Here is a 57,671-nt window from a genome sequence, read left to right on the forward strand (position 1 = left end):
GGCCCAGCAGTTCGAAGCGCCCATCGGCATGCAGACGAACGGCGTCGGCGGTCTGTTCGACATGCCCTTCGGGCAAGTACTTTGATGCGATGCGTAAAGCACCGTCGGCATCCTGGCTCAGTTGCACATCGGCAAACGGCTGCCAGGGTTGCGCGCCCTGGCGCCAGGCGATGCCACCGGTTTCCGAACTGCCGAGGATTTCTGTCGGCCATTGCTGCAAGCGGTCGTAGAGGCTCCCGGCCGCATCAACCGGCAACGCGCCACCGGAGGAAAATACCCGTGCAACCTGGCTCAGTGCCGGCCAGTCGAGGTTGTCGCCCATGCGTTTGAGCAGCGCCGGGCTGGCCACCCAGGCGAATTGCGGGTGCTCACGGCTGGCGCGCTGCATGTCTTCGGGGAACGCCAGTTGCTTGCGCACAAAGGTGCGGCCGGCACACAGCGGCCACAGCACGCGAAACAACAAGCCGTAGATATGCTGGGTGGCGACACTGCCGATGATGCAGGCGTCCTTGAGGTCTTTGCCCCACAGGGCTTCCAGCGCCTCCACCTCATTGGCCAGCTGGCGCAGGGACTTGTCGATGCGCTTGGGCTCGCCGCTGGAGCCGGAGGTGCACAGGCTCAGTTGGCAGTTGTCCAGGTTGAGGGCGGCGGCGCTCAAGGGCGTTTGATACAACGCGTCCAGGTCGCTGGCATCGACCAGCCAGGCGTCCACGGCAGTGGCCCAGCGTTGGCGCGTCTGGGGTTGCAGGTCGGCGGGCAGCAGCACGCTCGCACCGGCGCGCCAGGCGCCCAGCAGTGCAATCGCCAGCAGGCCGGCGTCTTCCAGGTGCACGGCCAGGCGCCGGATACCCCGGGCCTTGAGGCCTGCGGCGAGGCTCAGGGAGTGCTCGCACAGCTGCGCGTGATTCATGAGGGGCTCGGTGGTCACCCCGCGATCTTGCAGTGGCTCAAGCAGCAAGTGCTCAAGTTTCAACCCTTTCATACGCGGCCTCGAACCCTTTGTCGTACCAGCCATTCCACGGCAAACAACAAGCCCATCAACCCGTAGGCGATCAGGCCGTTGTACAACGTCCACCAGCTCAGCGGCGCCCACAGGGTGAGCGCGGCGGCGAGCAGGCCATTACAGAGAAAAAACACACTCCACACCAGGGTGACCCGGCGGGTATACACCACCGCGTGGGGCGGCAGGTACGGGTCGGTCATGCGTGCCAGGCGCTCGACTATCGGCGGGCCGTACTTCAGGCTCAGGCCGAACAGCGCCAGCATGAACCCGCTGACCAGGCTCGGGTACCAACGCAGCCACTGGGCGTTATCGAACCATGCCAGTGCCAGGCAAAACACGATCACCACCACCGCCATCCAACGGCTGCCCGGGCGCCGCGCAGCGGTGAGCGCGCGCAACAGCCACAGGCTGCCCAGCAGCAAGCCGAACTGCCAAGGTGCAAAGTGCTCGGTGCCGTAATACACCGCGAAGGGGTACAGCAGCCCCGCCAATAACAGGCCAAGGCCGATCAGCCGGCTCATGCGGCGGGCTGGACCAGACGGTACACCGCCTCTACCACGTCGTTCACCGTGCGTACCGCCTTGAACTCTTCGGCGGCGATTTTCTTGCCGGTCTGGCGCTTGATGTGGTCGATCAGGTCCACGGCGTCGATGCTGTCGATTTCCAGGTCCTGGTACAGATTGGCGTCGAGGGTGACGCGTTCCGGGGGCAGTTCAAACAGTTCCACCAAGGCGTCGCGCAGGGTGTTGAAGATATCGTCACGAGTTTGCATGGTACGGTCTCAAGCTGCCTGTCGGGCCGTGACGAATGCCGCAAGGCTGGCCACGTTGGTGAAGTGATTGCGGGTGTCCTTGGCGTCGGCATCGATTTTGATGCCGTAGGTTTTCTGGATCGCCAGGCCCAATTCCAGCGCATCGACCGAATCCAGGCCCAGGCCTTCGCCAAACAGGGTCTGGTCGCTGCCAATGTCGTCGGGGCTGATGTCTTCCAGGCCCAGGGCCTCGATGATCAGCGTCTTTATGTCGTGCTCAAGGCGGTGTTGGTCGCTCATCTTCGGCGAGCTCCTTAATGAAATAGTGATGCAGGTGATCGTTGAGCTTGCGTGAAGCCTGGGGCGCGGGCCCGACTGCGGCAAACGCTTGTGGCTCTATATCGGCGCCCACGCGCAAACTGAAGTGAAATCGACGGTGGGGAATGCGATACCAGGGTTCGGCCTTGGTCAGGGTGGTGGGGCTGACCTTGATCACCACTGGCGTGATGATTGTCGCACCGCGCAGCGCAATGGCCGCACCGCCGCGATGAAAGGCCGGCGCCGCGCCCGGCGTGGTGCGGGTGCCTTCGGGAAAGATGATCAGCGTCTGGCCGGCGCGCAGGGCGTCGGCTGCGGCATCGAGCATGTCGGCACTGCCGTCGTTGCTGATATAGCCGGCATCGCGCACCGGGCTGCGGGTGAACGGGTTCTGGAACAGGCTCTGCTTGACCACGCAGTTGGTCTGGCGCATCAGGCCGATCAGGAACACCACGTCGATCAGCGACGGGTGGTTGGCGACGATCATCTGGCCAGGGCGGCCAAGCTTTTCGGCACCCTCGACGCTGTAGGTGAGAATGCCCAGGCCCTTCATCAGGCGAATGAAAAACCAGAACAGGCAACTGATGGTGTGGCGTGCGCGCCGTTGGTGCTGGCTGGCGTCGCCCGGCAGGCAACTGAGCAGCGGAAACACCAGCAAACGCAGGCACAGCCCGCCGATGCCGAACAGGCAAAAGCTGAGGGCCGTGGCGAACAGGCGCCAATAATAGGCCTGCCGTGGCTTGTGTGTCAGGGCTTGCGTTGCCAGTTCCATACTCGGTTCTTCCAGGCATGTTGGCAGGCGCCCTGTTCGGTCAGCAGGGTGCGCAGCAGGTTCAGGGCGTGGGGCCACTGGGTTTGAGTGAGTTGGACAGTGCCGGTGGTGAGTTCCAGTTGCCACTCGTCGCCCGGCGTGAGCAACAGGCCGAGGGCATAGGGGAAGGGCACATCCGTAATCCAGCTGGCGTAGGCGTGGGGCGGTTGTTCTTCGGTGATCACCAGCAATACGGCGGCGGCGCCTTCGTTGAGCAGAGCGGCGGCTTCGAGCAGGCCATGTTCGAGGCCATCGCCAGCGGCGGCGAGGGCGGTCATCTCGCTGGTTTCATTGCGCAGGATCGACCACAGGCCAATCACCGCGTTATGCACCGAAAGGCTGAACTGAGTCGGCGACAGCGGCTGCTCGTTGGCCAGGTCGCTGAGGATGTCCAAGGTGCGCGGGGTTTCGCCGTGGCGGGAAATAAACACCAGTGGCAGGTCTTCAAGGCCCTCGGCCAGCGGCCAGCCGACGCTGAACGCCATGCGCGCCAGCCGGCTCAGACGGCGGCGCTGCATGGCTGGCAAAAATGACACATCGGGGGACGCTTCGCTGACAGGCGGCAACACCGGGTCCCGGCACCAGGCGTACCAGTCGTCCGCACTCGCAAGGCCAGGAGCCCAGGCGCGCCATTGGGCGATGTTGAAGTTGATCACTGAGAAGTTATCCCGCCCCTGCGGGCTTCCATGTGCGGCCAATGGCCCCGGATTCCGGGACAGGGAGCAATGGCCGTATGGCGCGCATTATCCCGGTGCCGTGGGGTTCTAGCAAATAGTGGTGAAAGTTTGTTCACTATTGATCACAAATAAGTTGGAAGAATTTACAGATTATCGGCGAGCGAAGGCCGGACTCGATCGTTGCGCGGTTTCCATTCATTTGTGAGCCAGGCAGCGCGTAAGGATGAACGAGGTAGCTAACCGGCGCTTTTGCGCTCTACACTCGGAGGATTCATTGATACACGGAGGTTTTTCCATGCGGCGCGTGGTGTTCAATCAAAAAGGCGGTGTGGGCAAGTCCAGCATCGCCTGCAACCTGGCGGCGGTCAGCGCCAGCGAAGGTTATCGAACCCTGTTGGTGGACCTCGATGCACAGGCCAACTCAACCCAGTACCTCACCGGGCTGACGGGCGACGACATCCCCATGGGAATCGCGGATTTTTTCAAGCAAACGTTGTCGACGGGGCCGTTTTCGAAGAAAAACAGGGTAGATATCTACGAAACCCCCTTCGATAACCTGCATGTGATCACCGCCACCCCGGAACTGGCCGACCTGCAGCCCAAGCTTGAGGCCAAGCACAAGATCAACAAGTTGCGAAAGCTGCTGGATGAACTGAGCGAAGATTACGACCGAATCTACCTGGATACGCCTCCAGCGCTGAATTTTTACGCGGTTTCGGCGCTGATTGCCGCCGATCGCGTACTGATCCCCTTCGATTGCGACAGCTTTTCCCGCCAGGCCCTGTATGGCCTGCTGGCTGAGATCGAAGAATTGAAGGACGACCATAACGAAGGCCTGGAAGTGGAAGGCATCGTGGTCAACCAATTCCAGGCACGGGCGAGCCTGCCGCAACAGATTTCGATGAGTTGATTGCCGAAGGGCTGCCGGTACTGCCGGTGTACCTGGCCAGCTCCGTGCGTATGCGCGAGTCGCACCAGGAGAGCAAGCCGCTGATCCACCTGGACCCACGGCATAAGCTGACGCAGCAGTTTGTGGAGTTGCATAACTTGCTGGAAAACGCCTGACCCAACAGGCAACACCGAACACTGTGGGAGCTGGCTTGCCTGCGAAGGTATCGACTCGGTGCGCCTGAATCACCGAGTTGACTGAATCGCAGGCAAGCCAGCTCCCACAGTTTTGATTGCATTTCGACAGGTGAGTTGGATTTGTCTCACAGAGTCTGTAGGACTCCTCTGGTAATTGGGCTTGTGCCTTGTAACCTTGCCTACAGCTACGCCAGAATCCGCCGGCTTGTGCGTCTGGATGGGCGTCTCTAAGGTTTGCCGGTCGCTGAATGTTCAGTGATCGGGTTTAGTAGCCCACTCAGACGAAAGCATGTGCATCGCTCCAAAGCATGGCGTTTTTTGCCTATCTTATGGTGGCTGTGCGCAGGGCGCCTTAGGGTGCGCCGGGTTTTGCTTTCGTTCTACCGGTCTACTAACCTGCGTACAGCTGCCGCCCCTTGTTTAGTAGCAAGAAGGCGATGGCCCTGGCAGAGAACGAAAATATGAATTTATTCACCGTTACACCCAACCTCCCCACCGAAACCCTCGTGCTCAACAGCTACGAAACCTTCTCCTCGGTGCGCACCTTGCTGCTCAACCTGTCCAACGACCTCACCGGCGAACACCGCGACGTAGCGCTGGCCATCCACCAGTTAAGCGAACTGGGCGTCATGCTGGTCAGCCAGATGATGGACCGCGAAGCCCCGCTGACCTAAAGCATGAAATGCATCTAATGTGGGAGCTGGCTTGCCTGCGATGGCATCACCTCGGTGTATCAGACCGACCGAGTCGCCTGCATCGCAGGCAAGCCAGCTCCCACATTGACCGAGTTGATTGAGGGGAATGTTTACACCCCCTGGCTGCTCAACCAACTCATCAACTGCGGCAACGGGAATGCCCCGCTCTGGCGCGCTACTTCGCGGCCGTTCTTGAACAGAATCAAACTGGGAATCGAGCGAATCCCCAACTGCGCCGACAGCTGCTGGTTAGCCTCGCTGTCCAGCTTCGCCAGCCGGCACTTGCCTTCCAACTGCCCGGCTGCCTGTTCGAATACCGGCGCAAACGACTTGCACGGCCCACACCAGTCGGCCCACACATCGACCAAAAGCGGCAGGTCGCCCTTGATCTGGCTGGCATAGTCACCCTGTTTCAAATCAAAGGGTTTGTTCAGCAACACCGACTGCTTGCAGCGCCCGCACTTGGGCGCGTCACCCAGGCGTTCGCCGGGGATACGGTTGAGGCCGTTGCAATGAGGGCAGGGGATTACAAGAGGTTCGGACATCGGAGGCTCCTTGGGGGCGGCTATGGGTTTCAGGACTTACGACGAACAACTAATCTCCAAATGCTTGCCCCAATTCGGCGGCCGTTGCGCGTACTGCTCCATGCCCGCTTGTTCCTCAAACGGCCTGGTCAGCACGTCATGCAGCCGCCGCACTTCGCTGTAGTCGCCTGATTCGGCGGCGGTGATGGCGTTTTGGGCCAGGTAGTTGCGCAGGATGTACAGCGGGTTGACCGCGTGCATGCGCTCACGGCGCTGTTCCTGGGTGTCATCCCCATCCCGTGCAACACGGGCCTTGTACCGCTCGGCCCAGGCATCAAACCCGGCCATGTCGACAAAGTCATCACGCAACCGCGCCACGGCTAACGTCGCCGATTCGTCGCCCAGGCGGCGCAAGAACAGCGTGTAGTCCACACCGCTGTTCTGCATCAGCTTGAGCAAACCCTCCACCAGCGTCTGGTCGTCTTCTTCGGCGGTGGTCAGCCCCAGCCGGCGGCGCATCAGGTCCAGGTAGTGCGCTTGATACAGCGGCAGGTACAGGCCGAGGGCTTCTTTCAGTGCCTCAACGCTGATGAACGGTGTAAGCGCCTGGGCCAAGGCGCTGAGGTTCCACTGCCCGATCGGCACCTGGTTGCTGAAGGAGTAGCGCCCTTCATGATCGGAATGGTTGCAGATGAAGTGCGCGTCAAAATCGTCGAGAAACGCGAAGGGCCCGAAGTCGAAGGTAATGCCCAGGATCGACATGTTGTCGGTGTTCATCACGCCGTGGCAAAAACCATAAGCCTGCCATTTGGCGATCATTTCGGCGTTGCGCTCGACGATCTCGCGGAACATCGCCAGGTAAGGCTCGGGTTGCTCGCGGCATTCGGGGTAGTGCAGGTTCAGCACGTGCTCGGCCAGTTCGGCCTGTTGCTCAGGCTTCTTGGTGTAATAGAAATATTCGAAGTGCCCGAAGCGAATATGGCTGTGGGCCAGGCGTAAAACCATCGCCCCGCGTTCCTGTTTCTCCCGCCATACCGGCGTGCTGGAGCCGATCACGCACAGGGCGCGGCTGGTGGGGATGCCTAGCGCATGCAGGGCCTCGGAGGCGAGGAATTCACGAATCGAAGAGCGCAACACGGCACGCCCGTCGCCCATGCGCGAGTAAGGCGTCATCCCGGCGCCCTTGAGGTGTAAATCCCAATGCTCGCCGGCCTCGTTATAGACCTCGCCCAGCAATAACCCGCGGCCATCGCCCAACTGCGGGGTGTAGCCGCCGAATTGATGCCCGGAATACACCATCGCCCGTGGTTCTGCCTCGGCCCACAGCTTGTGGCCGCCGAACAGCTCGGCAAATACCGGGGTTTCGGCCACGGCCGGGTCGAGGTCAAGCAGGGCCATGGCGGCCTTGCTCGCGACCACCAGGCGCGGCTCGTCGAGGGGCTCGGGCAGTACGTGGGTCGAGAATGCGTCGCCCAGGCGTGCGAAGCGGTTGTCGAAGGTCAGTTCGTCGAGGGCTTTCACCGGCCATCTCCAGCAGAATGTCCGAACATTCTGCTGGGGATAGGGCGTTTAGTCGAGTTTGCTGGGTGGCGGCTCCGGCGCATCCACGACTTTGCCTGCAGGAGGCTCGGGGGCGTCGGGGTTGTCGGGGGGCTCGGCGATGGTCTTGCGCTCGTCTTCGGCCGGCACCAATTTGTATTCCTGGCCGTGAAGATTCTTCAGGTAGATTTCCATCTGCCGGAACGAGATGTTGATGTGCTGTTTCTTGAACTCACGATTGATGTAGCGGTTGACCTCGTCCAACACCGGGTTGCGGTCGCCCAGGTCGCGAACATGCATGCGCAGTTCGTGGTCGAGGGTGCTTTCGCCGAAGTTGAGGAAGTACACGTGAGGTTCCGGCTCTTTGAGTACCCGTGGGTTTTCTCGCGCCGCCTTGAGTAGCAATTCCTTCACCAGGTCCAGGTCGGAGCCATAGTCCACGCCCAGTTTCAGGGTGACACGGGTGATGGTGTCGGTCAGCGACCAGTTGATCAGTTGCCCGGTGATGAAGGTCTTGTTGGGGACGATGATGTCCTTGTTGTCGAAGTCGGTGATGGTGGTGGCACGAATGCGGATCTTGCTTACCGTACCCGACAGGTTGCCGATGGTAATGGTGTCGCCAATGCGCACCGGGCGTTCGAACAAAATCATGATGCCGGAGATGAAGTTGGCGAAGATCTCCTGCATGCCGAAACCCAGGCCCACCGACAGCGCGGCCACCAGCCATTGCAGCTTGTCCCAGCTCACACCGAGTGTGGAAAGGGTGGTGACAAAGCCCACGCCGGCAATGATGTAGGACAGCAAGGTGGTGGTGGCGTAGGCGCTGCCTTGGGCCAGGTCGAGCTTGGACAGCACCAGGACTTCGAGCAGGCCGGGCAGGTTGCGCGCCAGGGCGAAGGTGATACCGATGATGATCGACGCACCCAGCAGGTCGCCGATGCTGATGGGCACCATGCTGATATTCGTACCTGTGCCGCTGGTGTATTCGTACAGGGTGACGTTGTCCAGGTAGGAAAATACCGAGATCAGGTCCGACCACACCCAATACAACGCCGCGATAAAGCCGCCGAGCAGGGCCAGGCGGATCAGGCGCATGGACTGCTCGTTGACCTGCTCGATGTCCAGGGTCGGCTCTTCGATCACTGCTTCGCCGTCACCGGCCTCCTTGGCTGCCTGGCGTTTGGCCAGGGCCCGGGCGTAGGCCAGGCGCCTTGCGGCAACACCCAGGCCGCGCACGAAGGTGGCTTCGATCACCAGCCAGAACATCAGCAGGTACAGGGTATTGATCAGCCGGTCGCTGAGTTTCAGCGCGGTGTAGTAATAGCCAAAGCACACGGCAATAAACAGTGCGATGGGCAGGGCGGTGAACACCACCCCGATAGCTTTGCGAAACAACGAGGCCTTTTCGTGGGTTGGGCTGTTCAGCAGCAGGCGGCCCAGCAGCCAGGCCATCAGCCCGTAGCAGGTCAGTACCACGGCGATACCCAACACGTCGTCAGCCAGCGCGGCCGGTTGATGTTCGGCAATCGCGACCACGGCCACCAACGCCAGTACCACCAGCCCGAGCTTGCGTATCCAGCCTTGCAGGAATTCGACCTGCGGCCTTTCCCAGCGAAAGTGCAGCTCCGCCACGCCGCCCGGCGCGAGGATGCGGTAGGCGGTGTAGAACACCAGCCAGGCCTGAGCGATCTGCAGCAAAGCCGCGCCCAGGTTGGCGTTCTGCCCGCGGGCGTCGATCTGCAACGCGTAGCCGCACAGCGCCAGGCCCAGAGCCACGGGCATCGCCAGCAGAATGTTGATCAGGATGGCCTGCGGCGTATGCCACTGGCTGTCGCGCTTGAAGTGGCCGATGTCCTGGTGAACCTTTTTCAGGCGCACATACAGCGCATTGCGTCGCCACAACAGCGCGCCGATCAGCAACAGCAGCGGCAGGAACAGCAGTGGGCGTTGGGTCAGGCCGTCATACAGCTCGCTGACGCTGGACGCCCAGGGCAGGGTGGTGACCTGTTTGCTCAGATGCGCCGGTACGGTTTCCAGCCATTCGGTGTCCAGCGGCTTGTTGCTGGGGATCCAGAACATTTGCTCGTCGAGCGTGGCGCGCAGGGTGCTGGCGGTGCTGAGCAGTTGTTTCTGGTTCAGTTGCAGGGTGATGGATTCGTTGAGCAGTGCACTCAGCTCGCGGCTCAGGCGTTCCAGCAGGTCGCTGCGGGTGAGCGCCACTTCCAGCAAGGTGCGGCGCAGTTGTGGGGTGACCTCATCCTGCGGCTGGTTGGCCAGCAGGTTGTCCACATAAGCGCTGGGAGAGGTGATCAGCTCACGCTGTTGGTTGACCTCGAACTGGTACAGGCGAATGTTGGCGATGTCGTCGGCCAGGTCTTTGTCCACGGTGAGACGCGGCAGGGCCTGCTTTTGTTTATAGAGAATCTTGGATAGCAGCAGGCTGCCCTTGAGCACGTTGATCTGCTCGTCCAGGGCCGAATCGCTTTGGGTCACGGTGTCCAGTTGCTGCTTGGTCTGCAGGTTTTTCTGGGTCAGGTCGTTGAGGCGGTCGGTGCTCTTGAGCAGGTAGTCGGACAGCTTCAGGTTGTCTGCGCTTTCCTTGGCCAGGATGCTGCTGCCGCCGGCTTTCTGCGCTTCGATGGACTGTTGGGTCACCGTCTGCTGGGACTGGGCCAGGCGTTTCTGGTTGATCAGGGTTTGCAGGTCCTGGATTTCTTGCTCCAGGCGTGCGGTTTTTTCCTGGATCAGGTCGTGCTGGCTGTTGCCCAGGTCTTGCAACTGACTGTTGCCGGCCAATTCCTGGCGGCGCAGGGGAATCAATACATTCAGGGCCGCCAGTTCGGCGTTGAGCTGGTTGCGCTGGTCGCCGCTGAGAGGTTTGCCATTGTCTTTGCCAAGCTTGAGCGTCGCGTTGATTTGCTGGATGCGCGTCTGGCTGCTGCTGATCTCGGTCTGGGCGCGCTCGGGGCGGGTCTGGGCGGCGATGGTCAGGCTGTTGGCGTCGGCCAGTTCTTTTTGCAGGTCGCCTTGCTGGGTGCTGCGTTGCACCAATAACTGCTCAAGCTGCGGCACCGGCAGGCTGGCGTAGCGTTGGGCCACCGGAATGATTTTGGTGGCCTTGAGGCGCGCCAGCTCACGCTGGTTCTCATTGGTCTGGCGCGGGGCCTCTTCCAGCTGGCGCTTGAGGTCGGCCAGGCGCTGCTCGTAGTCCTGCTGATTGCTCAGGTAGGTCAGGGTCTGTTGCAGGGTCGCCTGCAGCGCCTTCATGTCGGCGTCAGGCAGCTTGCGGTCGGGCAGTTTATCCAGGCTTTGCTGGACGGCTTCGGCGCTGGGCGGGTCGGCGGCGTATACGCTGCCAACACAAAGGGTTAGGCCCAGCAGGGCAGTGGCGAGAAAAGTACGCAGGGTTGGCATAGAGACCGGTCTTGCAAAGTGAAGAATCGGGGCGTCGTTGCCCGCAGTTTAGAGGAAGAGTCCGGGGCCCGGGCGACTTCCTTCGGGGAATCTGACGCCGACTTTGCCAATCTTGTTCCCGTCCATGACGGCGACGGTCCAGATGGTGTTGTTCCATTCCACCTGGTCGCCGACTACCGGTGCACCGCCAACCTTCTGGGTAATGAAGCGGCTCAATGGCATGTCCGGGTCGATACCTTCAAGTTTGAGCCCGTACAAGGCGGAAACCGCGCCCAGCTGGGCGTCGCCTTCCAGTACGAAGTCGCCGAAGAAGCGCAAATCGAGGCCCCGTTGCGGTGCCTGGCTGAACAGTTTGCCCAGGGCCGGCAGGTTGTGTTCGTGGCCGATCACACAGAGCAGATCGCCGACTTCCAGCACCGTACTACCCGACGGATGGAGCAGTTGCTGGCCGCGAAACAGCGCGGCGATGCGCGTGCCTTCGGGCATTTTCAGCTCGCGCAGGGCCGCGCCAATGCACCATTTTTCTGCGCCCAGGCGGTAGACGAACAACTCCCACTCGCTGGTAACGTGCACTTCCAGGGCCGCGCGGGAGATCGGCGCCGGGTCTGGCGGTACGGTGACTTTGAGCAACTTGGCCACCCACGGCAGGCTGGTGCCCTGCACCAACAGCGAGACCAGCACGATAAAGAATGCCAGGTTGAAGTACAGCTGCGCATGGGGCAGGCCGGCCATCAGCGGAAACACCGCGAGGATGATCGGTACCGCGCCGCGCAGGCCGACCCAGGCGATAAAGGCCTTTTCGCGCCCGTGGAACGCCTTGAATGGCAGCAGGCCAACCATCACCGACAGCGGCCGGGCAAACAGGATCATCCACAGCGCCAGGCCCAGGGCGGGCACGGCGATGGGCAGCAAATCGTGAGGCGTGACCAGCAGGCCCAGCACCAAAAACATCCCGATCTGCGCCAGCCAGGCCATGCCGTCAAGCATATGCAAAATGCCATGGCGGCTGCGCACCGGGCGGTTGCCGATCACCAGCCCGCACAGGTACACGGCTAGGAAGCCGCTGCCGTGCAGGGCGTTGGTCAGGGCGAAAACGAACAGGCCGCCGGCGATCACCAGGATCGGGTACAGGCCGTTGGCCAGGTTGATGCGGTTGACCAGTTGCAGCATCAGCCAGCCGCCGCCCAGGCCTACCAGGCCACCGATGCCGAATTCGCGGATCAGGTGCGTGAGCAAGCTCCAGTGCAGGCCGGTCTGGCCGCTGGCGAGCATGTCGATCAGGGTGACGGTGAGGAACACCGCCATCGGGTCGTTGCTGCCGGATTCGATTTCCAGGCTGGCGCTGACCCGTTCGTTGAGGCCCTTGCCACCCAGCAGCGAGAACACCGCTGCGGCATCCGTTGAGCCAACAATGGCGCCGATCAGCAAGCCTTGGATGATGTTGAGGTCGAACAGCCAGGCCGCCGCCATGCCCGTGAGGCCGGTGGTAATCAATACCCCCACCGTGGCCAGGGACAAGGCCGGCCACAGCGCCACGCGGAAACTCGCCACCCGGGTGCGCAAACCGCCGTCGAGCAGGATCACGGCGAGGGCGAGGTTGCCCACCAGATAGGCGGTCGGGTAGTTATCGAAAATGATGCCACCGCCATCGACCCCGGCGGTCATGCCCACGGCCAGGATAATCACCAGGATAGGGATACCCAGGCGTGACGAAAGCGAACTCACCAGAATGCTCGCAGTCACCAGCAACGCGCCGATCAAGAACAGGCTGTTGATGGTCGTCGCATTCAAAGGCAGTACTCCAGGGCAGGGGGAAGACAGGGCGCAAACTGACCATGCAGTCTGCGTGCCAGGGATTCTAACCTGTTGAATTGCTGCGCTGTCAAAAAGCTTTTGTGGCTGCACATCGCTCAAATGTGGGAGTTGGCTTGCCTGCGATTGCGGTGTGCCAGGCGCCATGGGCGTTAGCTGACAGATTGCTATCGCAGGCAAGCCAGCTTCCACAAGGTATGCGGTGTGAGCAAAGGCTTATTTCAGAGGCGGAACCTTCCGACCATCCCATTCAGATCCACCGCCAAGCGCGACAACTCACCGCTCGCCGCACTGGTCTGGCTGGCGCCGGTGGCCGATTGCACCGACAGGTCACGGATATTCACCAGGTTGCGGTCCACTTCCCGCGCCACCTGGGCCTGTTCTTCCGCCGCACTGGCGATCACCAGGTTGCGCTCGTTGATCTCCACAATCGCCGTGTTGATGGTGTCCAGCGACAGGCCCGCGCCTCGGGCGATGTTGAGTGTCGATTCGGCGCGCTCGGTGCTGTTGCGCATCGAATCTACCGCGTGTTCAGTGCCTGTCTGGATGCTGCCGATCATGCGCTCGATTTCGCTGGTGGACTGCTGGGTGCGATGGGCCAGCGCCCGCACTTCATCCGCCACCACGGCGAAACCACGCCCGGCTTCCCCGGCTCGAGCTGCTTCGATCGCGGCGTTCAGAGCCAGCAGGTTGGTCTGGTCAGCCAGGCCACGGATCACGTCCAGTACTTTGCCGATATCCCTCGATTCATTGGCCAGGTCGCCAATCAGGGACGCGGTGGCCTGCACGTCGGTACTCATGCGTTCGATGGCGCTGACAGTTTCCTGCACCAGGTCACGGCCGTCACCGGCAGAGGTGGTGGCGTTGCGCGAGGCTTCGGAGGTGCTCACCGCGTTGCGTGCGACTTCTTCCACCGCACTGGTCATCTCGTTGACGGCAGTGGCGGCCTGTTCGATTTCGTTGTTCTGCTGGGTCAGGCCACGGGCGCTTTCGTCGGTGACCGCATTCAGCTCTTCAGCGGCAGACGCAAGCTGGGTGGCGGAGCCAGCGATCCGTTGCAGTGTGTCGCGCAGTTTGTGTTGCATCTTGGCCATGGCCGCGAGCAGGCGCCCGGCTTCGTCGTTGCCGTCCACGGTGATCGGGCGCGTCAGGTTGCCTTCGGCCACTTCTTCGGCGGCTTCTAGCGCCTGGGCGATGGGCAGGGTGATGCTGCGGGTCAGCAACCAGGCAAACAGCAAGGTCAGCGCCGTGGCAATCACCAGCAGGCCTACCACCAGGTCAAAGGCCATGTCGTATTGGTCTTTGGCGCGCTGGTTGGTGGCGTTGGCGTCGTCGTTATTGATATCCAGCAAGCGGGTCAAGACCGCATTGACCTGCTCGGAGTTGTCCAGCAACTCGGTGTTGAGCAGGCTGCGCAGCTCGTTGACCTGATTGGCGCGAGACAGGCTCTTCATGCGCTCTTCAATCTGGCGGTACTGGCCCAGCAAGCGGACGTACTCGTTATAAGCGTTGCGCTCTTCGGTGCTGGTGATCAGTTTTTCGTAGATGTCCTGGGCTGTGCGAATCTGCTGATTGCGCAGTTCAAAGGCTTCCAGGGTCTTTTGCTGTACATCCGGCTCGCGGTTGGTCAGCAAGCGGTACGACAGCACGCGCAGGCGCAGGGTCAGTTGAGTGAGTTCATCCACGGCGCGAATGCTGGGCACGCTGGCTGAGGTAATGTCTTCGGTGGCTGCACGAATTTTGCTCATCTGGTTCAGGGCGAACACACCGAGCAACAACATCAAGGCGCCAATAAATGCGAAGCCGAGGAAGGCCCTCGGGGCGATATTCATATTACGAAGAGACATGCTGGAGTCCTGGGGGAGGCGCTATCCATGCGGCCATGAGACGAGGTGTGCCCGCCTTATCGGCCATGCGACTAAAGTCTTAAAGGGGCGCGCGCTTTTGTCGCATCGGACCAAGTGTTGGGTGAGTTCAGGAACCAGATCGGGTAAATGCAGTCACTAAGGCTCGAAAGTGCGGCCCGGCCTTGCATCATCGGGCTGCGCGGCCAGGGATAACCCTGGCATCCGAGGTGAATTTTCTTTATCGTCACCGCCCTTTTTAAAAGCCCGAGAAATCAAAATGTTAGAAGCATCCCTCAGCCAATTGGAACAACTGGTCAGCGACCTCGTACAGCAGAATCAAGAATTGCTGGGCAGCAACGAATCCCTCAAGGCCGAGTTGGCCCGCGCCAAGGACGAAAACGACAGCCTGCAACTGAACCTGATGGAACAGGAAGAAAAGCACGGCGCCACCGCCGCCCGCATCCAGGCGCTGGTTGAGCGTGTAAGTGCAGGGCCCGTCAGCGCATGAGTGAGGGCATAAAGGTCGTTTCGATTCTCGGAGAGGATTACTCGATCAAGGCACCGGCCGGCGAAGATCAGACCCTGATGCATGCCGTGACCATGCTCAAGGCCTCCCTGGCGGTTACCAAGAAAAAGTACCCGACCCTGATCGGTGACAAACTATTGGTACTGGCCGCGCTGAACCTGTGCGCCGAGCAGATTGAAATGCAACAGGCTCACCAGCAGGAACTCGACCGTTACCAAGAGCAAGTCAGCGCCACGGTCGATGTGATTTCCAAGGTGATCGGTCAGCCTTAGAACCACTCGTCTTGCATGCCCAGGCACGTATCGTCGCGTGCCTCCAGAATCGCCAGTTCATGATGGCAGCTTGGTACTTCCCAGGTCAGGAAGTACCGGGCGGCCTGGAGCTTGCCCTTATAAAAGGCCGCGTCAGCCGCTTCCCCCTTGGCCAGCCCTTCTTCGGCGCGGATCGCCTGTTCCAGCCAGCGCCAGCCAATCACCGTATGCCCGAACACTTTCAAGTACAGCGCCGAGTTCGCAAGGCTGCTGTTGACCTTGCCTTGGGCGAGATCGGTCAGCAGGCCAATCGTGACGCTTTGCAGCCGGTTTACCAGTTGCTCCAGAGGCTCTCGCAGTGCCGTGAGTGAAGGGTGCTTTTGCGCCCGGGCTCCGGTTTCGGCGATCAGGCGGGTCAATTGCTTTAAGCCGGCGCCGCCGTTCTGCGCCAATTTGCGCCCGAGCAGGTCTAGGGACTGGATGCCGTGGGTGCCTTCATGGATGGGGTTCAGACGGTTGTCGCGGTAGTACTGCTCCACCGGGTATTCGCGGGTGTAGCCGTGGCCGCCAAGAATCTGGATCGCCAGCTCGTTGGCCTTGAGGCAGAACTCCGACGGCCAGGATTTGACGATCGGCGTAAGCAGGTCCAGCAGTTCGTGGGCTTGTTTGCGCTCAGTGTCGGTTGCCAGGGTGGTGGTGTCGTCGAATAGCCGCGCCGCGTACAGGCCGAGATCAAAGGCGCCTTCCACATAGGCTTTCTGGGTCAGCAGCATGCGCTTGATGTCGGCATGCTGGATGATCGCCACCGGTGCGGTGCTCGGGTCTTTGCTATCAGGCAGGCGCCCCTGGGGCCGTTCGCGGGCGTAGTCCAGGGAGTAAAGGTAGCCGGCGTAACCGAGCATCACCGCGCCCATGCCCACGCCGATGCGTGCCTCGTTCATCATCTGGAACATGCAGCTCAGCCCCTGGTGCGGCTTGCCCACCAGGTAGCCGACACAGTTGCCGTTATCGCCGAAGTTAAGCGCCGTGGACGTGGTGCCGCGCCAGCCCATCTTGTGGAACAGCCCCGCCAGCAGCACATCGTTGCGAGCGCCCAGGCTGCCGTCATCGTTGACCAGGAACTTGGGCACGATAAACAGCGAAATGCCCTTCACGCCTGCGGGAGCGTCCGGCAATTTGGCCAGCACCATGTGCACGATGTTTTCCGACAGCGAATGGTCGCCACCGGAGATAAAGATCTTGTTGCCCTTGAGCCGATAACTGCCGTCAGCCGCTGGTTCTGCACGGGTCCGAATGTCCGACAGGGAGGAACCGGCATGGGGCTCGGTCAGGGCCATGGTGCCGAAGAAGCGCCCGTCGATCATTGGCTGCAGGAAGCGTTGTTTCTGCTCCTCGGTGCCGAAGCTCTCAATGAGGTTGGCGGCGCCCATGGTCAGGAACGGGTAGGACGTCGAGGCGGCGTTGGCCGATTGGAAGTGCGCGAAACAAGCTTGGGACAACAGGGTCGGCAGTTGCATGCCGCCTGCTTCAAAGCTACGTGCTGCGTTGAGGAAGCCGGCTTCAAGGAAGGCGTCCACGGCGGGTTTGACCTCCGGAATCAGGATCGCCTGGCCGTTTTCATAGCGCGGTTCGTTTTCGTCGTTCTTGCGGTTGTGAGGGGCGAAGTACTTTTCTGCGATGTTACGCGCCGTGCTGATCGCGGCATCGAAGGTTTCGCGGTTGTGTTCGGCAAACCGCTCGCGCTGGGTCAGGCCCTCGGCATCGAGGACTTCGTACAGCTCGAAAGCCAGATTGCGGGAACTGAGCAGCGTCTCGGACATGGCGGCGTACCTTTGAAGGAATTGGCCTGAGTCTAAGTGCGCGAATGGAGAGTGGATAGCAAGATTGATTTAAGTGATAGAAGGGCAGAACGCTGGCGCGAGGTGGAGCGCGATCAGTGTGGGAGCTGGCTTGCCTGCGATGAGGCCGTGTCAGTCGACATCTATGTCACTGGCTCACCGCTATCGCAGGCAAGCCAGCTCCCACACTTTTGCCGCGTTGTATCAGTTAGCCAATGGTCATCAGGCTGGCGTTACCACCCGCTGCAGCAGTGTTAACGCTCAAAGCACGCTCGATCACCAGACGCTCCAGCGCAATCGCCGTTTCGCCTTGCGACATGCCATGCACCCCGACAATTGCCCCACCGCGCTGCGCCACTTGCTGGCACACCGCACGCAGTTGGTCGGAATCACCGTGATGCAGCACGGCGTCAAACACCACGTCGTCCTTGGTCCAGTCGGCCACGCGCTTGATCTTCGCCTGAATCTCTTTAGGCAGGCGCGGGAACAAGGCCTTGGTCAGCTCGGTTTCCGGCCATACCGCCGAACCGCCGACGGCCAATACCGCCGCCAGTTGGGTCAGCAGGTCGCCTTCCACTTCGGCCAGGCACAGCACGTGCTCGCGCGGCAGGATGGCGTAGCTGTTGCGCTCGCCGGTCGGGCCGGCCAGTTGGCGGGTGATACCGCTCTGCGATTGGGCGGCGAACTGCGTGCACAACGCGCTCAGTTCGCTGAACTTATTGCCATCGGCCCAGGTTTTCAGGGTGGTCAGCGATTGGCTCATGGCATCGCGCAGGCGCACGTCCGGCGCCGCCAACTTGTCGCCCCGCACGAAGGATTGCTCGATCGCATCGGTAGGACGAGTCGACAGCAAGCGATACAGGTACAGCGGGCCACCGGCTTTGGGGCCAGTGCCGGACAGGCCCTCACCGCCGAACGGCTGCACGCCGACCACGGCGCCAACAATGTTGCGGTTGACGTAGACGTTACCGGCATTGACGTTGTCGATCACCTTGGCGATGGTCTCGTCGATGCGGGTGTGCACGCCCAGGGTCAGGCCGTAGCCGGAAGCGTTGATCTGGCCGATGAGCTGGTCGATCTCTTTGCGCTTGTAGCGCACTACGTGCAGTACCGGGCCGAAGATCTCGCGTTGCAGCTCGTCGAAGCTTTCCAGCTCGATCAGGGTCGGCATCACGAAGGTGCCGCGCTTGATCTCTTCACCGTCGGCAATCGCCACCTGGTAAACGTTGCGGCCTTTGTCGCGCATGGCCTGGATGTGTTTCTCGATACCGGCCTTGGCTTCGGCGTCGATTACCGGGCCGATGTCGACCGACAGGCGTTCCGGGTTACCCAGGCGGCATTCAGCCATGGCGCCCTTGAGCATTTCGACCACACGGTCTGCCGAATCTTCCTGCAGGCACAGTACGCGCAGGGCCGAACAACGTTGACCGGCGCTGTCGAAGGCCGACGATACGACGTCGATCACCACTTGTTCGGTCAGCGCCGAGGAATCGACGATCATCGCGTTCTGGCCACCGGTTTCGGCGATCAGCGGAATCGGGCGACCCTGGGCATCCAGGCGACCGGCGACATTGCGTTGCAGCAGGCGCGCCACTTCGGTGGAACCGGTGAACATCACGCCTTTGACGCGATCATCACCCACCAGGCGGGCACCGACGCTTTCGCCCTGGCCTGGCAGCAATTGCAGCACACCTTCCGGAATACCGGCTTCAAGCAGGATACGTACGGCCTGGGCAGCCACCAGCGGCGTCTGCTCGGCAGGCTTGGCCAGCACCGGGTTACCGGCAGCCAATGCCGCAGCGACTTGACCGCTGAAGATCGCCAGCGGGAAGTTCCACGGGCTGATGCACACCACTGGGCCCAATGGGCGGTGGGCGTCATTGGTAAAGTCGTTGCGCGCCTGCACTGCGTAGTAGCGCAGGAAGTCCACGGCTTCACGCACTTCCGCGATGGCGTTGGCGAAGGTCTTGCCGGCTTCACGGGCCAGCAGGCCCATCAGCGGCTGGATCTCGCCTTCCATCAGGTCGGCGGCGCGTTCCAGGATGGCAGCGCGTTCGGCGGGCGGGGTGGCCTGCCAGATCGGCGCGGCGCCGATGGCGCACTGGATGGCGTTGTCGACGTCTTCGACGGTGGCCTCCTGTACCTGGCCGACCACATCACGCAGGTCGGAAGGGTTCAGCACCGGTTGTGCCGCTTCATTGCTGGCGGCGCAACCGAGCATCGGTGCGGCTTTCCAGTTGTTGTGAGCAGTGGCGAGCAGGGCGCAGGACAGCGAGGCCAGACGATGTTCGTTGGCCAGGTCGATACCGGCCGAGTTGGCGCGGTCGCTGCCGTACAGGTCACGCGGCAAAGGGATGCGCGGGTGCGGCAGGCCGAAACCGCCTTCCTGGGTTGCCATTTGCTCGATACTGGCCACCGGGTCGGCTACCAATTCCTGGATCGAGATGGACTGGTCAGCGATACGGTTGACGAACGAGGTGTTGGCGCCGTTTTCCAGCAGGCGGCGTACCAGATAGGCCAGCAGTGTTTCGTGGGTACCAACCGGCGCGTATACACGGCACGGACGGTTCAGCTTGCCTTCGGAAACCTTGCCTACAACCTGTTCGTACAGCGGTTCACCCATGCCGTGCAGGCACTGGAACTCGTACTGGCCGGGGTAATAGTTCTGACCGGCGATGTGGTAGATAGCCGACAGGGTGTGGGCGTTGTGCGTGGCGAACTGCGGGTAGATGACTTCCGGCACCGACAGCAATTTGCGTGCGCAGGCAATGTAGGAAACGTCGGTGTATACCTTGCGGGTGTAGACCGGGTAGCCTTCCAGGCCTTCGACCTGGGCGCGCTTGATTTCGCTGTCCCAGTACGCGCCTTTTACCAGGCGGATCATCAGGCGATGGCGGCTGCGGCGGGCCAGGTCGATGACGTAGTCGATCACATACGGGCAACGCTTCTGGTACGCCTGGATCACAAAGCCGATGCCGTTCCAGCCAGTCAATTGCGGCTCGAAGCACAGGCGCTCGAGCAGGTCCAGGGACAGCTCCAGGCGGTCGGCTTCTTCGGCGTCGATGTTCAGGCCGATGTCGTACTGCTTGGCCAGCAAAGTCAGCGACAGCAGGCGCGGGTACAGCTCATCCATCACACGCTCGTACTGCGCACGGCTGTAGCGCGGGTGCAGGGCGGAGAGTTTGATGGAGATGCCCGGGCCTTCATAGATCCCACGGCCATGGGAGGCTTTGCCGATGGAATGAATGGCTTGTTCGTACGAGGCCAGGTACTTCTGGGCGTCATGTTCGGTGAGTGCGGCTTCACCGAGCATGTCGTAGGAATAGCGGAAGCCCTTGGCTTCGAATTTGCTCGCATTGGCCAAGGCTTCGGCGATGGTTTCGCCGGTGACGAACTGCTCGCCCATCAGGCGCATGGCCATGTCGACGCCCTTGCGGATCATCGGCTCGCCGCTCTTGCCGATGATGCGGCTCAGGGACGAGGTCAGGCCTGCTTCGTTGTGGGTCGACACCAGCTTGCCAGTCAGCAGCAGGCCCCAGGTAGCGGCGTTGACGAACAGCGATGGGCTGTTGCCCAGGTGGGGCTGCCAGTTGCCGGTGCTGATCTTGTCGCGGATCAGCGCATCGCGGGTGCCTTTGTCCGGGATACGCAGCAGCGCTTCGGCCAGGCACATCAGCGCCACGCCTTCCTGGGACGACAGGGAGAATTCTTGCAGCAGGCCCTGAACAATACCGGCACGGCCGCCGGCACTCTTCTGATTGCGCAGTTTTTCGGCAATGCTCGCGGCCAGCTTGTTGGTGGCTTCGGCCATCGGGGCCGGCAGGCGCGCCTGTTCGATCAGCATCGGTACCACTTCCGGCTCGGGGCGGCGGTAAGCGGCGGTGATTGCGGCACGCAATACCGATTGCGGCAGGATGCTCTCGGCGAACTCAAGGAAGCACTGGTGGGAGTGGTCGGCCTGGACCTCGCCGGCGTCATCGGCCTCCTTGCTGCTCAAGCCATTGAGCTCGGACAGGGTTGCACCACCCTCGAGTTTCTCCAGGTAATTGAAAATCGCCTGCTTGATCAGCCAGTGCGGCGTGCGATCAATGGAGGTCGCGGCGGCCTTCAGGCGTTCGCGGGTCGGGTCGTCGAGTTTGACCCCAAGGGTGGTCGTTGCCATTTTTTTATCCTCATGGGTGCCACTACCGAGTGGCATCTGCTGGCGGCAAGATTAGCTTTGCCCATCCTGAGGTGCAACCGGGTGCAACCCTTTTGTTGGTTAAATGTTCGACGCTTGATCGGAAAAAAATAAACACACGACCGAATCCGCTCCGCGCTGGTGCATTTGCTTCTGAGATCGGCTGTTCTTGCTCCGAAAAGGAGCAAAAAAAGCGCGTTTGTCCTAAAACATACTTGGGTGCAACTTAATCGGCAGAAACTGGTTGCACCTTATTTGCTTTGTTGAATAGCATTCGCGCACCAAGGTGCAACCAACCCTCAGGGTGGGTTCATCGGCTGGCGGCTTTCCTGGGGAAACGCCAGTCATAAATGCGCGGCATGCAGGTTCGTCTATCCGGTTATCCACGGGTGGCCGTCCCCCATGACCGTCGCTACATAAAAACAAAGCCAGGGCGTCACTCCTATGAGCGTTAGTAATCCAACCCTGATCACGTTCGTGATCTACATCGCAGCAATGGTGCTGATCGGCCTGATGGCCTATCGCTCCACCAACAACCTTTCCGATTACATCCTGGGCGGCCGCAGCCTCGGTAGCGTGGTGACAGCCTTGTCCGCCGGTGCTTCCGACATGAGCGGCTGGCTGTTGATGGGCTTGCCGGGCGCGATCTACATGTCTGGTCTGTCGGAAAGCTGGATTGCCATCGGCCTGATCGTCGGTGCTTACCTCAACTGGTTGTTCGTGGCCGGCCGCCTGCGCGTGCAGACCGAACACAACGGCGACGCCCTGACCCTGCCGGATTACTTCTCCAGCCGCTTTGAAGATAAAAGCGGCCTGCTGCGGATCATCTCCGCCGTGGTGATCCTGGTGTTCTTCACCATCTACTGCGCCTCCGGCATCGTCGCCGGCGCCCGCCTGTTCGAAAGCACCTTCGGCATGTCCTACGAGACCGCGCTGTGGGCCGGTGCTGCGGCGACTATTGCCTACACCTTCATCGGTGGTTTCCTGGCAGTCAGCTGGACCGACACCGTGCAAGCCACGTTGATGATCTTCGCGCTGATCCTCACGCCGATCATCGTGCTGCTGGCCACCGGCGGCGTAGACACCACCTTCCTGGCCATTGAAGCCAAGGACCCGACCAGCTTCGACATGCTGAAAAACACCACCTTCATCGGCGTTATCTCGTTGATGGGCTGGGGCCTGGGCTACTTCGGCCAGCCGCACATCCTCGCGCGTTTCATGGCGGCGGACTCGGTTAAGTCGATCGCCAAGGCGCGTCGCATCTCCATGACCTGGATGATCCTGTGCTTGGGCGGCACCGTGGCGGTGGGCTTCTTCGGTATCGCTTACTTCTCGGCGCACCCGGAAGTGGCAGGCCCGGTGACTGAAAACCCAGAGCGTGTGTTTATCGAACTGGCCAAAATCCTGTTCAACCCCTGGGTTGCTGGTGTGTTGCTGTCGGCCATTCTGGCGGCTGTGATGAGCACCCTGAGCTGCCAACTGCTGGTGTGCTCCAGCGCCCTGACCGAAGACTTCTACAAGGCGTTCCTGCGCAAAGGCGCTTCCCAGCTTGAATTGGTATGGGTCGGGCGGCTGATGGTGCTGGTCGTGGCCTTGATCGCCATCGCCATGGCCGCCAACCCGGAAAACCGCGTACTGGGCCTGGTTAGCTACGCCTGGGCCGGTTTCGGTGCAGCCTTCGGCCCTGTGGTACTGATCTCGGTCATCTGGAAACACATGACCCGCAACGGCGCACTGGCCGGCATCCTGGTCGGCGCGATCACCGTGATCGTGTGGAAGCACTTCGAATTGCTGGGCCTGTACGAAATCATCCCAGGCTTCATCTTCGCCAGCCTGGCGATCTACTTCGTGAGCAAGATGGGCGCACCGACGGTGGGTATGGTCGAGCGTTTTGATGCTGCGGAAAAAGATTACAACTTGAACAAGTAATTCGCTGGGCGTTTAACGCCTGCTGAGCGAACAAGAAAGGCCCACGTCCGAAGGACGCTGGGCCTTTTTTTGTGTGGGCTGATTGGTGAAATTACCGTCGATGCCTGTGGGTTCCAGCGGTGCTCACGTAGGACCTTACTTATTTGCCGAGGCAGCGCTCGGCCAGGCGAACGGCTGGTGCAGAATCGGCCGCCCACCCTTCGCAGAGAAACACCGGATGTTCGCTCCTGCCAACCAACCTGCATTTACCCTGGCCCTGGATGGGGCGCCGAGTGATTTCGAGGTGTTCGCGTTCGACGGCACCGAGGCCATCAGCCAGCCCTATCGTTTTGAACTTGAGCTGGTCAGCGAGCAGCCGGATATCGACCTCGAGGGCTTGCTGCATCGCCAGGTGTACTTGGGCTTCGACGATCAGGGGCATGGCGTTCACGGCCTGGTGTATCGGGTTGCCCAGGGCGACTCGGGCCGGCGCCTGACGCGCTACCAGCTCAGCCTTGCGCCGCATCTGGCGTACCTGGCGCACAGCAGTCACCAGCGTATTTTCCAGCATAAGACGGTGCCGCAGATTGTTGCCCAAGTGCTGGCCGGGCAGGGGATTCACAGTGACCGCTTCGAGTTCCGGTTGAGCGGTGATTACCCTGAGCGTGAATATTGCGTGCAGTTCGGCGAGAGCGACCTGGCGTTCATCCAGCGCCTGTGTGCCGAGCTGGGTATTCACTATCACTTCCAGCATTCCTCCGAAGGGCACCTGCTGGTGTTTGGCGATGACCAGACCGTATTTGCCCAGGCAGATCAGCCCACGCCGTACCGGCCTGGTTCGGGAATGGTCGCCGCTAGCCCTGCGATCAAGCGCTTCACCTTGCAATTGGCGACCTGCACCACGGCGTTGAATCTTCGCGATTACGACTTTCGCAAACCCCATGTCGAGCTGGAAAGCGCAGCCGTCGATGAGTCATTGCCCAAGCTTGAAGCACAGCGCTACCCCGGCAACTTTTCCGACCGAGCCCATGGCCGATACCTCGCCCAGCGTGGCTTGGAGCGGCACCGCAGCGACTATCGCAGTGCCCATGGCCAGGGCGATGAGCTGGCGTTGGCCAGTGGTCGGTTTTTACAGTTGCGCGAGCACCCCCGCGAGGACTGGAATGACTTGTGGTTAGTGACGCAGGTGCGCCATGAAGGCAAACAACCGCAGGTGCTGGAGGAGGCGGTTACCGAGGAGGAGGGTGGGGAACTGCGCCAGGGGTATCGCAACACATTTGTCGCCGCGCCATGGGATGCGGTGTTTCGTCCGCCTTTGCCGGAGCAGCCGCGCCCGACGGTATCGGGGTATCAAAGCGCGGTGGTTACCGGCCCGGTTGACAGTGAGGTCCACTGTGACGAGTACGGCCGGGTCAAGGTGCAACTGGCCTGGGATCGTGTCGGTGAGCACAACGACCATTCCAGTTGCTGGCTGCGGGTAGCCAGCGGCTGGGCCCATGACCGTTATGGCGTGGTGCTGATCCCCCGGGTCGGTATGGAGGTGCTGGTGGGGTTCGTCAATGGCGACATGGACATGCCGCTGGTGGTGGGGTGCCTGCCCAACGCCGCCACGCCAGTGCCCCTCGACCTGCCCGCGGACAAGACCCGTAGTCTCTGGCGTAGCCAGAGCAGCCCTGGCGGTGGTGGCTACAACGAACTGCGTATCGAGGACCGCAAGGGGGCCGAGGAAATCTACCTGCGCGCCCAGCGGGACTGGACCCAACATGTGTTGCACGACCAGCAGGTACAGGTCGATAACCAGCGTCGCGTGCAGGTGGGCGGCGAGTCGCGCCATGAGTTGCGGGGCGAAGAGCAGCGCATCACCCACGGCAACCGTTTGACGCAGCTCGAGCAGGATGACCATCTAGTGGTTGGCGGTTCGCAGCACATGCGTGCCGGGCAAATCATTGCGCTGGGGGCCGGGCAAAGCATCATCATTGATGCGGGTGCCAGCGTGACGATCCAGGCGGGCGGGCAGTCGATCACGTTGTCAGCGGGCGGGATATTCAGCAGCGTGCCGATCCAGCTCGGCAGCGCGCCTGCCCCGACGCCGGCGCCGTTAATGCCCGGGTTGAAAGAGGCTGTATTGACAGCGATTCCCGCGCCGTTAAGCCGTGCACAAGTGGTCAGCCTGAAACGCAGCGCGCCGTTCTGCGAAGAATGCGAGCGCTGCAAGAACGGCCAGTGCGACATCGCCGCCCATACGCGGAGTGCGTCCTGATGCCCGCGCTCTTGACGCCCAATGCCTGGCTGGCGCACTACCCGTTGCAGCCTGATGAACAGCTGTACGCCGTGCTGGGCAATGCCAGCGACGCCAAGCCGCTCGCCGCCTGGCAAGCCACGGCCGCTGCAAAGATGCCGCATCCGATCTGGGCGGGCACGGCCTACGCTGACTGGGATGAGGTCATGCCCTACGTTGGCATCGTTGAGCCGAGCAGTGCTTTTCTCGATTGGATAGCCACCACCCAAGCGTCGGATTGGGGCTGGCTGGCGGTCTCATCCAGCCCCCTGGAGGTGGTGATCGCGCATTTGATGGGGTTGACCCAGGTGTACCTGCCGGAAAGCCAACCGGTGTTTTTGCGTTTCTGGGACGGCGTGCACCTTTTGCCGATGTTGCAGCTATTAGGCGACGAGGCCGGGCGCGTATTGCCAGTGTTCCAGCGCTACTTGATCAACGGCCAGCCGCTGTCGGTGGCGGCCAAACCCGTCACTGCGGCCCCGGCCAGCCCCTGGTGGCAGGTACCGGCATCGTTGCTCAAGCATATGGCGCAACATTCACCAAAGGTGCTGGTCGACAATCTGCTGCAATGGCTCCAGGAGCAGCGCCCTGACCTCTATACCGCGTTTACGCCAGCGATCTTGCAGCACAAGATCATCTATTTCGCACGCAGGCCGCAAATCAGCCATGGGGCATTGGCTGATTACCTTGCCTCGCAGCTCAGTTGAGCCCCTGGCGATAGCGTGACGTCCGTGCCGCCCGCCATGCGGCCCTGCACCTTTGCACCGGTAGAAGGTAAACTTCGCCCCCTGCGCAGGAGCAATCATGAATTATCGTCACGCCTTTCACGCCGGCAACCATGCCGATGTCTTCAAGCACTTGACCTTGACCCGCCTCATCGCCCTGATGTCGCGCAAGGAACAGCCGTTCGCCTACCTCGACACTCACGCAGGCATTGGCTTGTACGACTTGCAGGGCGACCAGGCCAACCGCACCGGTGAGTACCTGGAAGGCATCGCCCGCCTGTGGGGCGCAAGCGACCTGCCGCCGCTTACCGCCGACTATATGCGCGTGTTGCACGAGATGAACCCGGACGGCCAGTTGCGCTACTACCCCGGCTCGCCGGAACTGGCGCGCCGCCTCACGCGGCCCCAGGACCGTGTGCTGCTCAATGAGAAGCACCCTGAAGATGGCGTGCTGCTCAAGGACAACATGAAGGGTGATCGCCGCGTCAAAGTGCACCTGGGCGAAGGCTGGCACGTGCCACGGGCCTTGCTGCCAGTGCCGGAAAAGCGCGCGCTGATGCTGATCGACCCACCGTTTGAAAAACTCGACGAAATGCAGCGTTGTGCGGCATCCCTCAAGGAGGCCGTCAGCCGTATGCGCCAGACGGTCGCGGCGATCTGGTACCCGGTGAAAGACCAGCGCATGTTGCGCCGTTTCTATCAGGACCTGGCCGGTACCGGTGCGCCGAAGCTGCTGCGTGTGGAGTTGCTGGTGCATCCGCTGGATACGCCCAATACCCTCACCGGCTCGGGCCTGGCGATTGCCAACCCGCCGTGGGGCCTGGAAGAGGAATTGCGTGAGTTGCTGCCGTGGTTGTCCAAGCAACTGGGCCAGACCCAGGGTGGCTGGCAGATGGATTGGTTGATCGCCGAGTAACCGCCTTTCCAGCCAAACACAACCCAATGTGGGAGGGGGCTTGCCCCCGATTGCTGAGTATCAGCCACTACATCCGTAACTGACACTCCGCTATCGGGGGCAAGCCCCCTCCCACATTTGGTTTATGTTGACCCTAGATCGGGCAGGTCACGCCTGTGCCGCCGATCCCGCAGTAACCCTGGGGATTCTTCGCCAGGTACTGCTGGTGATACGCCTCGGCGAAGTACACCGTCGGGGCCTCTTCGATTTCCGTGGTGATCTCACCCAGGCCGGCCTTGCTCAGCTCTTGCTGATACGCCTCAGCACTGGCCTTGGCTGCCGCCAGTTGCTCAGGTGTGGTGGCGTAGATCACCGAACGGTACTGGCTGCCGATGTCGTTGCCCTGGCGCATGCCCTGGGTCGGGTTGTGCAGTTCCCAGAACATTTTCAGCAGGTCTTCGTATTTCACCTTGGCCTGGTCATACACCACCAGCACCACTTCGCTATGGCCGGTCAGGCCCGAGCAGACTTCTTCATAAGTCGGGTTGGGCGTAAAGCCGCCGGCGTAGCCAACCACGGTGCTGACCACGCCGTCGCGCTGCCAGAACTTGCGTTCTGCGCCCCAGAAGCAGCCCAGGCCGAAGATCGCAAAGCCGACATCATCCAGGAACGGGCCCAGCAGTGGGTTGCCGTTGACGAAGTGCGTTTCGGGCAACTTCATCGGGGTTTCACGACCAGGCAACGCTTGTTCTTGAGTAGGCAGCACGTTTTTGTTCACCAGAATTTCCGAGCGCAAGACCATGATCAGTCCTCTCGTCAGGTTGAGTAACAGTAAATTGTCAGACAGCCAGTGTGCCCGAGTGTTACAGCGCTGTCAGGCGATTGGCCCGCGTGGGTAGCGTTTAAGCCTCTGCATCAGCTCGGCACCCGGGATCGGGCGGTCGAACAGGTAGCCCTGGCCCACGTCGCAACGGTGCCGGCGCAGGAACGCCAACTGCTCAGCGGTTTCGATGCCTTCGGCCACGACCTTGAGTTTGAGGTTGTGGGCCATGGCGATCACCGCCGAGGTGATTTCCATGTCGTCCTGGTTGTCCGGGATTTCATGGATAAAGCTGCGATCAATCTTAATGATGTCGATGGGGAATTTTTTCAAGTAGCTCAGCGACGAGTAACCGGTACCGAAGTCGTCCATCGCCAGGGTCAGGCCGAAGCTCTTGAGCTGGTCCAGTTGCAGGCGCGTATCTTCAGTGGCTTCCAGCAGCAAACCTTCGGTCAGCTCCAGCTCCAGCAGGTTGGCCGGCAGCTGTTCCTCCTTGAGGATGGTGGCAATCGAGGCCACCAGGTCCGGATCGGAGAATTGCTTGGGCGACAGGTTGATGGCCACCTGCAAGTTGCCCAGGCCTGCGGCCGTCAATTGCCGGCTCATGCGGCAGGCCTGGCGCGCGATCCATTTGCCGATGGGGATAATCAGCCCAGTTTCTTCAGCCACGCTGATGAACTGGTCGGGACGGATCATGCCTTTTTCCGGGTGGTTCCAGCGCAACAGCGCTTCCATGCCCAGCAGGCGGCCGCTGCGCAGGCATAGCTTGGGCTGGTAGAACACGTCCAGCTCGTTCTGGGTCAGGGCACGGCGCAGGTTGTTTTCCACGAATAGCTTGTAGCTGGCCTCGGCATTCAGCGCTTCGGTAAACACTTGCACCTGGTGCTTACCGTTGGCTTTGGCCTTGTGCAGGGCCAGGCCGGCGTTGCGCATCAGGGTCTGTGGGTCGCGGCCATGCAGCGGCGCGCAGGCCAGGCCCACGGAACCGGTGACGCTGATCAACTGGTTGTCGACGAACATCGGCTTGTCGAGGGTGGTCAGTAACTGGCTGGCCACCTGCTGGCCGGTCTCAAGGTCGGCATCGTCCAACAGCACCGCGAATTCGTTACTGGCAAAGCGTGCCAGGCTGCCGCCGCTGCTCAAGCTGTTGCGCAGGCGGCGCGCCAGGCTGATCAGCAACTTGTCGCCAGTCTGGTGGCCGAGGCTGTCGTTGATGCGCTTGAAGTTGTCGATGTCCACCAACAGCAGGCTGATCGGGCTGTCGCTGTCGCGGGCAAAGCGCTCGTCGAGGTTGCGAATGAACGCGGGGCGATTGCCCAGGTTGGTCAGGTTGTCGGTGTAGGCCAGGCGTTCGATGCGCTGCTGCGCCAGCTTGGTCTGGGTGATGTCTTCGTAGATGCCGATGTAGTGGGTCAGCTCGCGGTTGTCGCCATACACCTTGGAAATCGACAGCTGGCCCCAGTAGGGTTCCAGGTTTTTGCGGCGGCTCTTGAACTCGCCTTGCCAGCTGTTGCTTTTGGCCAAGGCCGAAGGCGCGTCGAACAGCAATTCGCTGAGGTTCTCCAGAGCTGGCAGTTGGGCCAGGCGATGGCCGTGGACTTCTTCGGCGCTGTATTGGGTAATCGCGGTGAAGCTGGGGTTGACGTACTCCACCACGCCGTCGCAATTGACCAGCAAAAACGCGTTGGCGCTTTGCTCTACGGCGCGCTGGAACAGGTGCAGGGCGCTCGTGGCAGTGCGGCGGTTGTGGTTGTTGATGACCTGGGCGAACTGGTCTGCCAGCTCGCCGGCGAATGCGATTTCATCGGACTGCCAGGCGCGCGGGCTGCCACCTTGCTCCAGGCACAGCACGCCGACGACCTGGCCGTCGACACGGATGCTGGCGTCGAGCATCGCGTGGATGTCCTTGGCGCGCAGGCTTTCGGCCATTTCCCGGGTGCGTGGGTCGCGCAGGGCGTGGGTGGCGTCGATGGCGCGGCTGGAGTGCAGGGCCTCCAGATAATCCGGGAAGCCGCTGGCATCAATGGCTTCAGGCAGATGGTGTTGTTGATCGGCGCGGTGATAGGCGGAGATCGGTACCAGATGATGGCCTTCGAGGTTCCAGATGCTGGCGCAGTCGATCTGGTAAATGTCGCAGGCGCTGCGCGTGATCAGCTCAGCGGCTTCTTGCAGGGAGTTGGGCGTGGTATAGCGTTGGCGCGCCAGCAGCAGGATCAATTCCTGCTGGGCGCGCACTCGCTCCAGGTGTTGCAACTGTTCCTGCTGCGCTCGCTGGTTGAGCTCCAGGGCGATTTGCAGGCGGCTGTTCTGGTTTTCCAAGTCGACGGTGGGGGCGGGCGCGCTGGTCTCGCTGAACAGCCCCTCGACCACCATCAGGTAGCCGCGCACCAGGTGGCGGTTATGTTGTTTGTAGGCCTCGCCCATCTCCAGCACGCTCAGCGGTCCGTCATGGGTGTGCAGGGTGTAGCGCACCAGATAATGGGGGCTGTGGGCCAGTTGTTGCTGAATCGCATCGTGCAACTGGTAGCGCGCCTGGGGTTCCATCAGGCTGGCGTAGGGCGTGCCGATCAAGGCGCAGAGTTCAACCGCCGGCAGGCCGAACTGGCGTTCGCAATTGGGATCGAGGTAGAGCAGGGCCCAGCTTGCCTCATTAAGCCGCTCGAAACGCAGCATACCGAGGCGCGAAGGCACCGGTAATTGCGTCACTACCTCGGCCGCCATACGGGCGACATCGGGTTGGCTTTTCATGGGGAAACTCGCTTGGGAAAATGCGCACTGCGCTGGGCTCACGCCCTCTTGACTGTCGACTGCGGCAAGGTTGCATCATGCAGGACGCAGTGACAAGAGAGGATGAAGGCTAAGTGCTATAAGCCTGTTATCGGCCGCGCGAGGGATTTCTGTAATTGGGGTGATCAGTGGTGCGTTGACGCAGGTAGGGTGCTTGCGTGTGGCGAGCAAGCTTGCTTGCGCTGGGCTGCGCAGCGGCCCCAAAATCTTGGGAGCGCTTCGCACTCCAGCGGGAGCAAGCTCCCTCGCCACAGCAAGCTCGCTCCTACAAAAGACAGGCAAAAAAAGCCCCGCCAAGTGGCGGGGTTGAGGTACGAGCGTGGCGCTCGGAAATCGGTGTGGCAAGGGCCTTCCAGGTAACGGGAAGGCCCTGCGACTTACAGCAGGATGGTGCGGATGTCGTTCAGCAGCTGGCTCAGGCGCTGGGTGAAGCGCGCAGCCGCAGCGCCGTTGATCACACGGTGATCGTAGGACAGCGACAGTGGCAGCATCAGCTTGGGTTGGAACGCTTTACCGTCCCACACAGGCTGGATGGTGGCCTTGGACACACCCAGGATCGCCACTTCCGGCGCGTTGACGATTGGCGTGAAGCCAGTGCCGCCAATGTGGCCGAGGCTGGAGATGGTGAAGCAGGCGCCCTGCATGTCGTCCGGGGTGAGCTTTTTGTCGCGGGCCTTGGCAGCCAGCGCAGCCGCTTCGCCAGCGAGTTGCAGGAGGCTCTTCTGATCGACGTTCTTGATGACCGGTACCAGCAGGCCATCCGGGGTGTCGACCGCAAAGCCGATGTGCACGTACTTCTTGCGAATGATCGCTTTGCCGCTTGGCGCCAGCGAGCTGTTGAAGTCCGGCAGTTCCTTGAGCAGGTGTGCGCAGGCCTTGAGCAGCAGTGGCAGCACGGTCAGCTTCACGCCGGCCTTCTCGGCCACGGCTTTCTGCGCAACGCGGAACGCTTCCAGGTCGGTGATATCGGCCTGGTCGAATTGAGTCACGTGCGGAATGTTCAGCCAGCTGGCGTGCAGGCCTGCCGCGCCGATTTGCATCAGGCGGGTCATCGGCACTTCTTCGATTTCGCCGAAGCGGCTGAAATCTACGGTACGGATCGGCGGAATGCCCGAACCACCGGTAGCGCCGCCGGCAGCCGGAGCTTCCTTGGCTTTTTGCATCATGGCTTTGACGTAAACCTGCACGTCTTCCTTCAGCACACGGCCGTGAGGGCCGCTGGCCGCGACGGCGCTCAGCTCGACGCCGAACTCGCGGGCCAACTGACGCACGGCTGGGCCGGCGTGAACCTTGGCACCGCTTGGCGCAGGTGCAGCCGCCGCAGGGGCTGGCGCAGCTTCGGCTTTTGCGGCCGGTGCAGGGGCAGCAGCGGCAGGTGCCGCTTCAGCCTTGGCAGCCGGAGCAGCAGCCGGTGCTGGTGCGGCGGCTGGCGCAGCACCTTGTACTTTGAGCTTGAGGATGAAGTCACCGGTGCCGACTTCGTCTTCCAGCTTGACCGCGATGCTTTCCACTACGCCTGCAGCCGGCGATGGGATCTCCATGGAGGCCTTGTCGGACTCCAGGGTGATCAGCGACTGGTCGGCTTCGACGGTGTCGCCGACCTTGACCAGCAGCTCGATGATCTTGGCCTTGCCCGACGAACCGATGTCCGGGACGTGAATGTCCTGGACGGTCGCGGCGGCAGGTGCAGCGGCCGGGGCTGGAGCAGCCTCGGCAGCGGCAGGCTTTTCAGCAGCAGGTGCAGGTGCAGCGGCGGCCGGAGCCGCGGCCGCAGGGGCTGCATCAGCAGCGCCTTCGATTTCCAGCTCCAGCAGTTCGTCGCCTTCCTTCAGGCGGTCGCCCAGCTTCACTTTCAGGCTCTTGACCACGCCGGCCTTGGGAGCAGGGATTTCCATGCTCGCCTTGTCCGACTCCAGGGTCAGGATGCTCTGGTCGGCTTCGACGGTGTCGCCGACCTTCACAAACAGCTCGATTACTTCACCTTCACCGCTGCCGATGTCAGGTACGCGAATGAGTTCGCTCACAAAAAATCTCCTCAGCAGTCCAGTGGGTTGCGTTTTTCCGGGTTGATCCCGAACTTGACGATGGCGTCAGCCACCACCTTGGGTTCGATCTCACCACGGTCAGCCAAGGCTTCCAGGGCTGCCAACACCACGAAGTGACGGTCGACTTCGAAGAAGTGACGCAGCTTTTTGCGGCTGTCACTGCGGCCGAAACCATCGGTGCCCAGGACTTTGAATTCCTTGGACGGGACCCACTGGCGAATTTGTTCTGCAAACAGTTTCATGTAGTCGGTAGAGGCAATGACTGGACCCTTACGGCCGGCCAGGCACTCTTCGACGTAGCTCTTGGCTGGCTTCTGGCCAGGGTGCAGACGGTTGCTGCGCTCCACGGCCAGGCCGTCGCGGCGCAGTTCGTTGAAGCTGGTAACGCTCCATACGTCGGCACCTACATTGAACTCGTCACGCAGGATCTTCGCCGCTTCACGTACTTCACGCAGGATGGTGCCGGAGCCCATCAGCTGTACGTGGTGCGCCGCTTCCTTGGTGTCTTCTTCGAGCAGGTACATGCCCTTGATGATGCCTTCTTCCACACCGGCCGGCATGGCTGGCTGCTGGTAGGACTCGTTCATCACGGTGATGTAGTAGAAAACGTCCTGCTGCTCTTCGGTCATCTTCTTCATGCCGTCCTGGATGATCACCGCCAGCTCATAGCCGTAGGTTGGATCAAAGGTGCGGCAGTTCGGGATGGTGGCAGCCAGGATGTGGCTGTGACCGTCTTCGTGTTGCAGGCCTTCGCCGTTCAGCGTGGTGCGGCCGGCGGTGCCGCCGATCAGGAAGCCACGGGTGCGGCTGTCGCCAGCGGCCCAGGCCAGGTCGCCGATACGCTGGAAGCCGAACATCGAGTAGAAGATGTAGAACGGCAGCATTGGCTGGTTGTGGCTGGAGTACGAAGTACCGGCAGCGATGAAGGAGCTCATGGCGCCCGCTTCGTTGATGCCTTCTTCGAGGATCTGGCCCTTCTTGTCTTCCTTGTAGAACATCACCTGGTCTTTATCGACTGGCTCGTAGAGCTGGCCGACGGAGGAGTAGATGCCCAACTGACGGAACATGCCTTCCATACCGAAGGTACGGGCTTCGTCCGGGATGATCGGGACGATGCGCGGGCCGATGTCCTTGTCCTTGACCAGCTGCGCCAGGATGCGCACGAAGGCCATGGTGGTGGAGATTTCACGGTCGCCCGAGCCGTCAAGGATAGCCTTGAGGGTGCTCAGGTCTGGCGTCGGTACGCTGAAGCTGTTGGCACGGCGCTGTGGCACGAAACCGCCCAGTGCGCTGCGACGCTCGCTCAGGTAGCGGGCTTCGGCGCTGTTTGGCTCCGGCTTGAAGAACGGCAGGTTCTCCAGCTCTTCGTCCTTGACTGGGATGTCGAAGCGGTCGCGGAACAACTTCAGGCTGTCGACATCGACTTTCTTGGTGTTGTGCGCGGTGTTCTTCGCTTCGCCGGCACCGGTGCCATAACCCTTGATGGTCTTGGCCAGGATGACGGTGGGTTGTTCTTTGTGGTTGACCGCTTCGTGGTACGCCGCGTAGACCTTGTACGGGTCGTGGCCGCCACGGTTGAGCTTCCAGATTTCGTCGTCGGACAGGTCGGCAACCATGGCCTTGAGTTCAGGCGTGTTGAAGAAGTGCTCGCGGACGAACGCGCCGTCTTTGGCCTTGTAGTTCTGGTACTCGCCGTCGATGACTTCGTCCATGCGACGTTGCAGGATACCGTCGACGTCCTTGGCCAGCAGTGGGTCCCAGAAACGGCCCCAGATGACTTTGGTCACGTTCCACTGAGCACCGCGGAACACGCCTTCGAGTTCCTGGATGATCTTGCCGTTGCCGCGAACCGGGCCGTCGAGGCGCTGCAGGTTGCAGTTGATGACGAAGATCAGGTTGTCGAGCTTCTCGCGGCCGGCCAGGGAGATGGCGCCCAGGGATTCCGGCTCGTCGCACTCGCCGTCGCCCAGGAAGCACCAGACTTTCTGCTTGCCTTCCGGAATGAAGCCGCGGGCTTCCAGGTACTTCATGAAACGTGCCTGGTAGATCGCCTGGATCGGGCCCAGACCCATGGAAACGGTCGGGAACTGCCAGAAATCAGGCATCAGCCAAGGGTGCGGGTAGGACGACAGGCCCTGACCGTCGACTTCCTGGCGGAAGTTGTTCATTTGTTCTTCGCTGATGCGACCTTCCATGAACGCACGGGCGTAGACGCCTGGCGAGGTGTGGCCCTGGAAGTAGATCAGGTCGCCGCCGTGTTCGTCGGTCGGGGCCTGGAAGAAGTAGTTGAAGCCGATGTCATACAGGGTTGCGCTGGAAGCGAAGCTGGAAATGTGACCGCCCAGGTCCGAATCTTTCAAGTTCGTGCGCATTACCATCGCCATGGCGTTCCAACGTACCAGCGAGCGAATGCGGCGTTCCATGAACAGGTCGCCAGGCATGCGTGCTTCGTGGGTAACGGGGATGGTGTTGCGGTATGGCGTAGTGATGGCGTAAGGCAGTTGCGAGCCGCTGCGGGTCGCGAGTTCGCCCATACGGGTCATCAGGTAGTGAGCACGGTCTTCGCCTTCTTTGTCGAGAACCGATTCCAGGGCGTCCAGCCATTCCTGGGTTTCGACGGGATCGAGGTCTTGCATGGCTTGCTCCAGGGCGGAAAGGCTACCAGAATCGGTTGCCTGAAGTTTGCGACTGGCCTTGTGGGCAGACGACATAAATTCTTGGATGGCCGAAGGTTGCTTCGGCGTCCTGTAGTTTTACTACAAATCGTCGGCCATTTCAGCCTTTCGAATGTATATACGAGTAGTAAAACTACACAAGACTGAGCGTATGGCTCGGTCTTGCTGGTGAGCATAATCGTTATTGTTGGTCTATTGCGAACAAGAAAAGGTGAAACTTTGATGTTGCCTGCCAAGATTAATTTAATTTCAGCTATTTCTAACCTTTGTTCGACAGTCCTTCACCGAGCATGGCTCTTGCCTTCACAACTACACGCCATTTACACGCCGATCAAGGATAGACCATGAGCCTTCCAACGCTGGCCGAACTGCCGGCCATTCTGTTGCCTTACGCCAACCGGGCCGAGCAGTCATTTCGTGACGCGGTGGCCGCGCTGGATGACGATCATGGCCTTTCTGCGTGGACGCCGCAACGGTGGGCCGACTTCGCCCGCGTGTGCGCCGCCAGTGATTTCGTCATTGAACAGAGTGTTCGTGACCCTTTGATGTTGCTGGAGCTGGTGGCCTGGGGCGAGCTGGACCGCGGCTTTGCGCCCGGCGAGCTATGCAGCCAGATAGCCGGTGCGGTGCAACAGGCCGAAACAGAAGATGAACTGGGCCGCGTGCTGCGCCGCCAACGCACGCGCCAGCAGGTGCGCATCATCTGGCGCGACCTCACACGCCAGGCCGACCTGGTGCAAACCTGTCGCGATCTGTCCGACATGGCCGACGCCTGCATCGACCAGGCCTATCAATGGCTGTACCAGCGCCACTGCGCCCAGTTCGGCACGCCGACCGGAGCGCGCAGCGGCGAGGCACAGCACATGGTCATCCTCGGCATGGGCAAGCTCGGTGCGGTGGAACTGAACCTGTCGTCGGATATCGACCTGATCTTCGCCTACCCCGAGGGCGGCGAGACGGTGGGCGTGAAGCGCGCCCTGGATAATCAGGAGTTCTTTATTCGCCTGGGTCAAAAACTGATCAAGGCCCTGGACCCGATGACCGTCGACGGTTTTGTCTTCCGCGTCGACATGCGCCTGCGCCCCTACGGTTCGGCCGGCGCCCTGGTGCTCAGCTTCAACGCGCTGGAGCAGTACTACCAGGACCAGGGCCGGGACTGGGAGCGCTACGCCATGATCAAGGCGCGGGTGGTGGCCGGCGACCAGGCGGCTGGCGCGCAACTGCTCGACATGCTGCGCCCGTTTGTCTATCGCCGTTATCTGGACTTCTCGGCCATCGAAGCGCTGCGCACCATGAAGCAACTGATCCAGCAGGAAGTGCGGCGCAAGGGCATGGCCGACAATATCAAGCTGGGCGCGGGCGGCATTCGTGAGGTGGAATTTATCGCGCAGGCATTCCAGCTGATCCATGGCGGCCGCGACCTCAGCCTGCAGCAACGCCCGCTGTTGAACGTGCTGGGCACGCTGGAAGGCCAGGGTTATTTGCCCGCAGCGGTGATCAGCGAGCTGCGCAGCGGTTACCAGTTCCTGCGCTACACCGAACATGCGATCCAGGCGATTGCCGACCGCCAGACGCAAATGCTGCCGGACAGCCCCGAAGACCAGGCGCGCATTGCCTTTATGCTGGGCTTCAGTGACTGGGCCGCGTTTCACGAGCGCCTGATGTACTGGCGTGGCCGTGTGGACTGGCACTTTCGCCAGGTGATTGCCGACCCTGATGAAGAAGAGGGCGAAGAAAGCGAATTGGTGGTCGGTGGTGAATGGCTGCCGTTGTGGGAGGAGTCCCAGGATGACGACGCCGCGTGCCGCCAGCTGAGTGAAGGCGGTTTCACCGATGCCCCCAAGGCCCTCAAGGCCTTGGCCAGCCTGCGTGCCAGCCCGCAGTTGCGCGCCATGCAGCGCCTGGGGCGCGAGCGCCTGGATGCGTTCATCCCGCGCCTGCTGGCCCAGGCCGTTGAACATGCCAACCCCGACCTGGTGCTGGAACGCGTATTGCCGCTGGTAGAAGCCGTGGCCCGGCGTTCGGCCTACCTGGTGTTGCTGACCGAGAACCCCGACGCCCTGCGTCGCCTGCTGACATTGTGCGCAGCCAGCCCTTGGATCGCCGAGCAGATCACCCGTTTCCCGCTGTTGCTGGATGAATTACTCAACGAAGGCCGCTTGTTCAAGCCGCCGCTGGCGCCGGAGCTGGCCGCTGAGTTGCGCGAGCGCCTCACGCGCATTCCCGAAGATGACCTTGAGCAACAAATGGAAGCCTTGCGCCATTTCAAGCTGGCGCACCGCCTGCGGGTGGCCGCTTCCGAAATCGCCGGCAGCCTGCCGTTGATGAAGGTCAGCGACTACCTCACCTGGCTGGCCGAAGCGATTCTTGAACAAGTGCTGGCCCTGGCCTGGCGCCAGACGGTCGCCCGTCACGGCTCGCCACAGCGCCTGGACGGCACCCTGTGCGATCCTGGGTTCATCATTGTCGGTTATGGGAAAGTCGGCGGCATCGAACTGGGGCATGGTTCGGACCTGGACCTGGTGTTTATCCATGACGGCGACCCCCAGGCCGAGACGGACGGTGCCAAGCCGATCGATGGCGCGCAATTCTTTACACGCCTGGGCCAGCGCATCATTCACCTGCTGACCACCCAGACCAACTCCGGCCAGTTGTATGAAGTGGACATGCGCCTGCGACCTTCCGGCGCATCCGGCTTGTTGGTGAGTTCCCTGGGGGCGTTTGATCGCTATCAACAAAATGAAGCCTGGACCTGGGAACATCAGGCCCTGATCCGCGCACGGGTGCTGGTGGGCAGCCAGGACGTGGGCCAGGCGTTCGAGCAGGTACGGGCTAACGTGTTGGGGCGTGAGCGGGACTTGGAGAAGCTGCGCCAGGAGGTCAGCGAGATGCGTGCCAAGATGCGTGACAACCTGGGCACCAAGGCCACGACGGCCGGCAGGGGCGCCAATGCCTTCGAGGCCACGGCGCTGTTCGACCTCAAGCAGGACGCCGGAGGTATCGTCGATATTGAATTTATGGTGCAATACGCGGCTTTGGCGTGGTCTGCGCAACATCCATCGTTGCTGCGCTACACCGACAATATCCGCATTCTGGAGGGCCTGGAGCAGGTCGGGCTGATGCCCGCCGCCGATGCCCATTTGCTGCGTGAAGTGTACAAGGCCTACCGCTCAGCCGCGCACCGCCAGGCTTTGCAGAACGAGGCCGGTACGGTAGCCGGGGACCAGTTCGCCGACGAGCGGCGACAGGTGATGCGAATCTGGCAGGTGCTGGGCTTAAATTGAAATTCGACTGATTGGCGACGCCAATTTTTATATGGGATGCGGATTAATGTGGGAGCCGGGCTTGCCCGCGATACAGGCGCCTCGGTTTATCAGGGATACCGAGGTGATGCGATCGCAGGCAAGCCAGCTCCCACATAAAGATGCTCCCTGGCGCACCGCGATCTACAGTCATTATCGAGGCGGGGAGGCATAGGCCTCCCCGCATCGTTTGTGGAAACTACATGAATATTCTGATCGTTGGGCCCAGTTGGGTCGGTGACATGGTGATGGCACAGACACTGTTTCAGTGCCTGCGCCTGCGCTATCCAGACTGCCAGATCGACGTGCTCGCCCCTGAGTGGAGCCGGCCGATCCTTGAGCGCATGCCCGAGGTGCGCAAGGCCTTGAGCTTCCCGCTCGGCCACGGTGCCCTGGAGTTGGCGACCCGCCGACGCATCGGCAAGTCCATGGCGGGCCAGTACGACCAGGCGATCCTGCTGCCTAACTCGCTGAAGTCGGCGCTGGTGCCGTACTTTGCCGGTATCCCCAAGCGCACCGGCTGGCGCGGCGAGTTTCGCTATGTGCTGCTCAATGACGTACGCACCCTGGATAAAGCCCGTTACCCGTTGATGATCGAACGCTTTATGGCTTTGGCCTACGAGCCGGGCGCTGAACTGCCCAAGCCGTACCCGCGCCCCAGCTTGCAGATCGACCCGGTGACCCGTGACGCGGCGCTGGCCAAGTTCGGCCTCACTCTGGATCGGCCCGTATTGGCCTTGTGCCCGGGCGCCGAGTTTGGCGAGTCCAAGCGCTGGCCGTCGGAGCATTACGCCAAAGTCGCTGAAACTAAGATCCGCGAAGGCTGGCAGGTGTGGTTGTTCGGTTCCAAGAACGATCATTCGGTGGGTGAAGACATTCGCCAGCGCCTTATCCCCGGCCTGCGTGAAGAAGCGGTGAACCTCAGTGGCGACACGTCCCTGGCTGAGGCCATTGACCTGTTGTCGTGCGCCGACTCGGTGGTGTCAAACGACTCCGGCCTGATGCATGTGGCGGCGGCGCTGAACCGTCCGCTGGTGGCCGTGTACGGCTCCACATCCCCAGGCTTCACTCCGCCGTTGGCCGACAAGGTCGAAGTGGTGCGCCTGGGTCTGGATTGCAGCCCCTGTTTTGACCGCACATGCCGCTTCGGCCACTACAACTGCCTGCGCCAGTTGCTGCCCCAGCCGGTAACCGATGCCTTGCAGCGTTTGCAGGGCGACGTGGTCGAGGTTCACTGAGTTGCGGGTTCTGGTAATCAAGACCTCATCCCTGGGCGACGTGATCCATGCCTTGCCGGCCCTCACCGACGCAGCGCGAGCAGTTCCCGGTATTCGGTTCGACTGGGTGGTGGAAGAAGGCTTTGCCGAAATCCCAACCTGGCACCCGGCGGTCGACAAGGTCATCCCGGTAGCGATTCGCCGCTGGCGCAAGAACCTCTGGCAAACCGTCAAGAGCGGCGAATGGCGGCGCTTCAAGCAGGCGGTGCAGTCGACCAAATATGACCTGGTGATCGACGCCCAGGGCTTGCTCAAAAGCGCCTGGCTGACCCGCTATGTGCGGGCGCCCATCGCTGGCTTCGACAAAGATTCTGCGCGTGAACCTCTGGCTGCGCGCTTTTATTCGCGGCGCCTGGCCGTGGCCCGTGGGCAGCATGCGGTGGAGCGTTTGCGCCAGCTGTTCGCCGTGGCGCTGGGCTACGACCTGCCCCAACGCCTGGGCGACTACGGCCTGAGCGTTGAAAAGCTGCTCGGCCTGCCGCCGAAAAAACCGTTCGTATTGCTGCTGCACGGTACTACCTGGGACACCAAGCACTGGCCCGAAGCCTATTGGCGCGAGCTGGCCGAACGCATGGGCCGCCTGGGCGTGGACGTAAAGCTGCCGTGGGGCAACGCCGCCGAAAAGGCGCGGGCCGAACGCCTGGCCCTGGGCCTGCCCAACGCCGAAGTGTTGCCCAAGCTCAACCTGGCGGGCGTTGCCCGTGTCTTGGCGAGCGCCCGTGCCTGCGTGGCCGTCGACACCGGCCTTGGCCACTTGGCGGCGGCATTGGACGTGCCGACCATTTCCCTGTTCGGCCCCACCAACCCAGGCCTCACCGGTGCCTACGGCAAGGGCCAGATTCACTTGGCCAGCGACTGGCCGTGTGCGCCTTGCCTGCAAAAACGGTGCACTTATCAACCCACTGCCGACGACCTGCGGCGGTTCGACATCGCCCGCGAGTCGCCCCTGTGCTTCACGCGTCTGAACCCGGAGCGTGTCGCAAGCCGGCTGAGCACGTTGTTACTGGCCGAGGAGCAGCACTGATGCAACTGGCTTTTGTTCTGTACAAGTACTTTCCTTTCGGAGGCCTGCAGCGCGACTTCATGCGCATCGCCCTGGAATGCCAGCAGCGCGGCCACAGCATTCGGGTGTACACCCTGATCTGGGAAGGCGATATCCCGCCAGGCTTTGAGGTGCTGGTGGCGCCGGTCAAGGCCTTGGTCAACCACCGCCGCAACGAAAAGCTCTACGCCTGGATCCAGGCCGACCTGGCCAAGCGCCCGGTGGACCGCGTGGTGGGCTTCAACAAGATGCCGGGGTTGGACCTGTATTTTGCCGCCGACGGTGTGTTCGAGGACAAGGCCCAGACCCTGCGCAACCCGATGTATCGCTGGTTCGGGCGCTACAAGCACTTTGCCGAATACGAGCGCGCCGTGTTCGATAAAAACGCCAAGACGCAGATCATGGTGTTGTCCGAGCATCAGCAACAGCTGTTTACCCAGTATTACGGCACCCAGGCCGAGCGTTTTCACCTGTTGCCACCGGGTATTGCCCGCGACCGCCGCGCGCCGCCGAACGCCGCCGAGATCCGCGCCGAGTTCCGCGCTGAATTCGGCTTGGCCGAGGATGATCTGCTGTTGGTGCAGATCGGTTCGGGGTTCAAGACCAAGGGGGTCGACCGCAGCCTCAAGGCGCTGGCCGCACTGCCTTCGCGGCTGAAGAAACGCACCCGGCTATTTGTAATCGGCCAGGACGACCCCAAAGTATTCCAATTGCAGAGCGCGGCGCTGGGCCTGGGCGACCAGGTGCAGTTCTTCAAGGGCCGCAATGATATTCCGCGTTTCCTGCTGGGGGCGGACCTGTTGATTCACCCCGCGTACAACGAGGCGGCCGGCATGGTGCTGGTCGAAGCGGTGGTCGCCGGCCTCCCGGTACTGGTGAGCCAGGTGTGCGGCTACGCGTTCTACATCGACAAGGCCCAGAGCGGCCGGGTGTTGGACGAGCCGTTCGAGCAAACCCAGCTCAACCAGTATCTGGTCGATATGCTCGACGACCCACAAGCGCGTGCGACCTGGAGTCGCAATGGTCTGGCCTTCGCCGAGACGGCCGACCTCTTTAGCATGCCGCAGTACGCTGCGGACCTGATTCTGGCGGAGCCAAACCGATGAAGTTGATTCTAGCCGAACCCTTCAAGACCCTCTGGGCCGGACGCGATGCGTTTGCCGAGGTCGAGAAGCTGGAAGGCCAGGTGTTCCGCGAGCTGGCCGCTCGCCGTACGTTGCGTACGGTGGTCGAGGGCCAGCCTTATTTTGTGAAGATCCACCGTGGGATCGGCTGGGGCGAAATCCTCAAAAACCTGGTTACTGCCAAATTACCGGTGTTGGGCGCGGGCCAGGAGTGGGTGGCGATCCAGCGCTTGCAGGCGCTTGGCGTACCGACCATGACCGCCGTGGCGTTCGGTGAAAAAGGCAGCAACCCGGCCGACCAGCACTCGTTCATCATCACCCAGGAACTGACCCCCATCATCAGCCTGGAAGACCTGACCCTGGACTGGGTCAAGCAACCGCCCGTGCCGGCGATCAAGCATGCCTTGACCCTTGAGCTGGCGCGTACCGTGGGCGCGATGCACCGGGGCGGCGTCAACCACCGTGACTGCTACCTCTGCCATTTCCTGCTGCACACCGACCGGCCTATCAGCGTCGACAACCTCAAGCTGTCGGTGATCGACCTGCACCGTGCCCAGGTGCGTGCGACGATCCCCGTGCGCTGGCGCAACAAAGACTTGGCCGGCCTGTATTACTCCGCGTTGGAGATCGGCTTGACCCAGCGCGACAAGCTGCGTTTTCTCAAGGCCTACTTCCAGCAGCCGCTGCGCCAGATCCTGGCGGAGCAAACCGCGCTGTTGTCTGCGCTGCAACGCATGGCAGCAAAGCTGTATGCGCGTAAACAACGATACGGGGATGCGATCTGATGGCGGGTTGGAATCTGGAACCTGCCTACGCCGCCCTCGCGGATGACTTTGGAAGCCTGGACGCGGTGTTCGCCTTGCAAGGCGAGCGGCTGACCCGCGACCCGTTGTCGGAAGTGATTCGGGTGGAGCGTGGCGGGGTCAATTATTACGTCAAGCGCTACGTAGGTGCCGGCAAGGGCCTGCGTCGTTACCTGGGCAGGCCGCGGGTGAAATCCGAATGGCAGAACCTCAAGCGTTTCGCCAAGTGGGGCATCCCCACCGCCGACGTGGTGGCCTGGGGCCTGGACCGCAAGGGCCTGGCCTATAACCGTGGCGCCATGATCACCCGTGAACTGCCCAAGACCGAAGATCTGTCGGTGCTGGCCGAGCGTCACGATGAGCGCCTCAAAGACCCCCGGTGGGTCGATGGCATCAGCCGCCAGCTCGCCGAATACACGCGCACCATGCACGATCACCGCTTCACCCATAACGACTTGAAGTGGCGCAACCTGCTGGTGGACGATCAGCGCACCCTGTACCTGATCGACTGCCCCAACGGTGATTTCTGGCGCGGCTTCTGGCTCAAGTACCGCATCACCAAGGACCTGGCCTGCCTGGACAAAGTCGCCAAGTATCACTTGTCGGCCACCCAGCGCCTGCGTTTCTACCTGCAATATCGCCAGCGCGCGCACCTGACCGCGTCGGACAAACAGCGAATTCGCCATGTGGTGAAGTTTTTCGAGGGACGCGAATGAGTGACTTCCTGGCGGCTGAAGACCGCGCTCTGCTTGAGCGCAACGGCCTGGCGACCTTCGACGCCCTGTGGGCCAAGCAACTGGATGCGGTGGACGAGCCGAACACCAGCGGCGACGGTTGGAGCAGTGTCTATCGCCTGGAGCTTGAGGGGCAGGGCTACTACCTCAAGCGCCAGAGCAACTACCTCACGCGCACCTTGCACCGGCCGTTTGGTGAGCCGAGTTTTGCCCGCGAGTTTCGCAACATCAGCCTGTATCGAAAGCTCGGCATCCCGGCCCTGCAAGCGGCGTTCTTCGGTGAGCGCAAGGTCAAGGGTGAGCGCCGGGCGATGCTGCTCACCCGTGCGCTGGATGGCTGGAATGACCTGGACTCGTTGCTGGAGCAGTGGTCGCAATTGAGCGCAGCCCAGCACAGTGCGATCCTGTTGGCGTGCGGCAAGCTGGCGCGTCATCTGCACAGCGTCGGGCAAGTGCATGGCTGTTTTTACCCCAAGCATATTTTCCTGCAGCCTGCCGGTGAGGGGTATGCCGCACAGTTGATCGACCTGGAGAAAACCCGCCCGCTGTTGTTTGGCTGGCGTGACCGGGTCAAGGACCTGGAACCTTTGCTGCGACGCGCGCCGCAATGGTCGGATGCGCAGGTGCGCCAACTGCTGGCGGCGTACCTTGAGCAGCCCGAGGACAGTGCCCTGGTGTCGACTTGGCACCAGCGCCTGACCGCGCGCCGCAGCCATAAGGAGAACCGCTGATGCGTTTATCCGAGCTGAAAACGGCTGGGCGTACCCCCAGCCTGCCACTGACCCTCGACCTGGCGGATGCCGCCGGCCCTGGGCAATTGCAATTGCTGAGCCTGCTGCGGGTGTTGCCGGGGCAGCGCTACGTGGGTGCCGCTGTGTGGCGGGGGCGCCCGGTGTTGGCCAAGTTGTTGGTGGGCAGCAAGGCGGCGCGGCATTTTCAGCGTGAGCTCGCGGGTGTGCGTCTGTTGGCTGAGCAAGGCCTGACCACGCCGTTGCTGCTGGCCGATGGCTTGCAGGACGGCGAGGGCGGTTGGCTGCTGTTTGAATTTATCGAGGGGGCCCAAAGCCTGTCCGACGCTTGGCTCGCCGTCGAAAACCTGCCGCCGTTGGCGGATGAACAAACCGCTGTGCTCGCCGAAGCGCTGGGCGCGATCGCCCAGATGCATGCCAAGGGCCTGTGGCAAGAAGACCTGCACCTGGACAACTTGCTACGCAAGGATGGCAAGCTGTATCTGATCGATGGCGCCGGCATTCGTGTCGAAGAGGCGGGCAAGGCGTTGTCGCGCAATCGAGTGCTGGAGAACCTCGGTGTGTTCTTCGCCCAGCTGCCGAAAAACCTCGAGCCCTTTACCGAGGAGTTGCTGGTGTATTACTTGCTGGCCAACGGCGAACACGCCTTGCCAATGCAAGCCCTGGAAAAACAGGTGCGTAAAGTCAGCGCCTGGCGTTTGAGAGACTACCTGGACAAGACCGGCCGCGAATGCACGCTGTTCAGTGTGGTGCGCGGCGCTTTTGGCTTGCGTGCGATCCGCCGCGAAGAGGAAGCCGCGATGGTGCCGGTGCTTGAGCAAGCCGATGCGTTGCTCGACCAGGGTCACCTGTACAAGACCGGTGGCGCGGCGAGCGTGGCCAAGGTCGACGTGGCCGGCCGGCCGCTGGTGATCAAGCGCTACAACATCAAGGGTTTTGCCCATTGGCTCAAGCGCTTCTGGCGCCCGAGCCGCGCCTGGCACTCCTGGCGCGAAGGCAACCGCCTGGCCTTCCTGGGCTTCGCCACACCCAAGCCGCTGGCGGTGCTGGAGAAACGGTTCCTGTGGTTGCGCAGCCGCGCCTATCTGGTCACCGAATACCTGCCTGGGCCGGACATCATCGAGCGCTTTGCGCCGTATGTGGAGAGCGGCGAGGCGCCCGAGAGCGAGTTGCAGGCGCTGGACCAGTTGTTTGCCGACTTGATCCGCGAGCGCATCAGCCATGGGGATTTCAAAGGCCATAACCTGTTCTGGAGCGACGGGCGCTGGGCGATGATTGACCTGGATGCCATGTGCCAGCACCCATCCGCTGCCAGCTTTACGCCGGCCTATGCCAAAGACCGTGCAAGGTTTATGCGTAACTGGCCGCAAGACAGTGCGTTGTACCAGGTGATTGACCAGCGCTTGCCCAAAGAGGCGGGTGTCGGCAGTTAAACCTATCGCGGGCAAGCCCGCTCCCACACTTGATCTGTGAACGCGGTCAAAATGTGGGAGCGGGCTTGCCCGCGATGGCGCCCGTCCAGGCGCTGCATTCAGAACTGGTACTGCGCCCCAGCCCCCGCATACCACGATCGCCCCGGCGCCGCTTCGTAATAGCGGTTATTGCCATCCCCCACAATCACCGACCCTACGTACTGACGATCCAGCAGATTATCCAGGCGCAGGGTCTGGTGAAAGGTCCAGTGCTCTACCTTCTGCTCAAACCGTGCGCGCCAGTTGAAGACGCTGTAGGCCGGCGCGGCGTGTTGTTGGTTGGTGTCTTCTACGTAGACCTTGCTGTGGTACATGCCTTCGATGGCGGTGCTGACCCAGTCCCGTGGTTTCCAGTTCAGTTCGGCGAACAGGGTGGTTTGTGGCACGCCGGGGAGGTAGTTGCCTTTGTCGATGGTGTTGGCGCCGCTGGTAAAGTCGCTGTCGTAGGTTGCGTGCAGGCGGGTGTAGGCGAGGCTGGTGCTCCAGTGGTCGCTCAGCTGGCTTTCAATACCCAGTTCGAAGCCGCGGCGCAACGTGCGACCGGCGTTCTGGTAGCTGGTACGGCCACCGATGGATTGCTGCACCACCAGTTCGTCCTCGGTGGTGATCTGGAAAATGGCGGCGTTGATCCGCGTGTTGTTCAGTTGCGCTTTCACGCCCATTTCATATTGCGTGCTTTCAGACGGCTTCAAGCCGAAGTTGAAGCCCTCGGCGTTGCCCGGTGCATAGGCCAACTCGGCCTGAGTCGGGGTTTCAAAGCCTTTGCCTGCGCTGATGTAGGCGTGCAAGTCGGGGGTGAGCGCGTACATCACGCTCATCGAAGGGGTGTTTTTCTGGTAGGTCTTGTTGCCGCTGGCGTCGCCATTGCTCAGGAACTGATCATCGACGTCCATCTGCATCGTGCTGTGGCGCACGCCGGCTTGCAGGGTCCAGCGGTCGAGGGCCCAGTTGGCTTGGATATACGGGTCGAGGCTGCGAGCCGTGTCGATTTCGTCGCGGCGTAGTTGGCCTTTCACGCCGAGGGCATTGCCGCTGTAGTTCTGATAGCCATGGCGGCTGTCTTCGCTTTGGTCGAAGTCCAGGCCGGTAATGATCATCAGCTCACCAGGCGCGCTTTCGATGGGCTGCATCCAGCGCACGCTGCCGCCGTAGAACTTTCGATCAAATTGCACCACGCCACCGCCGCGTTCGTTGGCGGGCGTGCCTTTGGGGATCGACAGGTACTGAATCACACTGCGCCGCCCGGTGTAGGCATTGACCTGCAAGGTCGCGCCACCGAAATACCGCTCGTAATTCATCCCCAATTGCTGATGATCGATACTTTTACGCGTGTTGTAGTTCAGCGCATTGGCGCTTACCGAGCGCGGTTCGGCCTTGTACGCTGCCCAGGTCTGCCCCAGTGGATCTTGCGTACCGTTCTGCTCCAGGCTGCTGTAGATCAATGCCAGCTTGCTGTCGTCATCGGGCTCGACATTGAGCTTGGCGAAGGTCTGGTCGCGGCGCGCGCTGCTGTGATCGCGGTAGCCGTTGGTGTCCATGCGCGAGGCGTCGAGCACAAACCCGGCGCCATTCGCCGCTCCCTCGGCGCTGAGGTGGTTCTTGTTCAGGCCGTCGCTGCCCACCAGGGTTTCGGCGCCGATACGCGGCGGGCCTTCACCGTCGCGAGAGAACATCTGGATCACGCCCCCGGCGTTGCTGCCATACAGCGTCGCCGCCGGGCCGCGCAGCACTTCGATGCGCTCGGCCGTGTCGAGGTTGAACGTCGCGGCCTGGCCCTGGCCATCCGGGGTACTGGCGGGGATGCCGTCGGCGATCAGCTTGATGCCGCGCACGCCGAATGCTGAACGGGCGCCGAAGCCTCGGGACGAGATCTGCAGGTCTTGCGCGTAATTCTGACGGTTCTGCACCACCAGGCCGGGCACGCGGGACAGGGCTTCGGAGGCGTTGATGCCGAGCTGGCCGTCACTGATCTGCTCGCGGTTGATGCCGTCCACGGAATAGGGCAAATCGAACGTCGGGCTGGCGCTGCGCGAGCCGGTGACCACGCTGGGGTCAAGTATCAGCGGCGTATCGTCGGCCTGGGCATTGCTGCACAGGCCCAGCAAGAGCAGGGCAAGGCGGCAGGGAGTGGATGATGTCATGAGGGGGCCGGGTCTGTGGCGCAGCGCAACTGAATGGCGTAGGCGCAAATGCCGCCAGTTTAACGGTTCCCCTGGATTTTTCCGAATTCACAACACTGGGCGGAACAGGAAGTTTCCCACGCGTTGCGACGGCGCTTGTAGGCTCCTGATTCGTTGGGTTAGCGAAGCGGGAGCTGCTAGATTTCGGTTCCTCCAAAAAAGAAGAGCCGAAAACATGCGCACAACGAGCATGAAGTTACTGGTGCTGGGGAGCATCGCATTAACCATGGCTGGCTGCGGAACTGTTACTACCGCGTTTCGCGAGGATGCCGCCACAGTTCGATCACTCAAGGCCAATAAAACCTATTGTCAGTCCGTTCCCCGTATTTACAGCGGGGTGACTTATAACCTGTGTATCTTGAATGGCCCGCCGAACTCCCGCGGCGATGTGGCAGTGAACAATGTGCCATGGACGCTCATTGATATCCCGCTCTCGGGCATCACGGACACGCTCCTGCTGCCCTACACGGTCTACCGGCAAAGCGCCGACGGTAGCATTGAACTCCAATAATCCGCTGAGCTTGCCGCTAACAGCTTCCCCCTGCTTTTAAGCTATAATCCCGCCCTTTAGCTGTTTCCCGCCCCGGCGGGAAACACACTTTTTTCAGGCGCGATGCGTCTGCATGCAGACTAAAAGAGGCTAGACCCCAGTGGCATTGACGATTCTTGGCCTGTCCGGCGCCCTTAGCCATGATCCTTCCGCAGCCCTGTATATCGACGGCAAGCTGATTGCGGCCGCCGAAGAAGAGCGCTTCGTACGCGACAAACATGCAAAGAACCGCATGCCCTACGAGTCGGCGAAGTTCTGCCTGGAGCAGGCTGGCATCAAGCCTTCGGACGTTGACGTGGTGGCGATCCCGTTCGCCCCGATCAGCCTGTTCGGCGAGGCGCGCTGGCACTACGCCAAGCGTTACTGGTACGCCCCGGACCGCGCTCTCGACGCGATCCTGATGGGCAACCGTCGCTACAAGCGCTATCGCAACAAGATCGTCTGGTGCCTGGAGCAACTGGGCTTCGATCCGAAGAAAATCAAGATTGAACCGGTAGAACACCACCTGGCTCACGCCTCCAGCGCCTACCACTGCTCGGGCTTCCAGGAAAAAACCGCGATCCTGGGCATTGACGGCAAGGGCGAGTACGCCACTACCTTCTTTGGCTACGGCGAAAACGGCAAGATCCACAAGATCAAGGAATTCTACGATCCGGACTCCCTCGGCGGCCTGTACGGCGCAATCACCGAGTTCCTCGGTTTCGAAATGCTCGACGGTGAGTTCAAGGTCATGGGCATGGCGCCGTACGGCGATGCCAGCAAATACGACTTCTCGCGCCTGGCCTCCTTTGAAAACGGCGAACTGGTGATCAACACCGACTACGCCAACGTCATCGGCCTGCGCCGCTACAAAGAGAAGGGCAAGGGTTTCTACTTCTCGCCAAAACTGATCGAGTGGCTGGGGCCGAAACGCGAAGGCGACATCGCCGACGAACCGTACATCCACTATGCAGCCAGCATGCAGGCGCTGTTCGAAAAACTGGCCTTGCAGATGATCGACCACTACCTGGGCGACATCCTCAAGGACACCGGCAAGCTCGCCTTCGCCGGCGGCTGTGCGCTGAACGTCAAGCTGAACCAGAAAATCATTGCCCGTGACGACGTCAAAGAGCTGTTCGTACAGCCGGCTTCCGGCGATGCCGGCACCGCCGTCGGCGCGGCGGCCTATGTGTCCCATGCCCGTGGCGTACCGGTCGAGAAGATGGAACACGTCTACCTCGGCCCGTCCTACAGCAACGAAGACGTGATCGCCGCGTGCGCCAAGCACGAGAGCAAGCCGAACTGGCGCAAGATCGAGAACATGCCTAAGCGCATTGCCAAGATCATGGTCGACGGCAATCCGGTCGCCTGGTTCCAGGGCCGCATGGAGTTTGGCCCGCGTGCCTTGGGCGGTCGTTCGATCATCGGTTGCCCGAGTGCGACCGGCGTGGCGGATCGCATCAACCACCAGATCAAGTTCCGCGAGCGTTGGAGGCCTTTCTGCCCGTCGATGCTCGACACCGTTGCCCCGCAGATGATCAAGGTCGATCATCCGGCGCCGTTCATGACCTTCACCTTTGAAGTCGCCGAAGAGTGGAAGACCCGTGTACCGGAAGTGGTGCACGAAGACGGTACTTCCCGCGCCCAGGTGCTCAAGCGCGAATACAACCCGCGCTACTACGACATGATGAAAGAGCTGGAAGTGCTGACCGGTAACGGCGTGTCCCTGAACACCTCGCTCAACCGTCGTGGCGAAGCGATGATCTGCTCGCCGACCGACGCGCTGAACATGTTCTTCGGCTCGGACCTGCAGTACCTGATCATGGAAGACATCCTGGTGGTCAAGGATGGCGTGGACCCTTATGACGCCGTGGTTTAAATGCTGAACCGCTTCCAGGGCTGGCGTGAACGTGGCTGGGCGCCTGTCGAGGCCGAGGTTTACGCCCAGGCCTGGCAGCGTTACGGCGGCAGTGTGGCGACCCATCCCCAGGTGATCGAGCGGTTGGCCGGGCTGGCGCAGATACCTGTGCGCTACCTGGGCTGGGAGCACGGTGGTGAACTCAAGGGGGCGATCGCCACCTGGGGGCGCGACCTGGCGCTGTCCAAGGATGTGCTCAAGCGCAGTGGCAAGAAAGGCCTGTTTGACCTGGGCAACGCCGAGATCATCCTGCCGATTGCTGCCGATGCGCAGGTGCCGTTGCGGCATCGTGCGCGCTACCTGTCGACGCTCAATCAAGGGCGCGTGAGCACCCTCAAGCCCCAGGCCGAGCAATTGGCCATGGCGCGTACTCCCGAAGACCTGTCGAAGAAGTTTCGCTACAACCAGCGGCGCGAACTGCGCCTGTTGGAAGAGGCGGGCGGCGTGGTAAGGGCGGTCAGTGAGTTTTCCAGCGTAGAACTGGCGGCGATCTATTGCGACCTGTTCCAGCGTCGTTGGGGCTTCCCGGCGGCGGGCGCGGCGCGTCTGGCCGAGGTGCTGGAGTTGCTCAAGGAATTCCTGTTCGGCTCGGTGCTGTTTCTGAACGACGCGCCGATTGCAGTGCAATTGGTGTATCAGGTGCAGTCCAACGAGTGGTTCAGCGCCGAGTATGTCAATGGCGGCGTCGACCCTGAAACCCGTGCATTCAGCCCCGGCAGCGTGCTGAGTTTTCTCAATACCCAAAGTGCCTGGGAGCAGGCGCGGGCGGCGAACAAGTCGCTGCGCTTCTCCTTCGGGCGTTCCGACCGTGAATACAAGGAGCGCTGGTGCAACCCGGTGCCGGTCTTCAGTGTATGAGCCGTAAACAGCAACTGCTCAAGCGCCATCGGCGTAACAAGCGTATTGCGCTATTGATCGGCGTGCTGGTGTTGGTCGCCACCGGCGTACTGGTGGCCTGGTGGTTGCCGCTGATCCTTGCGGTGCTGCTGTGGGCCGCCCATGAAGCCTGGTTTGCCGATCACCTGTTTTACTCGCCCAAAGACAGCTATGAGTATGCCTTCCCGGCTGGCAGCGAACAGCCCGGCTTGCGCCTGGAGGCGGGCCGGCTGTTGCTGGATGCGCCGTTGGCGGCGGATGAAACCCTGATCGTCGGCATTGAGTTGAAAAGTACCTGGCTGGGGCGTTTCTTCGATCCTGCGGTAGACCTGTTGGGCCTGCAAAGCCCGGACCGGCAAGCCTTCGAGCGCGGCGTCGCTGGGCGGCGTTATCTGAACCTGACTGGCGCCGCCGAAGCCTTGGCCGCGGGCAAGCTCAAATTGCGCGGGCGTTTTTGCCGGATCAAGGGGCAGCCGACGCTGTGGCGCTTTCGCCAGCCGGACTATCGCCAGCAACGTGTGATGGTGATCGCGCCCCATGCCGACGATGCCGAGCTGGCTGCGTTCAGCCTTTACAGCCAGGCGACTGAAAGCTGGATCGTCACGCTGACGGCCGGTGAAATCGAAGCCGAGCATTATCAGCACATGGGCCTGCCCAAGGCTGATGCTGCGCGCCTCAAGGGCCGTTTGCGAGCCTGGGACAGCGTCGCCGTGCCCCGCTGGGCGGGCGTGCCCGAGGCGCAGTGCGTGCAGTTGGGGTACTTCTGCATGCAGTTGCAAGCCATGCAGGCCGCGCCAGATCAGCCTCAAGCCTCCCGCGAAGCCGATTTGGCCGATACGCGGCTGTTTCGCCAGTTCAATGGTTTTATCCTGCCTGGCGATGCTGATGGTGCCCCGACCTGGCATAACCTGATCGCCGACCTGCGGGCGCTGCTGCTCAAGGCGCGGCCCCAGGTCATCGTCTTACCCACGCCGTTGCTGGACCCTCACGCCGACCATATCTGCGCCCACGCGGCAGTGCTGGAAGCTTTGCAGGGCCTGGAGTGGCAGCCCGACACATTGCTCGGCTACGCCAATCACCTGCATGATAACGACCGCTGGCCAATGGGCGATTCCGGCGCTGGCGTGGCGCTGCCGCCACGTTTCGATGGTGCTGTGGAACTGGTGCCGTGCAGTTTCGCCCTCGCCTTGAGCCAGCAGCAGGACAAGGCCATGGCCCTGGGCATGATGCACGACCTGCAGCCGCCAGCGCCGTTCAAGCGTCGAGTGCGTAGGTGGTTGCAGCAACTGCTGGCGGGCCGTAGTCCATCGCCCTATGGCGAGAACGAATTCTTCCGCAAGGCCGTGCGCCGTCACGAGCTGTTGTGGGTCCTGAAGCAGGACTGAGAGCCGATTGAAGGCAGGCCGTTATGCGCCTGTCGCCCTTTTTACCGGGCTGCGTGCCCGTAGCCAGATCGCTGCATGGAGAGTTATGAAGCCTCGTTTCAAGGTTTTGCAGTTACAGCCGGACTACAACGTCAAGACCCATGACTTCGCGGACTTGGGTGAGCAAATCGTCAAATCCCTGCCGGCTGAGCGCTTCGAGGTGACCTCCGGATTTCTCAGTGGGCGCCCGCTGCCCGGCCAGCCCCTGAGCGTGGCCGAGCACTCCCATTATTTCGAGCTGCCGGAGAAGTCCCTCAAGGGCATTCGCTTTGGCGCCATGTGGCAGATCTACAAGTACTGCCGCGAGCAGAAGTTCGACGTGGTCATCTGTAACCGCTTCAAGTCGGTGAACATGATGCTGTCGCTCAACCGCTGGTTGAAGATCCCGCTGTGCATCGGCATCTCCCACGGCTTTGGCGAGTACGCCCGTGGTTACCGTCGGCGTCAAACCCAGCGCTGGGTCAGCCCGGCGTGGCGCTTTGTCGGGGTGTCCGAAGCGGTCAAGGACTACCTGGTAGACCTCAACTGCGGATTCACCCGTGAGAACACCACGTACGTCACCAACGCTATCGACATTCCCCAGGCCGAGGCTTTGCAGCTGTCTCGTGAGGACGCGCGCAAGGCCCTGGGCCTGCCAATGGATGCACGGATGATCGGCGCCCTGGGCCGCCTCGTGCCGATCAAAGGCCATACCCATCTGCTGCAAGCCTTCGCCACGCTCAAGGACAAATACCCTGAGGCGCAGGTGGGGATTATTGGTTCTGGCCGTGCCGAAGCCGACCTGCGTGCCGACATCGAGCGCCTCGGCCTGACCGGCCGTGCGCATTTGCTGGGCTTTCGCGAAGACGGCATGAAGTACGTGCGCGGCTTCGATATCTGGACCATGCCGTCGCTGTTCGAAGGCCTGGGCCTGGCCTTGCTGGAAGGCATGAGCGGCCACCTTCCGGTGATCGCCTCCAACGGCCCGGCGATGCTGCCACTGGTGCAGGGCGCGGGCGGCTTGTCCCATGATCCGGGTAATGTCGAACAATTGGCTGCGGCCCTGGACACTTACCTGGCCATGAGCGATGAACAATTGCGCGCCAAGGGTGAGGAGGTGTTCCGCTATCTGGAGGCCAACCACACCCTCGACGAGTTCAAGCACAAGTACCTGACCCTGATTGAAACCGGTTTGCGTGAAGTAGGTAGAGCATGAATCAGCAACAACCTCTGGTCTCGGTGATCATCGCTTCCTACAACCATGGCCAGTACATCGAGCAAAGCATTCTTAGTGTGCTGGGGCAGACCTACCCCAATATCGAGCTGTTGGTAGTCGACGACGGCTCCAAAGATGACAGCGTCGAACGCATCCAGCGCTTGCAGGCCGAGCACGGCTTTGATTTCCAGGTGCAGCAGAACCAAGGGCTCAGCGCGACCTTGAACGGTGCGATTGCTCGCGCCAAGGGTAGCCTGATCGCACCGTTCGGCTCGGATGACATCATGTTGCCGGACCGTATTGCCACCCAGGTGGCGTATATGGATGGCAAGCCGAAGGTGGGCATGTGTGCTGGCAATATCGAGCTGATCGACGGGGATGGCAACCTGCACCCGGAGAAGAAACAGCGTCGCGACGTGCCGTTTCGACGTCTGGACTTCGATGACCTGTTCTTGGACCGCAAGCCGTTTCCACCGGCGCCGACCATGCTGATTCGCCGCGAAGTGCTGGAGGAGGTCGGTGGTTTCGACCCGCAGATTCCCCTGGAAGACTTGCTGATCCAACTGAAGATTACGGCGGCGGGCTACACCATTGACGCCCTTGACGTGGTGATGGCCAAGTATCGCCAGCACGCCAGCAACACCTACAAGAACCACCGCTACATGATCCAGAACATCCTCAAGACCTACGCCAAGTTCAGCGAGCATCCGGCCTATGACGCGGTTCGCTACAACTTCCTGAACTCGATGTTTCTCAAGACCGCCGACCGCGACCGCCCGTTGGCGCGGGAGGTTCTCAAGCAGATCCCTTTGAAGTTCTGGGGGCGCAAGACCTTGCGCGGGCTGGTGCGGTTGTATCTGGCGCCGCTCAAAAACTGAATCGCCACCGCACCCTGTAGGAGCGAGCAAGCTCGCTCCTACAGGTGTTTACAGGCTCTGGACCTGCTCGCGGATTTTCGCAGTGGCGGCTGGGCTCGCCTCCGAGGCGTAACCCTTGAGCAGTTGTTCGAAGTGCGTTTCGAACAGCCAGTTGCGATCCTGAGGATAACGTTGCATGTGGCGCAGGTTACGTTGGCGCAAGGCGTAGCGCAGTGAAGACGGGTAAATGCGCAGGTCAGCCACGTCGATCAGGGCGAACTCACCGTCGTCCATCAACAACACGTTACCCAAGTGCAGCGAGCGGAAGTACACGCCGCGCTCGTGCAGTTGCGCCATGAACCGTCCAAAGCGCTCAACCAGTGATTCACGCAGGCTGCTGTCCAGGCTTTGCAGCGCTTGGCGCAACGTCAGGCCGGGCAACGGCGTGTAGCGCACTGCGCTGCTGGCATCGCTCAGGCGGTAGAGCCCGAGGATGTGCGGCGTAGGAATGCCCAGGGTGCGCAGTTGCTCGCTGTTGCTGGCAAAGCGCTCGGAGTACGGGTTGAAGCTTCCGGAGGTGTACCAGCGGCGTGGGCGGAACAGCTTGAGGAAACTGCCGTCCTCCAGGCGCAGGACTTTGGGACCCAGGCCATCGGCCTCAATCACATGGGCGTTGCTGCACAGCTGTTCAAACGCTGCGGGCTTGAGGTTCTGCACCGGCATGCGCAGCAGGCTGCGATGGCGCTGGGCGAGGCTCAGGCCGGTGATAATTGCCAACGGAATCCACAGCAGGAACCAGTGCTCCTTAGGGCGCGACAGAATGCCTCCGCCTTCGGTCAGGCCCGCGCCGATGCCGTAGGCCAGCAGTGACGAAGCCAGGATGAACAGCGGCTGGGCGCGTTGCTGCAGGCCTTTGTATAAGCCCCAAACGAGCATGAAGGCCCATGGGATGAAACCGATGATGCCGACGTAATAGAGCACGCCGAGGGCGAAGCTGTGGGGCTCGCGCAGTTGGTATCCATCGGACACCGTTAGGAAAAGCTCGGAATCATAGCTATGCCCGATCCAAGGGTGCTCGGCAACGAGCTGCAATGTCATGCTCCACAGCTCAAGGCGGAACGAGCTGCCGCGCCCAGTGATCATTTCGGGGAAGAACAACAGGAGCCCGGCGGCGCCCAGTACCATGCCGGTGATTAGTAGCGCCGCGCGGCGGTTACGGCTCACAAAGCTCATCCAAAGTATGGCCAGCGTCAGCGCCACCAGTGGCGTGCGTGAGCCGGTCGCCAGCACCGCAGTGGTCATGACCGCCAGGGCCGGAACGCTGAACCACAGCACCTTGAGACGCTGGGTAGTCATGCAGACATACAGCCAGTACACCGTGAAAAAGCCAAACAGGTGCGAGCTGAGCAGTGGGTTGTCGAGGGCGCCCAGGCCGCCGATCATGCGCATGCCGGGCGAATAACCCTTGGCGAACGCCACCAGATTACCCAGGCTCACCACCAGCGCAATCACCGCAGCGCTGAAGAAGACTGGCTTGAAAAGTTCATTGCGATAATGAAGCAGCAGTGCGCAGCCACCAAACAGCATGAAGGTATTCAACGGCCGCTTGAACAGGTCGGTATCGGAACTGGGTTCAGGGCTCCAGAGCAGGCTGGTCAACGCCCAGGCGGAGAACGCCAGGAACGCGATCGCCAGGGGCTCGCGCAGCAGGTCCTTGAACTCCCGAGGGCGCATGCACAACAGAAACAAGGTCGGTACGCTGAACAGGATGTAGACAATGCGGTGCAGTACATTGCGATTGCCGACAAAGAACAGTGCACTCAGGAGCAGCAGCAAGCCAACAGGCAAAATCCATAGGACCAGGAAGTCGAAAACGCGATTTGAGCCATAGGTAAGGCGCTTGGAGTGCATACAGTAAAGCCATTCCAGAAAGAGAAAGCCGACCATCTTAAGCTAGTGGCTATGTAATGTCGCCGGTAGGATCCAACCGGGCCGCGGCTTACGCCGGGTGCAAGTACAACAGAGAAGCTGTGCTAAAGTCAGCCTCCTTTTTCAAAACGCCGCGTGATATGACCGACTCCAGTCCGAGCGCAAGCCCTTCGAGCTTGAAAATATACTTCCGCCTGCTCAGTTACGTTAAGCCCTATATGGGCTTGTTCGCGTTGAGTATCCTTGGATTTCTGATTTTCGCGTCGACCCAACCGATGCTGGGTTACATCCTCAAGTACTTTGTCGACGGTCTCTCCAATCCGGAAGCCGTGCTGTTCCCGACCGTGCCCTTCCTGCGCGACCTGCAATTGCTGCAGGCGGTACCGCTGCTGATCATCTTGATCGCGGCCTGGCAGGGCCTGGGCTCATTCCTGGGCAACTACCTGTTGGCCAAGGTCTCCCTGGGTCTGGTCCACGACTTGCGGGTGCAACTGTTCAACAACCTGCTGACGCTGCCCAACCGCTACTTCGATAATCACAACTCCGGGCATCTGATTTCCCGCATCACCTTCAACGTGACCATGGTCACGGGGGCTGCGACCGATGCTATCAAGGTGGTGATCCGTGAAGGCATGACGGTGATCTTCCTGTTCGCTTCCTTGCTGTACATGAACTGGCGCCTCACGTTGGTAATGATCGCGATCCTGCCGTTGATTGCCGTGATGGTCAGTACCGCCAGCAAGAAATTCCGCAAGCAGAGCAAGAAGATCCAGGTGGCCATGGGCGACGTGACCCACGTGGCCTCGGAGACCATCCAGGGCTACCGCGTGGTGCGCAGCTTCGGCGGCGAAGTCT

41 protein-coding genes and 2 pseudogenes (2 of these 43 cut by a window edge) are annotated in these 57,671 nt (G+C 61.5%); 23 read left to right on the forward strand and 20 right to left on the reverse strand.

Translation table 11 applies throughout. The features are described 5' to 3' along the window. The 6 genes in view from JJD66_RS10530 to JJD66_RS10555 are tightly spaced (at most 9 nt apart) and all read right to left on the reverse strand, a layout consistent with a single transcriptional unit that may run on beyond the window. On the reverse strand, positions 1 to 982 hold the 5' portion of the coding sequence (locus JJD66_RS10530; RefSeq protein WP_200648107.1) for an ApeI family dehydratase. Its footprint begins 689 nt before the window's first position; 982 of the gene's 1,671 nt are visible here — the first part of the coding sequence; the start codon lies at positions 980 to 982; its stop codon lies beyond the left edge, outside the window. Then, the gene (locus JJD66_RS10535) at positions 979 to 1,524 is read right to left on the reverse strand and encodes a hypothetical protein (RefSeq protein ID WP_200648108.1); all 546 of its coding nucleotides are present in this window, start codon (positions 1,522 to 1,524) and stop codon (positions 979 to 981) included. Before JJD66_RS10535 ends, JJD66_RS10530 begins: the two co-directional genes overlap by 4 nt. Then, a complete protein-coding gene (locus JJD66_RS10540; RefSeq protein WP_003187949.1) occupies positions 1,521 to 1,775 on the reverse strand; it encodes an acyl carrier protein in 255 nt (84 codons plus the stop codon). Before JJD66_RS10540 ends, JJD66_RS10535 begins: the two co-directional genes overlap by 4 nt. 9 nt (positions 1,776 to 1,784) lie before the next feature. Continuing rightward, positions 1,785 to 2,054: a phosphopantetheine-binding protein gene (locus tag JJD66_RS10545; protein ID WP_105225508.1), complete on the reverse strand. Its 270-nt coding sequence runs from the start codon at positions 2,052 to 2,054 to the stop codon at positions 1,785 to 1,787. After that, positions 2,032 to 2,844 (reverse strand): lysophospholipid acyltransferase family protein, encoded by an 813-nt coding sequence (locus JJD66_RS10550; protein WP_003187953.1) that lies wholly within the window; start codon positions 2,842 to 2,844, stop codon positions 2,032 to 2,034. The genes JJD66_RS10545 and JJD66_RS10550 overlap by 23 nt, the downstream gene beginning before the upstream one ends. Then, complete coding sequence (locus JJD66_RS10555; RefSeq protein WP_054896224.1) at positions 2,820 to 3,539, reverse strand: beta-ketoacyl synthase chain length factor; 720 nt, start codon at positions 3,537 to 3,539, stop codon at positions 2,820 to 2,822. Before JJD66_RS10555 ends, JJD66_RS10550 begins: the two co-directional genes overlap by 25 nt. 316 nt (positions 3,540 to 3,855) lie before the next feature. Between JJD66_RS10555 and JJD66_RS10560 the strand changes: the two are divergent. Together JJD66_RS10560 and JJD66_RS10565 are read left to right on the forward strand one after the other, a co-directional pair. After that, positions 3,856 to 4,625 (forward strand): annotated as a pseudogene (locus JJD66_RS10560) (ParA family protein). Positions 4,626 to 5,107: 482 nt separating this feature from the next. Then, entirely contained in the window at positions 5,108 to 5,320 is a 213-nt protein-coding gene (locus JJD66_RS10565; RefSeq protein WP_198848412.1) for a DUF6124 family protein, read from the forward strand. 131 nt (positions 5,321 to 5,451) lie between these two features. Here JJD66_RS10565 and trxC read toward each other — a convergent pair whose 3' ends face one another. The 6 genes and pseudogenes from trxC to JJD66_RS28475 all read right to left on the reverse strand — a co-directional run. Next, positions 5,452 to 5,886 carry a thioredoxin TrxC gene (trxC, locus tag JJD66_RS10570; protein WP_105225511.1) on the reverse strand — a complete coding sequence of 145 codons (435 nt, stop codon included), beginning with the start codon at positions 5,884 to 5,886 and terminating at the stop codon, positions 5,452 to 5,454. Between the two features lie 36 nt (positions 5,887 to 5,922). Next, on the reverse strand, positions 5,923 to 7,386 hold the full coding sequence (gene selO, locus JJD66_RS10575; protein ID WP_200648109.1) for a protein adenylyltransferase SelO: 1,464 nt from the start codon (positions 7,384 to 7,386) through the stop codon (positions 5,923 to 5,925). 48 nt (positions 7,387 to 7,434) lie between these two features. After that, a complete protein-coding gene (gene mscK / locus JJD66_RS10580; protein WP_200648110.1) occupies positions 7,435 to 10,818 on the reverse strand; it encodes a mechanosensitive channel MscK in 3,384 nt (1,127 codons plus the stop codon). A 48-nt stretch (positions 10,819 to 10,866) separates the two neighbouring features. Next, entirely contained in the window at positions 10,867 to 12,609 is a 1,743-nt protein-coding gene (locus JJD66_RS10585) for a potassium/proton antiporter (protein WP_044270843.1), read from the reverse strand. 242 nt (positions 12,610 to 12,851) lie between these two features. Next, complete coding sequence (locus JJD66_RS28470; protein ID WP_370694794.1) at positions 12,852 to 13,724, reverse strand: methyl-accepting chemotaxis protein; 873 nt, start codon at positions 13,722 to 13,724, stop codon at positions 12,852 to 12,854. 30 nt (positions 13,725 to 13,754) lie between these two features. Beyond that, positions 13,755 to 14,477, reverse strand: a pseudogene (locus tag JJD66_RS28475) (MCP four helix bundle domain-containing protein); the annotation flags it as partial. Between the two features lie 277 nt (positions 14,478 to 14,754). Here JJD66_RS28475 and JJD66_RS10595 point away from each other — a divergent pair. Next, positions 14,755 to 14,985, forward strand: coding sequence for a hypothetical protein (locus tag JJD66_RS10595; protein WP_003187970.1), 231 nt, complete (start codon positions 14,755 to 14,757; stop codon positions 14,983 to 14,985). After that, positions 14,982 to 15,275, forward strand: a complete 294-nt coding sequence (locus tag JJD66_RS10600) for a cell division protein ZapA (RefSeq protein WP_003187971.1) — start codon at positions 14,982 to 14,984, stop codon at positions 15,273 to 15,275. Before JJD66_RS10595 ends, JJD66_RS10600 begins: the two co-directional genes overlap by 4 nt. Here the strand turns inward: JJD66_RS10600 and JJD66_RS10605 are convergent. Next, entirely contained in the window at positions 15,272 to 17,074 is a 1,803-nt protein-coding gene (locus tag JJD66_RS10605) for an acyl-CoA dehydrogenase (RefSeq protein ID WP_200648111.1), read from the reverse strand. The genes JJD66_RS10600 and JJD66_RS10605 overlap by 4 nt on opposite strands. A 226-nt stretch (positions 17,075 to 17,300) precedes the next feature. Then, complete coding sequence (gene putA, locus JJD66_RS10610) at positions 17,301 to 21,254, reverse strand: trifunctional transcriptional regulator/proline dehydrogenase/L-glutamate gamma-semialdehyde dehydrogenase (RefSeq protein ID WP_200648112.1); 3,954 nt, start codon at positions 21,252 to 21,254, stop codon at positions 17,301 to 17,303. A 462-nt stretch (positions 21,255 to 21,716) separates the two neighbouring features. Between putA and putP the strand changes: the two genes are divergently transcribed. The 4 genes from putP to JJD66_RS10630 all read left to right on the forward strand — a co-directional run bounded on the left by putP (position 21,717) and on the right by JJD66_RS10630 (position 27,099). Beyond that, complete coding sequence (gene putP, locus JJD66_RS10615; RefSeq protein WP_105225518.1) at positions 21,717 to 23,201, forward strand: sodium/proline symporter PutP; 1,485 nt, start codon at positions 21,717 to 21,719, stop codon at positions 23,199 to 23,201. Between the two features lie 217 nt (positions 23,202 to 23,418). Then, the gene (locus tag JJD66_RS10620) at positions 23,419 to 25,440 is read left to right on the forward strand and encodes a type VI secretion system Vgr family protein (RefSeq protein ID WP_200648113.1); all 2,022 of its coding nucleotides are present in this window, start codon (positions 23,419 to 23,421) and stop codon (positions 25,438 to 25,440) included. After that, entirely contained in the window at positions 25,440 to 26,165 is a 726-nt protein-coding gene (locus tag JJD66_RS10625) for a DUF4123 domain-containing protein (protein WP_200648114.1), read from the forward strand. Before JJD66_RS10620 ends, JJD66_RS10625 begins: the two co-directional genes overlap by 1 nt. A 97-nt stretch (positions 26,166 to 26,262) precedes the next feature. Further along, complete coding sequence (locus tag JJD66_RS10630; RefSeq protein WP_032893901.1) at positions 26,263 to 27,099, forward strand: 23S rRNA (adenine(2030)-N(6))-methyltransferase RlmJ; 837 nt, start codon at positions 26,263 to 26,265, stop codon at positions 27,097 to 27,099. Positions 27,100 to 27,232: 133 nt separating this feature from the next. Here JJD66_RS10630 and msrA read toward each other — a convergent pair whose 3' ends face one another. From msrA to aceE, 4 genes are all read right to left on the reverse strand, one after another. Then, positions 27,233 to 27,880: a peptide-methionine (S)-S-oxide reductase MsrA gene (gene msrA / locus JJD66_RS10635; protein ID WP_014716620.1), complete on the reverse strand. Its 648-nt coding sequence runs from the start codon at positions 27,878 to 27,880 to the stop codon at positions 27,233 to 27,235. Positions 27,881 to 27,952: 72 nt separating this feature from the next. Further along, positions 27,953 to 30,646, reverse strand: a complete 2,694-nt coding sequence (locus JJD66_RS10640; RefSeq protein WP_200648115.1) for a putative bifunctional diguanylate cyclase/phosphodiesterase — start codon at positions 30,644 to 30,646, stop codon at positions 27,953 to 27,955. 416 nt (positions 30,647 to 31,062) lie between these two features. After that, complete coding sequence (aceF, locus tag JJD66_RS10645) at positions 31,063 to 32,709, reverse strand: dihydrolipoyllysine-residue acetyltransferase (RefSeq protein WP_054918893.1); 1,647 nt, start codon at positions 32,707 to 32,709, stop codon at positions 31,063 to 31,065. Positions 32,710 to 32,720: 11 nt separating this feature from the next. Further along, positions 32,721 to 35,366 carry a pyruvate dehydrogenase (acetyl-transferring), homodimeric type gene (aceE, locus tag JJD66_RS10650; protein ID WP_003187985.1) on the reverse strand — a complete coding sequence of 882 codons (2,646 nt, stop codon included), beginning with the start codon at positions 35,364 to 35,366 and terminating at the stop codon, positions 32,721 to 32,723. 383 nt (positions 35,367 to 35,749) lie between these two features. Here aceE and glnE point away from each other — a divergent pair, with 383 nt between their 5' ends. The 8 genes from glnE to JJD66_RS10690 all read left to right on the forward strand — a co-directional run bounded on the left by glnE (position 35,750) and on the right by JJD66_RS10690 (position 45,869). After that, on the forward strand, positions 35,750 to 38,689 hold the full coding sequence (gene glnE, locus JJD66_RS10655) for a bifunctional [glutamate--ammonia ligase]-adenylyl-L-tyrosine phosphorylase/[glutamate--ammonia-ligase] adenylyltransferase (RefSeq protein WP_200648116.1): 2,940 nt from the start codon (positions 35,750 to 35,752) through the stop codon (positions 38,687 to 38,689). Between the two features lie 221 nt (positions 38,690 to 38,910). Continuing rightward, positions 38,911 to 39,945 (forward strand): lipopolysaccharide heptosyltransferase II, encoded by a 1,035-nt coding sequence (gene waaF, locus JJD66_RS10660; protein ID WP_060764898.1) that lies wholly within the window; start codon positions 38,911 to 38,913, stop codon positions 39,943 to 39,945. 1 nt (position 39,946) lies between these two features. Further along, positions 39,947 to 41,008 carry a lipopolysaccharide heptosyltransferase I gene (gene waaC, locus JJD66_RS10665; RefSeq protein WP_200648117.1) on the forward strand — a complete coding sequence of 354 codons (1,062 nt, stop codon included), beginning with the start codon at positions 39,947 to 39,949 and terminating at the stop codon, positions 41,006 to 41,008. Further along, positions 41,008 to 42,132 (forward strand): glycosyltransferase family 4 protein, encoded by a 1,125-nt coding sequence (locus tag JJD66_RS10670; protein WP_014716627.1) that lies wholly within the window; start codon positions 41,008 to 41,010, stop codon positions 42,130 to 42,132. The genes waaC and JJD66_RS10670 overlap by 1 nt, the downstream gene beginning before the upstream one ends. Continuing rightward, positions 42,129 to 42,935, forward strand: coding sequence for a lipopolysaccharide core heptose(I) kinase RfaP (gene rfaP / locus JJD66_RS10675; RefSeq protein WP_200648118.1), 807 nt, complete (start codon positions 42,129 to 42,131; stop codon positions 42,933 to 42,935). The genes JJD66_RS10670 and rfaP overlap by 4 nt, the downstream gene beginning before the upstream one ends. Continuing rightward, positions 42,935 to 43,669 carry a lipopolysaccharide kinase InaA family protein gene (locus tag JJD66_RS10680; protein WP_003187993.1) on the forward strand — a complete coding sequence of 245 codons (735 nt, stop codon included), beginning with the start codon at positions 42,935 to 42,937 and terminating at the stop codon, positions 43,667 to 43,669. The genes rfaP and JJD66_RS10680 overlap by 1 nt, the downstream gene beginning before the upstream one ends. Continuing rightward, positions 43,666 to 44,418 (forward strand): lipopolysaccharide kinase InaA family protein, encoded by a 753-nt coding sequence (locus JJD66_RS10685; RefSeq protein ID WP_032904063.1) that lies wholly within the window; start codon positions 43,666 to 43,668, stop codon positions 44,416 to 44,418. Before JJD66_RS10680 ends, JJD66_RS10685 begins: the two co-directional genes overlap by 4 nt. Then, positions 44,418 to 45,869 (forward strand): lipopolysaccharide kinase InaA family protein, encoded by a 1,452-nt coding sequence (locus JJD66_RS10690; protein ID WP_198714738.1) that lies wholly within the window; start codon positions 44,418 to 44,420, stop codon positions 45,867 to 45,869. Before JJD66_RS10685 ends, JJD66_RS10690 begins: the two co-directional genes overlap by 1 nt. A 98-nt stretch (positions 45,870 to 45,967) precedes the next feature. On the opposite strand, the gene JJD66_RS10695 is transcribed toward JJD66_RS10690, so the two are convergent. Continuing rightward, positions 45,968 to 48,049 (reverse strand): TonB-dependent receptor family protein, encoded by a 2,082-nt coding sequence (locus tag JJD66_RS10695; RefSeq protein ID WP_200648119.1) that lies wholly within the window; start codon positions 48,047 to 48,049, stop codon positions 45,968 to 45,970. A gap of 214 nt (positions 48,050 to 48,263) precedes the next feature. On the opposite strand from JJD66_RS10695, the gene JJD66_RS10700 reads away from it, so the two are divergent. The 6 genes from JJD66_RS10700 to JJD66_RS10725 all read left to right on the forward strand — a co-directional run bounded on the left by JJD66_RS10700 (position 48,264) and on the right by JJD66_RS10725 (position 54,908). Continuing rightward, positions 48,264 to 48,599, forward strand: a complete 336-nt coding sequence (locus tag JJD66_RS10700; RefSeq protein ID WP_038448608.1) for a YceK/YidQ family lipoprotein — start codon at positions 48,264 to 48,266, stop codon at positions 48,597 to 48,599. Between the two features lie 139 nt (positions 48,600 to 48,738). Beyond that, positions 48,739 to 50,496: a carbamoyltransferase family protein gene (locus tag JJD66_RS10705; protein WP_014716634.1), complete on the forward strand. Its 1,758-nt coding sequence runs from the start codon at positions 48,739 to 48,741 to the stop codon at positions 50,494 to 50,496. Further along, the gene (locus JJD66_RS10710; RefSeq protein ID WP_105225529.1) at positions 50,497 to 51,393 is read left to right on the forward strand and encodes a GNAT family N-acetyltransferase; all 897 of its coding nucleotides are present in this window, start codon (positions 50,497 to 50,499) and stop codon (positions 51,391 to 51,393) included. It begins immediately after the preceding gene. Further along, positions 51,390 to 52,796: a PIG-L family deacetylase gene (locus JJD66_RS10715; protein ID WP_200648120.1), complete on the forward strand. Its 1,407-nt coding sequence runs from the start codon at positions 51,390 to 51,392 to the stop codon at positions 52,794 to 52,796. Before JJD66_RS10710 ends, JJD66_RS10715 begins: the two co-directional genes overlap by 4 nt. A gap of 85 nt (positions 52,797 to 52,881) precedes the next feature. Continuing rightward, positions 52,882 to 54,030: a glycosyltransferase family 4 protein gene (locus tag JJD66_RS10720; protein ID WP_197881077.1), complete on the forward strand. Its 1,149-nt coding sequence runs from the start codon at positions 52,882 to 52,884 to the stop codon at positions 54,028 to 54,030. After that, a complete protein-coding gene (locus JJD66_RS10725; protein WP_034125626.1) occupies positions 54,027 to 54,908 on the forward strand; it encodes a glycosyltransferase in 882 nt (293 codons plus the stop codon). The genes JJD66_RS10720 and JJD66_RS10725 overlap by 4 nt, the downstream gene beginning before the upstream one ends. Positions 54,909 to 54,956: 48 nt before the next feature. Here the strand turns inward: JJD66_RS10725 and JJD66_RS10730 are convergent, their stop codons facing one another. Beyond that, positions 54,957 to 56,798, reverse strand: a complete 1,842-nt coding sequence (locus JJD66_RS10730; RefSeq protein ID WP_200648121.1) for a bifunctional O-antigen ligase/aminoglycoside phosphotransferase family protein — start codon at positions 56,796 to 56,798, stop codon at positions 54,957 to 54,959. Between the two features lie 158 nt (positions 56,799 to 56,956). On the opposite strand from JJD66_RS10730, the gene msbA reads away from it, so the two are divergent. After that, a protein-coding gene (gene msbA / locus JJD66_RS10735; protein ID WP_014716640.1) for a lipid A export permease/ATP-binding protein MsbA crosses the window boundary here: on the forward strand, positions 56,957 to 57,671 show its 5' portion. Its footprint extends 1,091 nt past the window's final position; only the first 715 of its 1,806 coding nucleotides appear in the window; the start codon lies at positions 56,957 to 56,959; its stop codon lies beyond the right edge, outside the window.

The organism is Pseudomonas sp. MF6751, from assembly GCF_016613265.1.
Classification (GTDB): Bacteria; Pseudomonadota; Gammaproteobacteria; order Pseudomonadales; family Pseudomonadaceae; genus Aquipseudomonas; species Aquipseudomonas fluorescens_BV.

What these genes read in the sequence shown, in the direction of transcription:
- JJD66_RS10680 (WP_003187993.1), top strand. Translation starts at nt 42,935, where the DNA reads ATGGCGGGTTGGAATCTGGAACCTGCCTACGCCGCCCTCGCGGATGAC.
- putA (WP_200648112.1), bottom strand. Translation starts at nt 21,254, where the DNA reads ATGGCAACGACCACCCTTGGGGTCAAACTCGACGACCCGACCCGCGAA.
- JJD66_RS10640 (WP_200648115.1), bottom strand. Translation starts at nt 30,646, where the DNA reads ATGAAAAGCCAACCCGATGTCGCCCGTATGGCGGCCGAGGTAGTGACG.
- msrA (WP_014716620.1), bottom strand. Translation starts at nt 27,880, where the DNA reads ATGGTCTTGCGCTCGGAAATTCTGGTGAACAAAAACGTGCTGCCTACT.
- JJD66_RS10710 (WP_105225529.1), top strand. Translation starts at nt 50,497, where the DNA reads ATGCTGAACCGCTTCCAGGGCTGGCGTGAACGTGGCTGGGCGCCTGTC.
- JJD66_RS10690 (WP_198714738.1), top strand. Translation starts at nt 44,418, where the DNA reads ATGCGTTTATCCGAGCTGAAAACGGCTGGGCGTACCCCCAGCCTGCCA.
- aceE (WP_003187985.1), bottom strand. Translation starts at nt 35,366, where the DNA reads ATGCAAGACCTCGATCCCGTCGAAACCCAGGAATGGCTGGACGCCCTG.
- JJD66_RS10595 (WP_003187970.1), top strand. Translation starts at nt 14,755, where the DNA reads ATGTTAGAAGCATCCCTCAGCCAATTGGAACAACTGGTCAGCGACCTC.
- JJD66_RS10685 (WP_032904063.1), top strand. Translation starts at nt 43,666, where the DNA reads ATGAGTGACTTCCTGGCGGCTGAAGACCGCGCTCTGCTTGAGCGCAAC.
- JJD66_RS10600 (WP_003187971.1), top strand. Translation starts at nt 14,982, where the DNA reads ATGAGTGAGGGCATAAAGGTCGTTTCGATTCTCGGAGAGGATTACTCG.
- JJD66_RS10550 (WP_003187953.1), bottom strand. Translation starts at nt 2,844, where the DNA reads ATGGAACTGGCAACGCAAGCCCTGACACACAAGCCACGGCAGGCCTAT.
- mscK (WP_200648110.1), bottom strand. Translation starts at nt 10,818, where the DNA reads ATGCCAACCCTGCGTACTTTTCTCGCCACTGCCCTGCTGGGCCTAACC.
- JJD66_RS10720 (WP_197881077.1), top strand. Translation starts at nt 52,882, where the DNA reads ATGAAGCCTCGTTTCAAGGTTTTGCAGTTACAGCCGGACTACAACGTC.
- JJD66_RS10620 (WP_200648113.1), top strand. Translation starts at nt 23,419, where the DNA reads ATGTTCGCTCCTGCCAACCAACCTGCATTTACCCTGGCCCTGGATGGG.
- JJD66_RS10630 (WP_032893901.1), top strand. Translation starts at nt 26,263, where the DNA reads ATGAATTATCGTCACGCCTTTCACGCCGGCAACCATGCCGATGTCTTC.
- JJD66_RS10700 (WP_038448608.1), top strand. Translation starts at nt 48,264, where the DNA reads ATGCGCACAACGAGCATGAAGTTACTGGTGCTGGGGAGCATCGCATTA.
- JJD66_RS10540 (WP_003187949.1), bottom strand. Translation starts at nt 1,775, where the DNA reads ATGCAAACTCGTGACGATATCTTCAACACCCTGCGCGACGCCTTGGTG.
- putP (WP_105225518.1), top strand. Translation starts at nt 21,717, where the DNA reads ATGAGCGTTAGTAATCCAACCCTGATCACGTTCGTGATCTACATCGCA.
- JJD66_RS10670 (WP_014716627.1), top strand. Translation starts at nt 41,008, where the DNA reads ATGCAACTGGCTTTTGTTCTGTACAAGTACTTTCCTTTCGGAGGCCTG.
- JJD66_RS10605 (WP_200648111.1), bottom strand. Translation starts at nt 17,074, where the DNA reads ATGTCCGAGACGCTGCTCAGTTCCCGCAATCTGGCTTTCGAGCTGTAC.
- glnE (WP_200648116.1), top strand. Translation starts at nt 35,750, where the DNA reads ATGAGCCTTCCAACGCTGGCCGAACTGCCGGCCATTCTGTTGCCTTAC.
- rfaP (WP_200648118.1), top strand. Translation starts at nt 42,129, where the DNA reads ATGAAGTTGATTCTAGCCGAACCCTTCAAGACCCTCTGGGCCGGACGC.
- waaF (WP_060764898.1), top strand. Translation starts at nt 38,911, where the DNA reads ATGAATATTCTGATCGTTGGGCCCAGTTGGGTCGGTGACATGGTGATG.
- JJD66_RS10545 (WP_105225508.1), bottom strand. Translation starts at nt 2,054, where the DNA reads ATGAGCGACCAACACCGCCTTGAGCACGACATAAAGACGCTGATCATC.
- JJD66_RS10730 (WP_200648121.1), bottom strand. Translation starts at nt 56,798, where the DNA reads ATGCACTCCAAGCGCCTTACCTATGGCTCAAATCGCGTTTTCGACTTC.
- JJD66_RS10695 (WP_200648119.1), bottom strand. Translation starts at nt 48,049, where the DNA reads ATGACATCATCCACTCCCTGCCGCCTTGCCCTGCTCTTGCTGGGCCTG.
- JJD66_RS28470 (WP_370694794.1), bottom strand. Translation starts at nt 13,724, where the DNA reads ATGGCCAAGATGCAACACAAACTGCGCGACACACTGCAACGGATCGCT.
- JJD66_RS10725 (WP_034125626.1), top strand. Translation starts at nt 54,027, where the DNA reads ATGAATCAGCAACAACCTCTGGTCTCGGTGATCATCGCTTCCTACAAC.
- JJD66_RS10625 (WP_200648114.1), top strand. Translation starts at nt 25,440, where the DNA reads ATGCCCGCGCTCTTGACGCCCAATGCCTGGCTGGCGCACTACCCGTTG.
- JJD66_RS10715 (WP_200648120.1), top strand. Translation starts at nt 51,390, where the DNA reads ATGAGCCGTAAACAGCAACTGCTCAAGCGCCATCGGCGTAACAAGCGT.
- JJD66_RS10535 (WP_200648108.1), bottom strand. Translation starts at nt 1,524, where the DNA reads ATGAGCCGGCTGATCGGCCTTGGCCTGTTATTGGCGGGGCTGCTGTAC.
- trxC (WP_105225511.1), bottom strand. Translation starts at nt 5,886, where the DNA reads ATGTCCGAACCTCTTGTAATCCCCTGCCCTCATTGCAACGGCCTCAAC.
- JJD66_RS10565 (WP_198848412.1), top strand. Translation starts at nt 5,108, where the DNA reads ATGAATTTATTCACCGTTACACCCAACCTCCCCACCGAAACCCTCGTG.